The following is a 57671-nucleotide window of genomic DNA, read 5'->3' on the forward strand; positions in this document are numbered from 1 at the left end:
AACTTTCTGTACCGATTTTTCCTGAAAGTATTAACGCATTTTTCTTTGCGTCTAAAATTTTAAAATTAGATAAAGTAAGTCCACTATTATCAACCTTTAAAGTCTCGTTGTTAAGTAAAAATTTAGTATTTAATTTAGATATATTAAAACCTGCGTTTTTGAAGGTAATATCTCCGTTATATTTTGGTTCGGAAGTGGTTCCAGTAACTTTAAATTCTCCTGAAAAACTTCCATTAGTTTCTTTAACTTCTCCTAATGAAAACGTATTTAAAGCTTTCATTTTAAATTCATTAATATTTAAATCTAAGTTTAGATTTGCTTCAGTATTACTTACAAAATAATCTCCTTTTAAATCTAAATTTACATCTCCTCCTTTTAAATCTGCATTAAAATCGTATTTGCTATTTCCTAAAGATTTCGCATCTAATTTTAGCGTTCCTAAATTTGTTTTTAGTACCTCTAATTTACTTACATTTAAATCTGCAATAATACCAGTATCTTCAAACGGATCTTCTAAAATAAAACTTCCATTTAATATTCCAGTGGTAATTTCTGTTTCAGGATTTAAGTAATTAAAAACTTCATTAATTTTGAAATTTTTGTAATCTATGGCAATATGGTTTTTAGATACGTTAGGTAATTTATCCGTAATTTCTATAGATTGGTTATCCTTAGAAATTTTAAAATTCTTGAAAGCGATTTTATTATTAATTAGCGATATTTCGTTGTCAGTTGGAATATTCCATTTTCCCTTATTTAAAACCAAACTATCTGGATTTACAGTAAATTTTAAATCATCTCTATTTCCAGTAATTTTTGTGTTCACATTCATTAATTTTTCTCCATTATGTGAACCTGAAAAATTAAGAGATAATTCGTTGTTGGTTTGGTTTCCAGTAATATATGTTCTTGGAACATCTAAAGGCCCAGCTACGATTCGTTTGAAACCTAAATCGAAATTAAAATTATCTTTATCTGTAGTCATAGAAAACGCCAAACTATCTAATTCATTTCCACTGTAATTTATATGTGGAGCCGTAATTTGGGCATCTAATTTTCTTGCTTTTTCATTAAAATCTACAGCAATATCTATTGTATCCACATCTTTTACGTTCACTAAAAAAACATCTTTTAATAATGATGATTGTGCAATTTTCCCTTCAAATTTTAAGTTAACTGGATTTTTAATTGAATCTGCAATTTTTTCATCTCTATAAAAATAACTAAAAACATGTCGCTGAATAGCTTTGGTGAAAGTTTGTGGATCTGTGTTAGATTCTAGGTCTAAATTCAGCATTTTATTTTTTACAGAAAGAGATGTTGTATCTTTATCTACATAAGCTTTTGCGTCTATTGCACCTAACAAATAAGTTCTATCATCATAAACAAAAACCCCATTTATAATTTTACTTTCTATATCGTAATTTTTGCTATTTCCTTTAAAGTCTAAAGAGATATCCATACCCGTTTTTACGTTTCTATTCATAAAACCTAAGGCTTGTAAATCTGCTCCAATAACATTTAATTTTATGTTTGCTTTAGAGGCAATAGAATCTAAAAATACTTTACCATTTAAAGCAATGTTTAAATTTTCATCTTTATATTTTGATGTAATATTTCCTTCGCCATTTTTAACATCTCCATTGATAATTAAATCTTTAATAGCATAATTATTTAATGTAAATTTTGATACATTCGCTTCTAAGGTCGCATCTAAAGTGTTTATACTTTTTCCACTTCCCTTTGAATTTACAGTTAAACTTAGAGACCCAAACTGAGGGTTTTTTAACAATTCGTTTACTTTATAATCTTCAATTTTTACGACAGCATCGTAACTTATAGTATTTTTATTTTTGAAGTTTCCATTAATTTCTGCAATTCCTTGTGTGGTTGTTATTTTTGCATTTGCCGAAATATTATCGAGAGAGCCACTAGCTTTTCCGACTAATAATACATTTTCTGGAAGCTGAATTCCTAATTCTTTTTCATCTATAAATTGAAGAATATCTGAACGTTTTGTTTCTGCCTTTAATGATGAAATATCCACCAATAATTTATTGGGGTCTGTAACATTCATAAAAGTTCCATTTGCTGAAATTTTTGTAGAATTTCCCCAATTTACTTTTGCATTTCTAAGATTGATGGAAGCCAAACTACCATTTGCCTGAATATTTCCAGTAAGTAATTTTTTACTTGCCTTTTTTAAATAAACATTTTTTCTAAGTGAAGGTTGAAATTTAAAAACCTCATCTAAAGAGACTTTAAAAGTGGGAATGTTTAAATTGACTTTCGTTTTCTCTGGAGTTGCTAAAAGCTTATTTAAAGAAGCATATTTTAAATCGGCATTTCCAACAAGAACATTGTTGTTTAATTTAAAGTCTAAATCGTTTAAATCTACTTTATTATCTGTTGCAGTTAAATTAAATGAAAGTTGATGCAAATTTAAACCGGAAGCTTCATTAAAATTAAGCTTAGAAATTTCTGCACCTGCTTTTTTGTCTTTCAAGAAAATATCTGTTGCATTAAAAGTTATATTCTCTAACGAAATTACTTTCGGATTGAATACGTTTTTTTGTGGTTTTGCATTGTCTTCAGAATAAATAATAGCATTATTTTCTAAATTGATATCAGCAATATTTATAATGAATTCTGGCCATTCTATTTTTACAGTTTCATTACTTTTTGAAGTAATTGCACTTTTTTTAGAAACTGTATTTAAAGATATTTTTGAATTACTAAGCTGTAGTTTATCTAAATATATGTTGTTTTTTGCTAAATCTATTTGTGGTATTTCTGCATAAAAATTATCAATATTTATATCTGAAGAAATGTTATCTACTTTCGATTCGTAAAATGCAATAACATTTTCAATTGTAAAATTATCAACTGAAAATTTTGGTAATGGAACTTCTTCTGTAGAAACTACTTGAGGTGGATTTTGAACAAACCTAATATTCGAATTCGAAAGGTTAATATTAGAAGCTTCAAAACTCATATTCTCTAAATCCGTCGTTTCCATTTTTGCTTCTAGTTCGCCAATTTTAAAATGTCCATCCAATCCTAGAACATCATCTTTCAACAAAAAATCGATGTCTTTAAAAAACAAATCTCCTATAACAATATCCAATGGTTTTGCTGTAGAATCCTTAACAACAGGAGTTGGATTTTCTGGTTCAAAAGCGTCAATTAAAAATTGAAAATTATATCCAGAAACAGTATCTTTTCTTGTAATATTTGCACGTAAACCTTCTAAGGTTAAGTTATCTACTCCAATTCCATTTCCACGAATTATTGCCCAAAGAGGCACATTTGCTTCCAAGGATTTCGAATAAACTAAAGTATCTCCTTTTGTATCTTCTAAATACAATCCATCTAATTGCACACTTCCATCGAAAGTGACAAATAATTTCTCAACAGCAACTTTTGTATCTGTTTTATTGGAAACATAGCTTACTGCTTTATCTACGATAATACTTTGTCCCCAAGAACTTCTTATAAAAATAACAATTAAAAAAAGAAATAACAAGATACCAAGCAACACTCTTAATGTTCTTCTTAAAAAACGATATTTCCTTTTTTTTGGCATTTATAGAATGCTATTTAGCTGTAAATTTTAGAATTGCAAATATAAAGTGCTAATTTCATTAATATTATCTGTAATAGAAGTTATTTTAACTCCATTACATTTTTTAACTTTTAAATTAATTCCACAAAAAAATCCCATCAGTTTTAATCTTCGACTAAAATGATGGGATTTTAACTACTACTACTTACTAAAATCTTAATAATGCCACCTTACGAAAGCTTCCATTGCTGCGTAATGAGACAAACCTAATTGATCGTATAATTCTGCAGTTTCTCTATTTCTGTCTTCTGCTCTTTGCCAAAATTCTCTACTATCTGCTCCTTGAAAAACAACACCATCTTTTTGTGATTGATGCTTAAAAATACCTTTACGTTTTTCTAAAACTTGATCTGGACCCATTGGAACTGCCATTTCTATCTCGTCAATTCCCCATTCTTGCCAAGCACCTCTGTACAACCAAACCCAACAATCTTTCATAAATTTCTTAGGTTTTAATTCTCTTACTGCTGCAAAAATGGCATCTAAACACACTTTATGTGTTCCATGAGGATCTGCCAAATCTCCTGCTGCATAAATTTGATGTGGCTTTATTTTCTCTATTAAATCTTTGGTAATTTCTACATCACCTACTCCAATAGGATTCTTTTTAATAGCTCCAGTTTCATAAAAAGGAAGGTTCATAAAATGAATTTGTAAATCTGGTAAACCTATAAAATGACAGGTAGATCTTGCCTCTCCTTTTCTAATTAAACCTTTAATATACCTTACTTCTGGAGTATCTATTTCACTCGACTTTTTATTCTTTAAAAAACTTGCTGCTTTTTTGTAAATATCGATTGCTTCAGAATTTTCGATACCAAATTTCTCATTATAATCGCAAACAAAACTCGCAAAACGCAATGCTTCATCATCTGCAACTGCAATATTTCCAGAGGTTTGATAACCTACATGTACTTCATGACCTTGTTCATGTAACCTTTTAAAGGTTCCACCCATACTAATAATATCATCATCTGGGTGAGGACTGAAAATTAGAACACGTTTCTTTGCTGGCTCTGCTCTTTCTGGTCTTTTACTATCGTCGGAATTTGGTTTTCCACCTGGCCAACCTGTAATTGTATTTTGTAATTTGTTAAATATTTTTATGTTTATGTCGTATGCAGGCCCAGAATCTGCTAATAAATCACTCATACCATTTTCGATATAATCTGCATCTGTTAACATTAAAATTGGCTTTTTTAAATTCAAAGCCAAACTTAAAACTGCTTTACGGATTAACTTATCTGTCCACACAATTTTTTCTACCAACCAAGGTGTGTTAATTCTTGTTAATTTAGAGGCTGCTGCTTGGTCTAAAATAAAAGTTGCATTTCTATGTTCTTGCAAATAAGATGCAGGAACCAAACTCGTAACTTCGTCTTCTACAGACGCTTTTATGATGTTAGATTTCCCTTCACCCCAAGCCAAAAGAATAACTCTTCTTGCTTCCATTATTTTCTTTACACCTAATGTAATTGCAGTTCTTGGTGTATTTTCTAATCCAGAAAAATCGCCACTTGCTGCAACTCTTGTAATATGATCTAAAGCGACTAAACGAGTTTTAGAATTTTGAAGTGAACCAGATTCGTTAAAACCAATATGTCCATTTCCACCAATTCCTAAAATCTGCAAATCCATTCCACCTAAAGCTTCAATTTTTGCTTCATATTGGTCGCAATAATCTCTAATTTCTTCTTTTGACAAAGTACCATCTGGAACGTGATAATTCTCAGGTAAAATATCGACATGGTTAAACAGTTGTTCTTGCATAAAACGAACATAACTATTTACAGAATCTGGTTCCATAGGATAATATTCATCTAAATTAAAAGAAATTACATTCTTAAAACTTAAACCTTCTTCTTTATGTAAACGAACCAACTCTGCATATAAACCTTTTGGAGAAGATCCTGTTGCTAATCCTAAAATACAAGGTTGTTTTTGAGATTGTTTTACTTTTATTAAATCTGCAATTTCTTTTGCAACTTGTGCAGAAGCTTCTTTTGAATCTTCAAAAACTACAGTTCCTATATTTTCGAATCTTTTTTCGAATCCAGTTGCTTTGTCAATTTTACTTTTTAACATAATGTATTACTTGTCTATATTAAAATTAATCTTATTATTTACTCCAATTTTTTATTTTATGACCCCATATTGCAAAGAATAAGATAATAGCATAACAAGGAATTAAAATCCAATAACTACCTGTAGAAGCTGTTGCAATTGCATCTGCTTCCTGTATACCATTGGTAATTAACTCATGTTTATTTGCATCGACCATTCTACCATATAAAGGTGGTATAATTGCCCCACCAGAGATTGCCATAATTAAGAGTGCTGATGCTGTTTTAGTAAATTTCCCTAAACCTTCTAATGTTAATGGCCAAATTGCTGGCCAAACCAATGCGTTTGCAATACCTAAAGCAGCAACAAATAATACTGATGTAAAACCAGTTGTATTTAAAATACAGAAACTAAAAATTATTCCTAAAATAGCACTTACTATTAAAGCCGTTTTCTGTTTTACGTATTTTGGTATTAAGAAAACACCCAAGGCGTAAGTGGCAACCATTGCCATTAATGTATAAGTTGTAAAGAATTTTGCTTCTTCTCCAGAAAATCCTAGTGAGATTCCGTAAGCGATAATTGTATCACCTGCAATTACTTCTGCTCCTACATAGACAAACAATGCTAAAACTCCCAACCATAAATTCGGAAATTGAAAAATACTTGTTTTTGCTGTTTTTCCTTCTTTTAAAACTAGCTCTTCTGCAGCATCTACTTGTGGTAATGGTGCTTTTCTAATTAAAACTCCTAAAACAAATAATACAATTGCCATTACTACATAAGGCATAAAAACACTATCTGCCATCGTATCTAAAAGCACATTTTTCTCTTCTAAACTTGCGCCAGCTAACTTTGCTTTTGTTTCATCAATTCCTGATAACAATAAAGCTCCAAAAATTAAAGAACCTAATGCTCCTGCAGTTTTGTTAGCAATTCCCATAATTGCAATACGTTTTGCACCACTTTCAATTGGGCCTAAAATAGTAATGTATGGATTTGCTGCGGTTTGTAAAATTGTCATTCCAATACCTTGAATAAAAATTCCTGCTAAAAATACCCAATACGTTCTTGCTTCTGCTGCAGGAATGAAAACCAAGGCTCCAATTCCCATGATAATTAACCCTAAAGACATTCCTTTTTTATAGCCAATTTTACCTAAAATATAAGAGGCTGGCAATGCCATTACTACAAACGAAATATAAGAGGCAGTTGCCACTAAATAAGATTGTGATTCTGTTAATTCGTTAATGGTTTTCATAAATGGAATTAACGCTCCGTTAATCCAAGTTACGAAACCAAAAATGAAAAATAAACCTGCAATTATTATAATCGCAAGAGTTGTGTTCTTTTTAGACATGGTTGTTGTTGACATAAGTAAATAGTTTTTGGTTGATGAATTTAACTAGCAGCTAAAACTGCTTCGCTTTTTAAATTATTGTATTGTTTTTCTAAACTCTCAATTAACTTAAATTGATTTTTAGCTCTATCTAAATTGTGCTCTAGATATTCTGTCTTGTAATATACGTCGTTATTTAAATAATCAGTTAAAAAACGTAATCCCATAATAAAAATCATCGTTTTCGCTGCCAATGGTAAATGCTTTATTTCAATTGGAGTTAAAGAATCTTTTGTCGTCTCTAAAAATCCTTTTTTGTAAGATTTATAGTAATCAAAATTAAATTCTACTTTAGATAAATCTTTTTCGTCTTCTGCAGCTGTGTTACAAATTGTTCTAATTGCATCTCCAAAATCATAATGGATAATTCCTGGCATAACAGTATCTGTATCAATCATACATATACCTTTATTATCTTTTGTGAAAAGAGAATTTGAAATTTTAGTATCATTATGCGTTACTCTAACAGGAATTTCTCCTTCTTCTTTTAAATTTTGAAGAATATGCATTTCCTCTTTTAAATCTGAAACAATTTTGGTATACCTCTCAGCTTTTTTTAAACGCTCCTTTGACGCACTTTGCACTGAAGACGCATATTGTTTATAACGAGAAGCCATATCATGAAAATTAGGAATAACATCAATTAATTGACTGCTGTCAAAATCTGATGTTCCATTTAAAAAGTCTCCTAAAAGTTTACCACCTTCGTAAGCAATCTCTTTGTCTTTTACGATGTCGTGTGTAATGCTATCCTCTATAAAAATCATTACATTCCAAAAATCGCCGTCTTTTTTGTAATAATAAAAATCGTTGTTTTTATTTTTTACAAAACACAATATTTTTTTACTTAATTCTTCTTCAGAAATATTTGGATATTTACTTTTTAAATGTTCACTTGTTAAAACTTTATTATTTACTAAACCTGGAACATCTTTAAAAATAGTATGATTTATTCTTTGTAAAATATAGTCTTTAGTACCATCAGTTTTTATTAGAAAAGTATCATTTATATGCCCTGAGTTTAATTCTGAATGGCTAATGTAGTTCGACTTATGATCGAACTCGTTAAAGATGGATTTTAGAATTTCTGCTTTCATATTAATTCCATAATTTAGTTGGATAGACTCCGTTTTCTTTCAACTTATTAATCTCTTTTTGTGCTTTTTCTTTATCATCGCTATAAGTAACACCAAACCATTTAGAATCTGATTCTAGAACTTTTACAGACGCTTTTTTACTTTCTAACATTTTACTTACAATTGATGGTAAATAAAATTCTGCTTTTAAGTTTTCTGTATTCTTCTCTAAAAAGTCTAAAAATAATTCGTCTCCAAATTCAAAACATTTTGGCGTAAAACCCCAAAAATTCATAGAAACAGTGGTATTCTTATCAATAGGAAGCATTTCTCCATTATCATTTTCACTTTTAAGAATTCCGTCTATTTTTTCTATTCGAACTCTTTCTGTTACGTCTATTAAAAAACCATTTTTATCTACAGTACATTCTCCTCTAGAAACATAACCATTCTCTGAAACTGTATTTTTTAAAGAATAAGCTACCATACTAAAGTCGTAACTGTTTTCATCTGTATTTCTTAACTGCTCTGCAATTGCTGTAAAAGCTTGTCTGCTGTAAAAATCATCTGCATTTATAATGGCAAAATTTTCCTTTACAACATCTTTAGTCATTAATAAAGCATGTCCTGTTCCCCAAGGTTTTATTCTTTCTGGATTTACATATTTTTCAGGAACGTTGTCTAATTCTTGATATACATATTCAACCTCTACTTTACCTTCTAATTTTTTATTAAAAATCGCTTTAAATTCTGCCTGAAAACTTTTTCTGATAATAAAAACAACTTTACCAAAACCTGCTTCCACTGCATCATATAATGAAAAGTCTATAATGGTATCTCCTTCTGGAGTAAAAGTATCCATTTGTTTCAATCCTCCATATCTACTACCCATTCCTGCAGCTAATATGACTAAAGTTGGTTTATTCATTTTATTATTTTTTAAATTACCAATGACTAAAAATTACTTAAAATAATGAATTACAACTACTTAAGTATCTTTTAAACTAGTATTATCAGTTCTAATCTTTACAAAACTAAATAATAAATATGTATAAAAAAAGAAAAAACACAAAAAATGTGTTCGAGCACACTAAATAATGTTATCGAGCACACTTTTTATTTAATTACTAGTTTTTTATATATATTTGCGATTATGACCAAAAAACATACAATAAAAGATATTGCAGAATTGGCAGGTGTATCTAAGGGAACTGTAGATAGAGTTATACATAAAAGAGGTAAAGTTTCTACGAAAGCCTTAGAAAAAGTAAATGCTGTTTTAAATGAAATAGACTACAAACCTAATTTATTAGCTAGAAGTTTAAAAAATACTAAAGAATATCATGTTTGTGTTATTCTACCAGATTATAAGGAGGATTCTTTTTGGTTGCCTTGTTTTGAGGGAATACAAGAAGCAATTAACGAATTTAGTGCTTTTGGTATTTTTATAGAACCTTTCTTTTTTAATACAAATAGTGTACAAACTTTTATAGACATAAATAAAAAAGTTTTAGAATTATCGCCAAATGCAGTACTTTTAACGCCTTTATTTTATAAAGAAACTATTACAATTGTAAATAATTATGCTGCATCTAATATTATTGTTAGCAAGTTTAATAATCAATTAGAAACAGAGAATACTAAAAATTTCGTTGGGCAAGATTTATTTAAAAGTGGCAGAATTGCTGCGAGTTTAATGAAGATTATAGTTCCTAAAAACTCTAATATTGCTATTATTCATATAGATGAAGATTTTAAGAATGCTATACACATGCAAGAAAAAGAGAAAGGATTTAGAGATTACTTTTTTGATTTAGCAAACTCCAATTATCAAATTACAACTTATAGTTCTAAAAATGCTGATATTGAAAACAAACTAACCTACATTTTAAATACTTCTAAAAATTTAGCAGGAATTTTTGTTACGACTTCAAAGACTTATAAAGTAGCTGAATTTACAAAAGGAAAAGATATTAAAATTATTGGGTATGATTTATTAGACGAGAACATTAAATACTTAAAAAACAATCATATTAATTTTTTAATTCATCAAAATCCCAAAAAACAGGTATTTTTAGGATTAACTTATTTAGTAGAATATTTACTTTTTAACAAAGAAATACCAGCTAAAAGTTTATTGCCAATTGACATTGTAAATGCAGAAAATTTAGAAACTTATCTAGAAAATTAGAATCTGGTCTAAAAACCCCTCTAGTAAGAACACTCTCCCACACTCTAAAAAGTAAGTTGAAGTTTATTTTTACATAAAAATAACACATATGACTTTCAATTACTTTAAATCTTTAATTGTAATTTCTTTTTTGTTTCTTATTCAAGAAGTAAATTCTCAAAACCCAAGTGCACTATATCAAAATTGGTTAGATGCACAAATTAATAACACAACACCTATTTTACCAACATTTAGCTTTGCTGGTTATAAAAATGGAGAAGTTTCTTTACCAACTTCGTTTTCTCAACAAGTTTATTATGTTACTGATTATGGTGCAATAGCAAATGATAATAAATCTGATAAAGAAGCCATAAAATCTACAATTGCGGCTGCAGAATCTAACCCAAATGGAGGTGTTATTTTCTTTCCTCCTGGAAGATTTATTGTAAACGATTCCGAACCAACTGTTGCTGGAGTTCCTGCAGATGACCCAGAAGAAGTAATAAGAATTTCTAAAAGTAACATTGTTATTAAAGGAAGTGGTTCTGGTTCTGGAGGAACAGAATTGTATCAAAAAAGCCATACTACACATCCAGAAATGGCTACAAAAGATTATTTATGTCCGTATTTATTTCTATTCTGGAATGGAGAAGATTCTGCAAATTCTTTACTTACAAACATAACAGCAGATGTAAATAGAGAGTCTTATACAGTTCAAGTTGCAAGCACAAATAACATTACAATTGGCCAATGGGTAGAATTGTATGTTAAGAATAATGATACAAATTTAGTAGCAGAAGAATTGGCTCCTTTTTCTACTTCCAATTTTCATCAACCAGAAAATTTAAAGATAGTAAATGAAGGAGTGGAGGTTAGAGAAATTCATAAAGTAGTTGGTAAAACAACAAACACAATTACTTTTAAAGAGCCTATTCATAGAGCTATAAATGCAAATTACAATTGGAAAATTAATAACTTTAAAGCTTTAGAAAATGTTGGGATTCAAGATTTAAAATATACAGGTGGTTTTATTTGGAAACATCTTCATCATAAAGCACCAGAAGAATTATTTCCTAATGAAGGAACAAGTGGACCCAATGCTTTTTTAAGTTCATCTGGTTGGAGTGGAATAAAATTTAATCACACAGTAAATAGCTGGATTACTAATGTAGAATTTTCTGCAATGTCTCAAGCTGCACAGTTTCTATTCTCTTCCAATAATACAGCTTTAAATAATAAATATACAGGAAATCCAGGTCATAATTTTATTACTACAAATTCTGCGTCTGGTTGTTTTTTAGGTAGAAATGATGATTTAACAACAGGTGTTTGGCATGGAGTTGGCGTAAATGGAAAATCTATTGGAAACGTTCTTTGGAGAAATAATCATCCACAAACTGGTACTTCTGGAATAGAAATGCATGCAAGCCAGCCAAGATCTACTTTAATTGATTTCTGCAAAGGAGGTGTGTTTTTTCATCAAGGAGGTTCTACAGGTGCATTACCAAATCATTTAAAGAATATGGTTTTGTGGAATTTTGAAGGCGTTTCTTATCAGAATTCTGCTGTAAAATCATTCAGACCAAATAATGAAACTGTTTATGCTAAATTTATAACTCCTATTATTTCGGGTTTAAAAGGTTTTACAATGTCTTCTGATGCAAATCAATTTCAAGTAAATGAATCTCCTGGAACTCATGTAGATGAAGAATCTTTATATGAAGCGCAATTAAAATATCGTTTAGGAACACTTCCTGGTTGGATTAATAACACATTAACAAATCCTTTTTATCCAATTTTTTATTACGAAGATTTTGGAGCTGTAAACCAAGGATATTCTGTTCAAATTGTAAAAAATACAAATTCGCAAAACGAAGCTCAAATAGGAAAACGTGTAAACGATATTCCTGATGCTGCAGATTCTAACAACGAGTTTACAGAAGCAAGACCTGCAAACAGAATTCCTGCAAATAGTGCAAGAAACCAAAAAGCAATTGCAATTGTTGGTACTTCTTCAAATACTAATTACGAATTAGAAGCTTGGGTAACAATGCCAATAATTGATGTTTCCAAAAATAACCAATATATAAATGCTGATGATACTTTTAAATACGTAAGTTTTTGGACAGAACAACGTTATGCAAATGGAGGAATTTCCAGTTTAGAAGTATTTATTTCTACAGATTATACAAATAATGTTACCACTGCAAATTGGACAAACGTAACTTCTAATGTAAATAAAATTGCAACTTCTGGTCAAAATCCTCAAACTTATGTTGAATCTCTTTTAGACATTTCTTCTTACACAGATACAAATTTCACTTTAGCCTTTAAATACACAAGTGATAATTCTACATATTCTGGCTCTAATAGAAATGGTACTTTTTATATTTCTGATGTAAAATATTTTGTATCAGATACAACACTATCTAATACATCTTTTATAATTGAAGATACTATTAAAGTGTATCCAAATCCGTTTTCTTCGGAAATTACAATTGGTAATTTAGGAGCTAAATTTAATAAAGCATTACTTTTTGATTCGCTAGGAAGAGTTGTAAAATCTATAAATATTGAAGGATTAGGCACAGTAATAATAAATACTACATCTAATAATATTTCATCTGGAATATACTTTTTAAAGTTGATAGGAAATGGTATTTCTAAAGATTATAAATTATTGAAGAAATAAATAATTTTCATCAAATTTTGAAACTAAAAAAGGGATTGTAACAATACAATCCCTTTTTTAAATCTTGAAATTCGCAATCTATAATGCTACTAAATTTTATTTTATACTAACCTCTAAAGGATTATTTATTTGTTTAGAAAATTGGTTTAAATAATTCTCCCAATCTTGTTTAGAAGCAAACTGTTCGCTTTTTTTCCAAGTGAAACCAGCATAATAAACAACTTTATTATCGATAACGTTTAAATGAGCGTAAGCATTACTTAAATCTTTTGTTTCAACATCGTATTTTTCGAAACCTTTAAAAGTTTTATTATCTGCAACAATTGCAGTTTCAATTTCTGAATCTCCATGAGGTTGCCAATAGTTAACCCAACCATTTTTAGTATCTCCTGTTACTTCTCCATCTTTTTCATGCAGTGTTAAACCTGCTGAAACAGTGTCTGTTCCTTCAATATTTGTTGAAAATTTAGAAAAATTACTACCCAAATCTAAACTGATTATTTTAGATTCTTTAATTGTATTTCCAGCGGCATCCCAATCTTCATATTCTAAATAAAAACTGGTTCTTAATGGGCCAGTAGTAATGGTTCTCCATTTTGTATAATTTTTAGACAAGTAATATTTATCAACTACTTTAACAGCAATTCCTCCAACACCTCTACTTACTCCTACATGAAAATTATCTAAACCTTCACCTGTATCTTCATGATAACTTCCTGTCTTATCAACCAAAGTTTCTTTATACCATTTGTTAATTATAGGATATTCTACTCTTTTCAACCAAGCATCTACTCCACTTGATAGAGTTGGTTCTGGCAAGTTGTTTTCTGCCCTGTATTGCGCATTTGGTCCATAAACACGAAAAGCAACCCTGTTGTTTTCCCAAGTATAATCGTCTGTTCTTTCTGGCACAAAACGAGAATAACATAATTCTGGTGCTTGTGGTTTTTCTGCTACTGTAATAATTACAACTTCAAAATTTGCTGTAGAATTTGCATCTATTTTTGGTTGAAATAAAATTTCGTCCATAGTTCCATCTCCATCAACATCTACTAATTGTGTAACTTGAAGTTCTCCTGTTTTTACATCTTTAATTCCAACTTTAGAAAAATCATCAACTTTCAAGTCAGATTTTTGAATTTCAACTATTTCAAAAGTTCGTTTGAAATCAAGCGAATTTTTTACTGTAATAATTGTATTTTTTTTCTCTTGACTACAAGAAAATAAAATAGCACCAATTAATAAGTATGAAAGTTTTTTAATAGTTTTCATTATAATTTATTTTTAAATTAAAACTTTAAAACCCGTCAGATTTTAAAAAAAGACAGGTTTTATATATTATTAGTGAAGATAAAAATATTAATCTTCGTTTACTGGCTTACCAATAGTTGCTAGAATTCCACCATCAACATAAACAACTTGTCCATTTACAAAATTACTTGCAGCAGAACTTAAAAAGATGGCTGCTCCTTGTAAATCATCTGGATCTCCCCATTTTCCTGCAGGAGTTCTTCCCACAATAAAATCGTTAAAAGGATGTCCATCAATTCTAATTGGTGCTGTTTGGCTTGTAGCAAAATAACCTGGTCCAATTCCGTTTGTTTGAATGTTGAATTTAGCCCATTCTGTAGCCATATTTTGAGTCAGCATTTTTAAACCACCTTTTGCAGCTGCATAAGCACCCACAGAATTTCTACCCAATTCGCTCATCATGGAACAAATATTAATTATTTTTCCGTTTTTTCTTTCAATCATTCCTTTTACAACATGTTTAGAAACAATAAATGGAGCTACTAAATCTACGTCAATCACTTGTTTGAAATCTGCAACTTCCATTTCTACTAAAGGCGTCCTTTTAATGATTCCTGCATTGTTCACTAAAATATCAATCGCGCCAACTTCAGCTTCAATTTTTACGATATTTTCCTTTACAGCAACTTCATCAGTAACATTAAAAAGATATCCATAAGCATCTATTCCTGCAGCTTTATATTCTTTTACAGCTTTGTCTAATTTTTCTTGAGAAGAATTTCCATTCACCACAATTTTTGCTCCTGCATTTCCAATTCCTTTAGCCATTGCCATTCCAAGACCATGAGTTCCTCCCGTAATTAAAGCTACTTTACCTGATAAATCGAATAAGTTAATTGACATGTTTTTATATTTTGATGATTATCTTAATTCGTTAATTTTACAGTGATCCATATCTCCATAATCTAAATTTTCACCAGCCATTCCCCAAATAAAAGAATAACTACTTGTTCCAGAACCTGAATGAATTGACCAAGGAGGAGAAATTACTGCTTGGTTATTTCCCATCCAAATATGTCTAGTTTCTGTTGGTTCTCCCATAAAATGACAAACTGCTTGGTCTTCAGCAACTTCAAAATAGAAATAGATTTCCATTCTTCTATCATGTACATGAGCTGGCATTGTGTTCCAAGAACTTCCTGGTTTTATAGTTGTCATACCCATTTGTAATTGACAAACATCTACAACACTGTTTACAATATACTTTCTTAATGTTCTTGCATTTGCGGTTTCTGGAGAACCTAATTCTACAGTTTCAACATCATTTCTTCCAATTTTTTTAGTCGGAAAAGCTTTGTGAGCTGGAGTCGAATTCAAATAAAACATTGCTGGATTTTCGGCAGATTCGCTTGAAAACTTTACATTTTTGTTTCCTTGACCAACATATAATGCTTCTTTATGTTCTAAAGCATATTCAGTTCCATCTACAGTAACTTTTCCTGCTTGCCCAACATTTATAATTCCTAATTCTCTTCTATCTAAAAAGTTTTCAGCTTTTAAAGCATCTATAGTTTCTAATTTTAAAGATGAATTAGTTGGTACTGCACTTCCAGTAATAAAACGATCGTAATGAGAATATGTAAAATTTATTACATTTTTCTCCATTAAATTATCAATTAAAAATTCTTCTCTAATTCTTGCTGTATCATATGATTTTACATCTTGTGGAGATGCTGCATATCTTGTGCTATAGTTTGTTTTCATAATTATATTTTCTATTTTTAATGAGTATTTTCTTTCAACTTTAATACAAAAGTAAGAAAAATATATTAAAATACAATCGATTGTATTTTAATATATTTATATTTGCTGAAGAGTTAAATGAATAATATGTTTAATTTCACATGATAATAATAAAGACGAATCTTTAGTGCATATTTTTAAAAATGGATAATAACGAGGTAACAATACACGACATTGCTAATATTTTGGAAATAGATAGTTCCACAGTTTCCAGAGCTTTAAATAATAGCCCGCGAGTTGCCAAAAAAACAAAAGATAAAATTCTTGCCAAAGCCAATGAATTGGGATATCAAAGAAACCATTTGGCTTCTAATTTACGTAAAAGTAAAACCTTTACTATTGGTGTAATTGTGCCAAGAATATCTCGTCATTTTTTCTCTTCTGCAATTGCCGGAATTGAAGAAACTGCTTTTAAAGCAGGCTATAATGTAATTATTTGTCAGTCTTTAGAAAGTTTAGAAAGAGAGCAAAGTATTATAGATACTTTATTAGCAAATAGAGTTGATGGTGTTTTAGTTTCTATTTCTATGGAGACTATTAATTACAATCATTTTAAAGGATTACAACAAAGAAATATTCCGTTTGTTTTTTTTGATAGACATTGTAATATTTCTGAAAATAGTAAAGTTGTTATCGACGATTTTGAAGCTGCTTTTACAGCTGTAGAACATTTAATTGAACAAAAAAGCACAGAAATTGCTCATTTTGCTGGGCCACAAAATTTAGAAATTTATAAAAATAGGTTTAAAGGTTATAAAGCTGCTTTAGAAAAATACAATATTCCTTTTAGAGAAGAATTGGTTATTACATCAACATTAATGGAAAAAGATGGTTCAGAAAATGTAAAAAAATTGCTGGCTTTACCTTATAAAGTAGATGGCATTTTTTGTGCGAATGATGTTGTTGCTATTGGTACAATTCAGCATCTAAAAAAAATGAATATAAAAATTCCAGAAGAAATTGCTATTGTTGGTTTTAGTAACGAATCTATTTCTTCGGTTATAGAACCTGCATTAACAACCATAAATCAATCTGGTACCGAAATAGGAAATGTTGCTACTAAATTACTGTTAGATAAAATTTCTAACAAAACTAAAAAAGGCATCCACGAAACTATTATTGTAAAAACTAACTTAATAGAAAGAACCTCTTCTTTAAGAACTAAAAAATAAATTACTATATTTCAGTTTTAAATTCTAATAGAAATAATTTCTAACTTTAATAATGAAATTTAAAAGTAGTTTACTTTCACTTTCTCTAATTTTAATAGTCGTTTTCGCATCTTTTGCGCAAGATTTTTCTACCAATAATCAATTATTAAAATTTAAACAATTTTCTTTATCTGAAGGTTTATCTCAAAGTTCGGTTTTAACTATTCTACAAGATTCAAAAGGGTTTTTATGGTTTGGAACCAGAGATGGATTAAACAAATACGATGGGCATAATTTTAAAACTTACAGATACGATTATAAAGATGAAACTAGTATTAGTAGTAGTTTTATTAGAACTTTATTAGAAGATAATAATGGAACTATTTGGATTGGAACCAACAATGGTTTAAATAAATATTTACCCACAGAAGATATTTTTGTTCGTTACAAACATAGCAATAATAAAAACAGTTTAATTAGTAACGAAATTTGGAGTTCTGCACTTGCAAAAGACAATTATTTGTGGATTGGGACTAGTGCTGGATTGGAGAAATTCAACACTAAAACAGGAGAAATAACGCATGTTTTAAATGAAGATAAAAATCCGCTAAACACATCAGAAAATGAAATAAGATCGTTGTATGTTACTTCAGATGACAAACTATGGATTTGTAAGCAAAATGACATCATCGTTTTTAACAGTAAAGAAAATAAGTTCGAGAATTTCGAATATCCTAAAAGTGGTGTAAAAGAACAAAACAGAAATTATTCTCCTGTAATTTATCAAGATAAAGACAAAAATATCTGGTTGGGTTACAATGATGGTTTGGCAATTTTTGATGCAGATAAAAATGAATTTCAGCATTTTGTATTAGATTCTAAAAACAGTACTCAAATTTCTACAGAAGTTAGAACCATTCATCAAGATTTTTATAATAATATCTGGATTGGAACTTACAATGGTTTGTATATTTTAAACAAAGAAAAAACAACTTTAAAACATTATACACATGATGAAAATAATGTGAATAGTTTAAGTCAGAATTCCATTTATAAGATTATTGGAGACACAAAAGGCGATGTTTGGATTGGTACGTATGCTGGAGGTGTAAATTATTACGACAGAAGTTTCGATTTGTTTAAACACTATTTAGCAGGTACAAACAATTTCAAATTAAATTATAAAGTAATTAGCTCGATTATTGAAGATCCAAAAGGCAATTTATGGATTGGTACAGAAGGTGGAGGAATTAATTATTTAGATAAGAAAACAGGGAAATTCACCTATTACACGCATAATAAAAACAACCCAAATAGTATAAGTACTAATAATGTAAAAGCTATTTTAAGAACTAAAAATGGTAACTTTTGGATTGGAACGCATGATGGAGGTTTAAATTTTTTAAATCCGAATAAAAAACCTTTTATCTTTAAAAAATACAAAAGTAGTACGAACTCAAATAGTTTGAGTAATGATAGAATCATATCCTTATTCGAAGATGTCTATGGAAATATATGGATTGGAACTTCTGGAGGAGGATTAAATGTTTTGGATGTAAAAAATAATTCTTTTTTAAGAATTGAAAACTCCGAACTTACTTTTGGAGAAATAATTTTTAATATTTCTGAAACTTCAAATGATAAAATTCTTTTAGTTTCTGGAGATAATGGTTTGGCAAAAATTAATATCGATTCAAAAAAAATAACGCCAATAAATTATAAGTTAGAAAGCGAAAAAAACAATAACATTTCCATAACATTATCTGCTTATGAAGACAATTCTAAAAATATTTGGATTGGCACAGAAGGAAATAGTCTTTATTACTACAATACAACTACTAAAAAAAGCACGAAATATGGCATTGCAGAAGGTTTGCCAAATGAAGTTATTTATAGCATTTTACCTGACGATTATAATAATTTATGGTTTAGCACCAACAAAGGTTTAAGTCGTTTTAATTTAGAATCTCGTCAATTTAAAAATTTTGGTGTTTCAGATGGTTTAGTAGAAAATGAATTCAATTATGGTTCTAAATTAAAGTTAAAAAACAAAGAATTAATGTTTGGTAGCGCAAACGGAATTGTGTTTTTTAACCCTAATGAAATTATAGAAAACTCTTTTATTCCGCCAGTTTATGTCACTTCACTTTTTGTAAATAACCAACCTTATTTGTCAGGTACAAATATTGATAAAGAAATTACTTTAGACCATAATCAGAATGTATTTAGTTTTAATTTTATTGCGTTAAGTTATTCACAATCAGATAAAAACAACTATGCTTATATGTTAGATGGTTTTGATGAGGATTGGAATTATATTGGAAATAGAAAATCTGCAACTTATACAAATTTAGATGCAGGTAATTATACTTTTAAAATAAAAGCATCTAATAGTGATGGTTTATGGAATGAAAAAGGACAAGCTGTAAAAGTGAAAATTTTGCCTCCTTTTTGGAAAACTTGGTGGGCATATATCATATATAGTTTACTTGTAATTGGAGCATTAATTACTTTCAGAAAATACAGTTTATTAAGAATTATAGAGAAAAACGAACTAAAGCAAGAACGTTTAGAAAAAGAAAAAATTGAAGAAATTAATCGTTTAAAACTAAAGTTATTTACCAACATTTCTCATGATTTTAGAACGCCATTAACATTAATTATTGGTCCTTTAGAACGAATGCTAAAGAATAAAGAAGGCAACACAAATGTGCAGAAACAACACCAAATAATGTACAGAAATGCTAGTGTATTGTTGCAATTGATTAATCAATTATTAGATTTTAGAAAAAGTGAATCTGGTAAATTAAAACTAAAAGCATCAAAAAACAATATTGTAAATTTTATTGAAAACATAAAATTATCTTTTGATGAATTGGCTAATTTTAGAGAGATTGATTATTCTTTTAAATCTTCGGATAAAAATATAGAAACTTGGTTTGATGTTGTAAATCTTAAAAAAGTAATCTTTAATTTATTATCGAATGCGTTTAAATTCACGCCAAATAATGGCTTTATAAAAATTAGAGTAACCACAATTGAAAAAACAAAAAAGCAACAAGAATTTGTAAAAATTGATATTAAAGATACAGGGAAAGGAATTCCGAGTAAAAATATAAAATACGTTTTCGACCGTTTTTATCAAATTGAAAGAGACGAAAATGCAAGAACAGGAACTGGAATTGGTTTGGCTTTGGCAAAAAGTGTCATTAAATTACATGGAGGAAACATCAAAATAAAAAGTAAAGAAAACGAAGGAACTTCATTTACTATTTTGTTGCCTTTGGGAAAAAAACATTTAAGTGAAGACCAAATTATAAATCAAACCAATGAAATTGAAGAAATTGGTTTGTATGAAGACAATACAAATTATTTGTTACCAGAAACTAACGAAGAAAAATCAACTAAAAAAATAACTAAAAACACAGAAGCACCAACACTTTTATTGGTGGAAGATAATGAAGATGTTAGAGCATTTATCAAAGAAATTTTTGAAGAAAAATACCATATTTTAGAAGCAGAAAATGGGCAAATTGCATTAGATATTGCAAAAAGTAACACTATCGATTTAATTATTAGTGATGTAATGATGCCTATTATGAATGGTATTGATTTATGTAATAACATTAAAACAAACATTTTAACAAGCCACATTCCAGTTTTATTATTAACCGCAAAAACTTCTGATGAATCACAAAAAGAAGGATTTAAAATTGGCGCAGATGCCTATATTACAAAACCTTTTGATGCTAGTGTTTTAGAGATAAGAGTTAATAATGTTTTAAAAACGAGGCAAAACTTAATCAAAAAGTTTAAAAAGGACATTATCCTAAAACCAAAAGAATTAGAAATTACCTCTGCAGATGAAGTTTTCCTAAAAAAGAGTATTTCTTTAATTGAAAAAAATATCAATAATTCAGAATTTACGATTCAAGATTTTATTTCTGAATTAGGTATGAGCAGATCTGCCTTATACAGAAAATTAAAAGCATTAACAGGGCAATCTATTACAGAATTTATTAGAACTATAAAACTGAAAAGAGCTGCACAATTAATTGCTCAATCTCAATTAACAATTTCAGAAATTGCTTTCGATTTAGGTTTTAATGATTTGAAACACTTCAGAAAATCTTTTCAAAAATTATTTGATGAATTACCTTCTCAATACCGTTTAAAAAATGCTAAAAAAGATATTGATAAAAAACTGAATCATTAATTTTTCTATTTTTAATATATTTTTTTTATTTTCTACAAAAACTCTTTAAAAACAACCATTTTGAAGAATTCAGAACAAATAACCCCACTACAAAGAGACAAAAACCCCCTTACTTCTTTTCATTTCAACGCTAACTTTACATCATAATTTTTAACCAAAATAATAAAGATGAAAAATCATTACAAACAATCTTTAAATAGTTCAAAAGCGAATAGAATTATTCTCTTTATGTTCTTATTTAGTGCATTCTTTACTTTATCAGTAAATGCACAAATAAAAACAATAACAGGAACAGTGTTAGACGAAATTGGGACTCCATTACCAGGAGTATCTGTAACAGAGACTGGAACTTTAAATGGTGTTTCTACAGATTTCGATGGAAAATATTCAATAAAAGCAAAAATAGGTTCTTCTTTAACCTTTAGATATTTAGGATATAAACAAATTGTAAAAATTGTTGGAAAAGAAAATGTTATTAATGTTTCTCTTGACCCAGATACAGAAAATTTAGATGAAATTGTAGTAATTGGTTATGGTTCTGTACAAAAGAAGGATTTAACAGGCTCTGTAGCCACTATTAAAATGGATAAAATTACAGAGGCACCAGTTGCAAATTTCGACCAAGCACTTGCAGGTAGAGTTACAGGTGTACAAGTTAGTGGTGGAAGTGGAGAACCAGGTAGTGGAATGAATATTGTAATTAGAGGTGGAAATACTATAAATGGAGATAATTCTCCATTATATGTATTAGATGGTTTCATAATGGACAATTTTAATCCTGGTTTGGTAGATCCTTCAGACATAGAATCTATGAGTGTTTTAAAAGACGCTTCTGCAACAGCAATTTATGGTGTACGTGGTGCAAATGGTGTTGTTATAATTACAACGAAAAGAGCAAAATCTGGCAAGACAAAAATTTCTTATGAAACAAGATTAGATGCTAAAGTCGTTGCTAAAAAATTAGAAGTGTTAAGTCCTTATGAGTTTTTAAAACTTTCTTTAGAAATAAATGAAGCTAGTACAACCTCAAGATTTTTCTCTGTTTTTGATGAAACTCTAGGACAAAGTGTACAAGTTGGTGGTTTAGAAGATTACAGAAATGAAATTGGAAGAAATTGGCAAGATGAAGCTTTTAGAGCTGCATTTACAAAAACACACAAACTTAATATTTCTAGTGGAGGAGATAAAACTAGGTTTAATGCTTCTATTAATGCAGTTGAAGACCAAGGTTCTTTATTAAATTCTGAATATTCAAGAATAAATGGTAGAATTACTTTAGACCACAAATTAAATGACAAGTTCGATGTAAGAATGGATGTTTTATATACATCACAACAACAAGATGGATTAGACACAAAAGGTAACTCTTCCTACTCTTTTATGAGAAACTTGATTACTTATAATCCTGTTGCTAATAAATTTATAGATTATCCAGATGGTTTTAGCCCTTTAGATGATGTAAGTGATGAATTTGATTTGATAAACATTGTTAGCTGGCATCCTATAGTTTCACTAAATAATGAATATAGAAGACGTAAAATAGATCAATTTATAGCAAACCTTGGTTTAAAGTATAAATTGAATTCTAACATAACATTAGAATCTAAAGCTAGTTTTAATAATCAGTTTAGAGAAACAGGGGTTTTTAATAACAGTAAAACTGTCTATGGAAGAATAATTAATAAAATTGATGGAATTAATGGTTCAATTGACAATCAAAGATTTAATAATTTTAACTCTGTTAATACAGTTAATTATAAAAATAACTTTAATGGACACTCTATAAATGTTTTATTAGGAGCGACATTAAATACAAGAAAAAACTCAAGAACTTTAATTAGATCTATAGATATCCCTCAATATTTAGAAGGTTTAGGAATAAACTCTTTAGATGGTGGAACTTTAAACAGTTCTAATGATATTATAGGAGATAACGAATCTAAAATATTCTCTTTATTAAGCAGAGTTAATTACGGTTATAAAGGGAAATACTTATTTACTGCTTCTTTAAGAAGAGATGCTTCTTCTATCTTTCCAGAAAAAAATAGAGTTGGTTATTTTCCTTCTGCTGCAGTTTCTTGGAATGCTCATAAAGAAGGTTTTATTAAAAGTTTAGATGTATTTTCTCAATTAAAATTTAAAGCTGGTTATGGTAAAACAGGGAATGATAGAATTCCTGGTGATGCAAGATTCGAATTTTTAACGGACGAAAATTCTAATTACTTCTTTAATAACCAAGTTGTACAAGGACAAAGACCAACAAGTTTTGGTGCAAATTCAAATTTATTTTGGGAAACTACAGAGCAAGTAAATATCGGTTTAGATGCTGGCTTTTTTAATGGACGTCTTTCTGTAGCTGTGGAAGCATATCAAAAAGATACAAAAGATTTATTAATAAATGCAGATGCTGCTTTGTCTCAAGGATACGAAACTATCTATATAAATTCTGGTCAAGTAAGAAATAGAGGATTAGAAATAGGTATCAACACAACAAATATTTCTACTAAAGATTTTCAATGGACTACAGATTTTAATATTTCTTTCAATCAAAATACAATAGAATCTTTACCTGATAGTAAACCAATTTTTGGTAGACCTAATTATTATAGATTGCTAAGTACCAATCAATTTATTGTTGAAGAAGGAAAACCTTTGGGGAATATGTATGGTTATGTTTCTGATGGAGTTTACCAAATTGATGATTTCGAAAATTACGATGCAACTGCAACTACACATACTTTAAATTCTGGACAACCAAGTTATAGAAGTCATCAACCAGGAGACGAAAAATACAAAGATTTAAATGGAGATGGAGAAATAACTGCTGCAGATAAAACAATTATTGGTAATGGACTTCCTGTACATTTTGGAGGTTTAGGAAATACTTTTACCTATAAAAATTTCGAATTAAGTACCTTTTTACAATGGTCTTATGGAAGCGATATTTTAAATGCGAATAGATTAGTTTTTGAAAATATGGATAGGCCAAATCAAAACCAATTAGCAACAACTTTAAATAGATGGACTCCAGATAATCAAAACACAACAATGCACAGAGCTGGAGGACAAGGTTTCGAAGACATTTCTTCTAGAGTTATTGAAGATGGTTCTTACTTGAGATTAAAAACTGTAAATTTTTCATATAACTTTTCAAAAGACGTTTTAGACAAGTTTAAATTAAATAGCTTAAAAGTATATTTCGCAGCTCAAAACCTTTTTACTTGGACTAATTATAGTGGTTTCGACCCAGATGTTTCTGTTGTTAACTCTTTAATAATGCCTGGTGTAGATTATTCTGGATATCCAATCCATAAAATAATGAGTGTAGGTTTAAATGTTTCTTTCTAAAAAATAAAATCATGAAAATAAAATCAATATTAACAATCGTATTTGCCACAATTTTATTTGTAAGTTGTGATGATCAGTTAGAAATACCTCAAAACGATAATATTTCTGCAGACAATTTGTACAATACAGAATCTGGTGCTTTGGCTGGTTTAGCTGGAGCATACAGTCGTATTGTAGCCAATTATAGAGAAGCAGTAATAAACGCACAATACCCAACAAATTATACAGATGAAGGGCATTATAATAGAAATGGTCTTCGAAGTATTCTAAAGAATAACTTTACGGCTTCAGAACCAGATTTAAGAACAATTTGGGGAACTTATTACGAAGCTATCTCTGCAACGAATACTTTAATTAGTGGTCTTAAAAATTCTCCATTAGATGAGAATATAAAAAAGACATATTTAGCAGATGCTTACTTTTTAAGAGCTTTTGTATATTTCGATATTCAAAAAGCATTTGGTGGTATAGAAGGAATTCCAATGCCATTAGAGGAAACGAACAAACAATTATTACCAAGAACAGCAGGTATAGATGTTTACAAACAAATTGTTTCAGATTTAGAAATTGCAGAAAAGAATTTACCAACAGCAGCAATATCTGTTTCTGGTAGAGCAAATAAATCTTCTGCAAGAGGTTTATTAGCTAAGGCATATTTATATATGGCAAGCCAGCCATTTAATGAAGCAGGAGCTTACGAAAAAGCAAGAGATTGGAGTAAAAAAGTAATTGACGATTCATATCATGTCTTAAACCCAAGTTACGAAGACGTATTCAATCAATTAGCTATGGAGCAATATGAGAAACAAGAAATGTTATTTCAAATAGGGTTTTCATTCGCTAATTTAGATTCACAACAATCCTCTAAATTGGGTTCAGCTTTTGGAATGAAAATAGATGACGAAGGTTGTGGAAAAGGATTTGCTTTAACGTACGCAACTATTTCTTTAATTCAAAAATATAGATCAGACCCTTCAGATGAAAGAGGTTTTTGGAACACCTATCCTTATTTTAATAAAAGAAATAATAATTGTGAATTAAGTACCATAAACAATCAATTTACATATCCAGCATCTAAATACCGTAGATTTTTAGAAAGCAATAACACAAATACAAGTTATGGTCCTCATCATTGGCCAGTGTTACGTTTTTCTGATGTGTTATTAATGTATGCAGAAGCAGAAAATAAAATAACTCCAGGATCTGCATTGGCATTAAATGCCGTAAATAGAGTTAGAAACAGAGCAAAAGCAACTCCATTAACAACTATTACAGAAGAAGCTATTCAAGAGGAACGTTTATTAGAATTGTGCTTTGAAGGTCAAAGAAAGTACGATTTAGTAAGATGGGGAATTTTAGAACAAAAAGTAAACGAAACCAAAATTACAATGGAAACATTAGGGGCAGATACTAATTTTATTAATGATGATTGGACTTCTTATGGAGAACCAAATTTAGGTCCAGATGAGCTTCCAGAAAGTGGAGACGAACCAGCTGTTAGAAATATAAGAAAAAATAATCTCCATTCTTCATTCAATTATTTTGATGGTTATAATGATTTTGATCCAAACAAGCATTATATATTACCAATTCCAGAACAAGAATTAGGTGTAAATACCAATATAAAGCAAACGAAAGGTTGGTAAAAAGTAGAAACTTTAAAAACACATAAGATGAAAAAAATAAAATTTATATTAACTAGTTTATTCGTAATTGCTCTAGTATTTCAAAGTTGTGAAGATTTAGAAGAAGTAGAAACTCCAGATTTTTCTATTAATTACAATCTAAAAGCCAAAGTTGGTGAACCTGTAGAGTTTACAGTAGAAAACTCACCTAACTTTTTATATTTTTATGCAGGTGATTTTGGTCATCAATATAAATACAAAGATAGAACCAATGCAGAAGGTGTTGTAAATATGTCTTTTTTAAACTCACAAAAATGGGGTACAGGAACAAATAAAGAAGGCAATTTAACAGTTTGGTATTCTAAAGATTATGATGGTTCAGGAGAAGCAGCATCCGTAAATAATGCAACTTGGGTAGAAATAACAGACAGATTTAATATCTCTAAATTATATGATTTTACATTGCAAGAATCTGGTGTTGTAGATATAACAGATTTAGCAGATGGAAATACTATTTACTTCGGATTCAAATATTTTGCTGACGATTTAAGTGGAAGACCATCTGAATGGTATTTAGACGATTTAAATATTGAAATGGATGTAGCAGATACACCTGCTCCACTAAAAATCGCAAACGAAATTAATCCTGGTTTTCTGCCAGTTGATTTGCAGGGTATTGATAGTAATTGGAATGCCAACAAATGGTATTTCGATACTGGTAAAGGAGGTCCAGAATTTAAAGGATTGTGGAGAATGAGAGGTCAAGTTAAAATTGCAGGAAGTTGGGTTGTAAACGAAGATTGGCTAATTACAAAACCTATAAACCTTACAAAAGTAAATCCAGATAAAGGTGAAGCTTTAAAGACGTATTCAGAAAAGTTAAAAACATTTTCTTACACTTATACAGAACCAGGAACTTATACAATTACTTTGGTTGGTAATAACACTACTATTTATGGAGATAAAGAAACTGTTAAAGAATTTACGATTGAAGTAGAATAATTCCAAAAAATAAATAATAAAACTATCAAAACACTCCATTTATGGGGTGTTTTCTATTTAATCTGGTTAATTAACACCTCTTAAAGAATAGCAAACCCCCTCTGAAAAATACATTTTGAGTCTAATTTTACAATCAATAAACTTAAAAACTTTTTATGATGAAAAAAATTACTTTAAAAAACATTTTATTTTTGATGTTTGGATTCATTGCATTTTCTATAAGTGCACAAACCACATATTACGAAGACTTTAGATTCGAAAATGAAGGAAGAGGTTTTACTGTACAAAAAGTTGCACTTGGTGGACAAGATGCTGCGCAAATAGGAAAAAGAGTGAGTGATGTTGTAGACGCAACAGACTCAAGCCCTGTTTTTGATGAAAGTACAAGACCAGCAAATAGAATTCCAAATGGAGCAGCAAGAGATCAAAGAGCTATTTCGTTTTCAAATACAAGTGGAGCAGATGCAACTTTAGCAAATCATGAGATTGAAGGTTGGGCAATGATGACGAATCAAGATTTATCTACTACAAATTCACCAAAAGTTTCTTTTTGGACAGAGCAACGTTCTGTAGTTGGTGGTGGAGCAACACTTTCTATAATGGTTTCAGAAAACTATACACATGGAGCTGTACCTAATACTGCAACTTGGACAGATGAAACTGCAAATATTACAGGTGCAATAGCAACTTCAGATGTTGCTCCTTTAACTTATGTATCTGGAAGTTTAGATTTATCTGCTTACACAAGTAGTTCAGTAACAATAGCTTTTAAAGTTGTTACAGATAATTCAGCTTTTGAAAAAGATGTAAAACAACATGGCGTATTTTATATTTCTGATGTCGTATTTGAGGCTTCTAGAGAAGATGTTGCGAATGGAGCATTTTCCGCTTTAAATACAAGTTCTTCAGGACAAGTTGGTATATTTAATACACCATCTGCAGCTAATGCAGAAAGTAATTTTTCTAACACTAGTAAATGGGCAGATGTTTTAACAACTCAAGGTTCTGTGCCTAGATTGGCAAATGGAATTTTAATTCCTGTTGGAGAAGGTTATAAATTTGAAGTAGCAGATAAATACAATAAAATTGCTGTTACAGAAGTAAGATATAAGTTAGTAAATGGTACTTCTAATAAAGGTGCTCCAGATGAATCTAAATGGATTGTTCAAGGAAGTAATGACGATACTTCTTGGGATGATTTAAGTGATCCTGTTGGAATGTTTAGTAATAATAGTGGATCAACAGAATTCCCTATTACACTAACAACAACAAAACCATATAGATATTATCGTTTTGTTTTATCAACGGCTTGGACACCAAATTCAAACTTTACAGCTTTGCAACAATTAGATTTTACTGTAGATTCCTCTATATTATCTGTTAAAGATGATGTTTTAAACAACGCTTTTACAGTATATCCAAACCCTACAAATAGCTTTATAAATATTTCTAAATTGAATATAGAAGTTAAAAATATACAGTTAATAAATCTTACTGGTAAAGTAATTTATAAAAATAATAATGCACAACCTATTGATGTAAGAAATTATTCAAAAGGATTATATATGTTAAAAATAGTATCTCAAAAAGGTGGTGTTACAAGTAAAAAAGTTATAATTAATTAAAAAGTGTTTGACTTTTATTATTTTAAAAGAGCATTATACATTACACAGATAGTGCTCTTTTCGTTATTAAAAGATAAAATCTTACTAAAAGACCAAAAAGCAACCCTTATTTGAACCCTTATACCTCTTTAAAATTTTAATTCTTGCTATAAATTTGTTTAAAACGAAATCTTAAAATTTCAAATTAAAAAAGTCAGTGTAATTTAAAATCAAAATCAAATGCGTTTCAAAATATTTTTTCTATTTTTTTTGGTAAGTTTTGTAAGTTGTAAAAACTCAAAAAAACCAACTCTTATTGCTTCAGTTTCTAATAATGAAACTTCAATAGATTTACAAAAACAAATTGATGATTGTGAACACCAATTAGAAATTGCAGTTCCTAAATTAACAGACTTAACAAAACACCCAAGGTTAATAGATGCTGATAAAACAGCGTGGAAAGAAGTTACAAACAACAAACTAATTTGGACTTCTGGTTTTTATCCTGGAATTTTATGGTATGCTTATGATGTAACAGGAAACGAAAGATGGAAAAATGAAGCTATAAAACGTACAGAGGTTTTTGAAGATTTTAAAAATATTACAGAACACCATGATATTGGTTTTATGATGTTTCCTGCTTATGGGAATGGGTATAAAATTGGTGGTAAAAAAGAGTACAAAGATATTTTATTAACATCAGCAAAATCTTTAGCATCGAGATTTAACTCAAATGTTGGTACCATAAGATCTTGGTCTAACAAAATGCATCCTCGTTGGAAACAACACATTACAATTATCGATAATATGTTGAATTTAGAATTGCTTTTCTGGGCTTCTAAACATAGTAATGATTCAAAATTTTATGATATTGCTGTAAAACATGCAGAAACTACTATGAAAAATCATTTTAGAAAAGATTTAACTTCTTGGCATGTTATTGAATACGATTCTATAAACGGAAATGTATTAAACAGACATACAAAACAAGGTTTTGCAGACGACAGTAGATGGTCTCGTGGACAAGCTTGGGGCGTTTATGGTTATACAATGGTTTACAAAGAAACAAAAGACAAGAAGTTTTTAGATTTTGCTCAAAAAATTACAGATAAGTATTTAGATTTATTGCCAGAAGATATGGTTCCTGCTTGGGATTTCGATGTACAAAGCAATCCAAAAGAAGAAAAAGATGCTTCTGCAGCAGCAGTTGTTGCATCTGCATTATTAGATTTAAGCACTTTTGTCGAAAGTAAAGAAGACCAAGAAAGGTATTATAATGCAGCAATTAAAATGTTGAAATCTTTAGGGTCAGAAAATTATTCTGCAGTGGGCAAAGCAGATTCTTTTTTACTACATTCTACAGGTGCAAAATCTTTAGGTCATGAAATTGATGTTGCTTTAATTTACGCAGATTATTATTACATTGAAGCACTCTCAAGATTAAAAAATTTAGAAGCAAAAAAATAAACTATTATTCTTAAAATGAATTATTTAAAGATTTTATCACTCATTTGTGTTTCAGTATTTATAGTTTCTTGTAAAACGAATTCAACTTCGGAAGAAACCAAAAAAGAGAAACCAAATATCTTATTTATTTTTCCAGATCAGTTTAGAAATGCTGCAATTGGTATTAATAATCAAGATCCTGTAGTTACACCTAATTTAGATAAATTAGGAAAAGAAGGAATGGTAATTTCGAACGCAATTAGCAATTATCCATTATGCAGTCCATACAGAGGAATGTTAATGACAGGGAAATTGCCATATAATAATTCAGTTTTAAGTAACAGTAATTCCAACAGACATAAATACAATAATTCTTGGCAAAAAGACGACGTTAGTATTTCTGATGTTTTAGTAGAAAACGGATATGATGCTGGTTATGTAGGCAAATTACACTTAACCTCTCCTGCTCCAATTCAAGGAAAAGATTCTGTGCTTTGGGATGCTTATCAACCTAAAGAATTACGTCATAATTTTAATTTTTGGTATGCCTATGGAACTTTTGACGAACACAATACACCTCACTATTGGAAAAATGAAGCTAAAGAAGATGAGGTTACAGAAATTAAAGAATGGTCTGCAAAACACGAAGCAAATGTTATTATCGATTATATTAAAAATCCTTCACCAGAAACAAGAAGTGCAGACAAACCTTTTGCTTTATTTTGGTCTGTAAATCCACCTCATCCACCTTATCAATATGTTCCCGAAAAATATTTAAAGAACTATAAAGACAAATCTTTGGATGAATTATTGGTTAGAGAAAATGTAGCTTTAGATTCAGATGTAAGTGAATTTGCTTTTCACGCTGGAGCAACAAGAAATAGAACACATTTGGCAAAAGAACATGTTCGTAATCATTTTGCGATGGTTACTGGTGTTGATGAACAAATAGGGCGAGTTTTAAAATCTTTAAAAGATGAAGGTATAGAAGAAAATACGATTGTAATCATCACTTCAGATCATGGAGAAATGATGGGAAGCCATGGTTTGATGTCTAAAAATGTTTGGTTTGAAGAAGCTATAAATGTGCCTTTTATTATTAAATGGCCGAGAAAGATAAGGGCGAATCAAAAAAGTGATTTAATTGTAAGTGTAACTGATATTATGCCAACAATTTTAAATTTAGTGGAAGCTACAGATGGAATTCCAAAGAATTTAGATGGTCGAGATTTATCGTCCATAATTTTGAATGATGAAGGAGATAAACCAACTTCTGCTCTGTATTATTTTATTTTGGAAGGAGAACCTGCTTCTGGTCATAGAGGAATTAGAACGCACAAAAACACGTACGTTATTACTATTGATAAAAATAATATAGAACGCAAATTTTTATATGATAATGTAAATGATCCGTATCAAAAAACAAATTTGATTGGTAAAAATGCAGATTTAGAAAAAAAATTGTATTCAGAATTAATTAAAAATTTAGAGGAGAAAAAAGATCCTTGGCTGGAGAAATATCAAAACTTAAAATAAGAAATGAAGTTAAATGCAAATCCTTTTTTTTCTTTAGTAGATAAAAGTAAAATTATTGTTTTCATCTGCTTATCTATGCTTTTTTTAAGCTGTGAAAAAGAGAATAAATTTGCAAAAACAGATTATAAAAGTGATTTTTCTAAAATAACACAAACTACACTTCCAGAATTAGAATATGCTTCAGAAAATAGTAAAGAATGGCAAATTATAAATAACAAAATTGAATGTTTGGTAAGTAATGAAGATAGAAAAATTAGTTTGCGAACAAGACAATTAGGAAACCAAGAAGGCGATTTAGAAATGTCAGTTCATATGGGTTTTTATAATGATGAAATTTCTAACTTAAATAAAAATTGGGCGGGTTTTCATATTGGTTCTAAATCCGATTTTAAAGTAAATGCTCCAAATTCCAAAAAAGGCATAAATATTGGAATGTGTACAAATGGAGCTTTGTTTATTGGAGCTCCAAGTCCAAATCATAAAAACAAAACAATTATAGAAGCATTAAAAAAAGGGGTGAATTTAAAAATGTCTATTTCAAATCATTTTAATAATTACACTATCGATCTTTCTGTGATAGATACCACAAATGGAAAAGTTTTAGGTAGAATCTCTAAAAAAGACATTGCCAAAGAACAAATAACTGGAGATTTGGCATTAATTAGTAGCTTCGAAAATATAGAAAATGAGAATTCTAACCCAACAAAAAGTGTTTGGTTTCAAGACTGGGAAATAAAAGGATCTAAAGTTACATTACTTACTAAATAGTAATAAAAATAAAGGTTCTTAAAACAAAATTATAAATATGAATACATCAAAAAAAACATATTTTTCTTCCATATTAATTATTTTAATTGGCTTCTTTGGTTATGCACAACACAACAAACCTGCAATAGAATCTTTTGAGGATGAAGCAGTTTTAAATGAATATAAAACTACAAATAGTACCATTTCTACGAGTGAAGACCATTTTAAATTTGGTGATAAATCTTTAAAATGGACTTGGACAAATGTAGCTTCTGTAACTACTTCAAACTTTAAGTTTTTAACTTTAGATGAAAGTCCTTTGGCTTATGGAGATCATTTTCCTGCAAGTCCTACTTTACAAATGGATATCTATAATGAAATTCCTCAAAATGAAACAATAACTATTTCTTACCAAAAAAACGGACAAAAAGAAGTTTGGTTCGATATTGCTTTAACCTTTAAAGGATGGCGAACAATTTGGGTTCCTTTTTACGAAATGAAAGGAAATACCCCAAAAAAAGGAGCTATTATAGATTACGATTCTTTTAAAATTACCACAAATTCAAAAAGTGGAACTTTATATTTTGATGATATTATTTTTTCTCAATACCAAGATGACAGACATCAATATCCAGATGAAATTGTTCCATTTATTAAAGATGGCCAAGATTTAGCTAAAGATCATTGGATGCCATTAATTAGCAATTACAATCGTATAAAAAACGTAAAAGAAAAACCTATTTCTGTAGCTACAAGAATCGACTTAAAAAAGTTCGAGCAAAAAATTGATGCAGATTTAGTAATTCCAAAAAAATATAGGATTTATATTAATTCTTTAAAAGAAGACTTCAATAAATTAAATCTAAAGGATAATGGAGAAATAATTACAGGACCACCTTTAACTTTTCAAAGAAAACAATCTTTCTACGATAAAATACAACAAGGTAAGAATGAGTTTAATGATGTTGGTGAATTAGGTAAAATATTAAAAAAATTAGCTAATTTTCATAAAAGAGGTAATGCAGAAGAAACAGCAACAATTGAAGAAATGTTTTTAACCGGAACAAAATATTTTTTAGACCAAGGTTGGCAAGCAGGTTCTAATGGCGGAACAAGACATCATGTTGGTTACAATGTTAGAGAAATTACAGATGCATTCTTTATTATGCGAAGATTTTTATATGAAAAAGGCTTGTTAAAAGAAGTTGCAAGTAGCTTACATTGGTTATTTAATTTAGGAATGGTTTTAGACGACGAAAGTAAATTTCACGTAAATATAGACTATTTAAACACCCAAGCATATTATCATTTAAAGCTAATTTTCATGTTTGAAAAACAAGAAACACAAGCTAGAATGTTAAGTGCATATTCTAAATACATGTCTATTATTTTAGCACAACAAAAAGAAGAATGGGGTTTTAAAATAGATGGAACTGCTTGGCACCATAATGGACATTATCCTGCGTATGGAATTGGTGCTTTTCAAAATGTACCAAAAGTAATAAATACGTTAGCAAGAACAAGATTTAGAGTAAGAACAGAAGGCCATGAAAATTTTAGAAAAGCCTTTTTAGCATCCAGAATTTATAGTCAGAAATACAATTGGGGTTTTGGTAATGCTGGACGTCATCCATTAGAAAACAATGGAATAAATTCTCTAAAAGAAGAATTTTTATTGATGGCAAATGCTGGAGATCCGACAGGAAAAACTAAAATAGACAAGGAAGTTGCAGCAGCATATTTAAGACTTTGGGGAAAAGAGGATGTTTTAAACTCTACTTTATTTACTCAAATAAACGGAATAAATGAAGAAAATCTTACTGGTTTTTACACGTTTCCTTATGGAGCAACTGCTGTAAAAAGACAAAATGATTGGGCAGCAATTATTAAAGGATATAGCAAATATGTTTGGGCATCAGAAATTTATGTGGCTTCTAACAGGTATGGAAGATATCCTGCAAACGGAACCATACAATTATTGAATAAAAAAGGCGAAAAAGGAAGTGGTTTTAAACAAGAAGGTTGGGATTGGAACAGATATCCTGCAGCAACTGTTATCTATTTACCTTTTGAGGAATTAGAACCAAAAATGCCCTTAATTATGTTTCGTTCTGCAGAAACTTTTGCAGGAACTACAACTTTAGGAGAGAATGGAATTTTCGGAATGATTTTAAACGAAAGTAAAGGTTCTAATGCAGATGGAAATGAAGTAAATGTTGGTTTTCCTGGAAAGTTAAAAGCGAAGAAATCGGTATTTTCTTTTGGAAATAAATTAATTTGTATTGGTACAGATATTTCGAGTATCGATGCTAAAAATCCAACTCAAACAAACTTATTTCAAACATTTTTAAAAGATGAAAAAGATCTGATTTACATTCCTTCAGATGAAATTAAAAATTTTCCTTTTAAAGGAGAAATCCCTAAAAACAACGAACAAAAAAACTGGATTATAGATAATTATGGAAACGGATATCATATTTTATCTAATGATGCTGTTCAATTCAAAAAAGAAAAACAAAAATCATATCACAATAAATATTCTATCAATACTGGTAAAATGAATCCGAAAGGAAAAGGAGCAAAAGAAACTGAAGGTAATTATGCTTCTGCATGGATAAATCATGGTTTAGCACCAAAAAACGCCAATTATCAATATGTAATTTATCCATTCAATAATGAAGGAGAAATAAAGAATTTTGATCAAAAAGTAAAGAACGACAATTCTTATACCATTTTAAAAGCAGATGGAATTGCACACATTGTTAAAGATGAAAAAACAAATACTACAGGTTATGTTGTTTTTGAAGCTGATAAAAATGTAGAAAACGGAATTTTAAAATCGGTTTCTAAACCTGCCTTAATTATGGCAAGAAAAGACAGTACAAACAAAACAACATTAAGTGTAGTACAACCAGATTTAAATTTTCAACAAATAAGAAGTAACAGATATATCAACTTTAGTAGGCCTGTAAAATTTATGATTACACTGCATGGAAAATGGTCTGCTCCAATTTCAGAAAATGTGCTTTCAGTTGACAATTCTTCTGATACAACAATTATTTCTTTAGAATTAAAAGATGGTTTGTCTCACGAGGTTGTTTTAATAAAACTAAAGTCTTAAAACATTTTACAAAGTTTTTTTGTTAAGCTAATTAAAGCATTAAAAATTTTGTAAGTTTAAATCCAAATTATGAAATCGACAATTAAATTTATTTTTGTTTTGTGCTTTTTTTTAAGTTGCAAAGACAAATCATCAGAAGAAAAAATTGCTAAAAGTAAAATCAAAAAACCAAATATTGTTTTCATTTATACAGACGATTTAGGTTATGGAGATGTAAGTGCTTATGGTGCAACAGAAATTAAAACTCCTGCAATAGATAAATTGGCATCTGAAGGTATTTTATTTAAAAACGCCTATGCAACTGCTGCAACTTGCACACCTTCCAGATATTCTTTGTTAACTGGAAACTATGCTTGGCGAAAAAAAGGAACTGGAGTTGCTAAAGGCGATGAGTCGCTTTTAATAGATACAAAAAGAACAACTTTACCTGGAGTTTTACAAAAAGCGGGTTATCTAACAGGAATTGTTGGAAAATGGCATTTAGGTTTAGGAGACGAAAATGGCCCAAATTGGAACGGAAAAATCAGTCCAGGTCCATTAGAAATTGGGTTTGATTATTCGTATTTAATTCCTGCAACTGGAGACAGAGTTCCTTGTGTTTTTGTTGAAAATCATCATATTGTAAATTTAGATCCAAAAGACCCTATAACCGTAAATTATACAGAAAAAGTTGGAGATTGGCCAACAGGAAAAGAAAATCCGGAGTTGTTAAGAATGAAAACCTCGCAAGGTCATAACAACACAATTGTAAACGGAATTAGTAGAATTGGTTACATGACTGGTGGAAAAACTGCTTTGTGGGATGATGAAACGATACCAATGGAATTGGTAGATAAATCTAAAAAATTCATCAATTCTAATAAAAATCAACCTTTTTTCTTATTGCTATCAACACACGATATTCACGTACCAAGAATTGCTAATAAAATGTTTCAAGGTAAAAGTGGTTTAGGCCCAAGAGGAGATGTTATTTTACAGTTAGATTGGACAGTAAATGAAATTGTAAAAACGTTGAAAGAACAAAATTTATTAGACAATACAATTATCGTTTTTTCGAGTGATAATGGCCCAGTTGTAGATGATGGTTATCAAGATCAAGCAAGAGAATTATTAGGAAACCACAAACCAACAGCTGGTTTACGAGGTGGAAAATATAGTGCTTACAATGGAGGAACTAAAATTCCATTAATTATTCGTTGGCCAAATGGAAAAGGAAAAGGCACAGTTTCTAATGCGTTGGTTAGTCAGGTTGATTTTTTAAGTTCTTTTGCTGCTTTAACAGGAATAGAAAAAGTTAAAAATGATGTAATTGATAGTAAAAATACACTAGATGTTCTTTTAGGTGATAATAAAATTGGAAGAACTGCAATTGTACAAGAAAGTTTTATGGGACCAGTTTCTTATTTAGAAGGAGATTGGAAATATATAGAACCTTTAGATGGTCCAAAATTAGTTCCTTGGGGTCCAATTATAGAAACTGGTTTTCAAACGGAACCTCAATTATATCATTTAAAAGAAGATATAAATGAGCAAAATAATTTAGCATCAAAATATCCAGAAAAAGTAAAAGATTTAAGAGAAAAACTGTTTAATATAAAGAAAAACGGTTTTAAGAATCAGCATGAGGTTAATTTGAATTAATAACATCACTTTTAAAATTAGTATATAAAATACAAGTATTGAAAACATACATCGTACATAAAATTGATAACAAAGACATTATTCTTTCTGGAAAAGGTAATCATTCCATTTGGAAAAAAGCAAGTAGCATAACAGACTTTTCTTCTCCTTGGGATAATAATCCTATTAAAAAAATAGAATTTAAAGCAGTTCATAATTCAGAAAAAATATTTTTTCAATTTAAGGTTGATGACAATCACGTATATATTCATCCTGCAGAAGATAAAAATGATAGTATAAATAATTCAGACAGAGTAGAATTGTTTTTTAGAAGTGATGCTTTTCTAAATCCTTATTATTGTTTAGAGATAGATCCACTTGGAAGAATAATGGATTTTAAAGCAAAACCAAATAAAAATTTCGACTTTAATTGGAATTGGCCTTCAAAAGATATTGAAGTAAAATCAGAAATTGAAGCTAATTATTTTATAGTCGAAATTGCAATTACACTTCAATCTTTAAAAAATCTAAATCTTTTAAAGAAAGGAAAATTAGAAACAGGCATTTACAGAGCAAAGTACAATCAACAAAAAGACAAGTCATTTAAGCCAACTTGGATTCCTTGGATTGATCCCAATACAGAAACACCTAATTTTCACACACCAACCTCTTTCGGTATCTTAACCCTTGAAAATTAACAAAATACACAATAAAAGAACAAATAACCCACCTCTTTTGAATTGCTAACCACCTCAAATAAATTTGATTCCACAGTAATTTTATCCTAATTAATTTAAAACTTAACAGGATGAAAAAAATTACAATTAAAAAAGCATTTGCAATACTTGCTTTTCTTTTTATTGGAAGTATAACATTTGCACAAATACAACCTGCAGGGAAATGGTCTCCAGAAGGAGATTTAAATATACTTAAAGTTACTGGTGATGCAGACAATGGAGATGGAGTTAGTGATGGCGCATTAAACTTTAATGGTGTGGGTACAGTTGTAGGACAAGGAGGTGTTTTTACTTTTGATGGCACTATGCAAGAAGGTAAAAATTATACTATTAATAGTGCATTGTATAATGCAAACGGATCCTTTGTTAAGGTAAGAGTTTCTTTACACAACAAAACTGATAATACAGAACTGGCAGTTTATATTGATGCAGGTACTCAAATGAATAACGGCGATATTGAGTCTGTTGTATTTAGTTATACAGCTGTTTCAACTGACGCTGGAGATGTTTTAGAATTACGTTTTATAAGAAATGATGATGGCAATCCTGCTCGTGATTTTAGAGTAGATAATGTAAATTTAAATGGAGATACTGTAGGAGCAAGAACTATCGTTTATTCAGAAGATTTTAGATTTGCATCTACTGCTAGAGGTTTTGAAGCAAAAATAATTACAGATGGAGGACATACTGCTCCTGCAAATATATTAAACAGAGTTAATGATATACCAGATTTAGCAGATAGCAATAACCTTTTTGATCCTTCTATTGATAGAGAAGCAAATAGAATTCCAAACGGAACTGTTAGAAATCAAAAAACTATTTCAACAAGAGGAGATAATGGCACAACTAATTTTGCAGTAGATGCTTATGCAGTTTTTACAACATTAGACTTAACGAGTTCAAATACAGAAATTAACCCAAGTGATGATTTTGTCTACGCAAGTTTCTGGACACAAAGAAGATTTGCACAAGGAGATATTGCCACAATAACTGCTAGAGTTTCTACAGATTATGCAGGTGATGCAAGTACAGCAACTTGGACTACAGTTCCTTTACATTCTGGAAAATTTGGTAATTCTACAAACGATGATCAAACTTTTGTAAAAGGTATTGTAGATTTAAGTGCTTACACTAGCAGTTCAACTGTAACCTTTGCAATTCGTTATCAGGGTAGTACAAGCGCATATTCAAGTTCAAATAGAAATGGTACTTTTTACATTTCTGATTTACAATTTATAGCCCAAGAAACACCAATTATAAATGTTTGGAATGGTGCAAGTGCAGTTTTAACTGCAGAATCAAACTGGAATACAAAAGCGGCTCCAGTAACAACAACAAATAATTATGTTTTTCCTTCTGGATTAGCAAATTACCCAACAATAACTGGAACATTAGTAGCGAATAATATTACTATTGAAGATGGAGCAAGTTTGGTAACAAATGGAGCAACAATAACATCTAATATAACTTACAAAAGACAATTAACTACACCAACTCCTACAGGAAATCCTGTTATAGATAATTTAGAAGGATGGCATTTAGTTTCTTCTCCAGTCTTAAATCAAGCTTTAAATGATACTTTTATATCAGGAAACTCAATAGCAAGCGGCTCACTTACAAGAAAAGGAGTTGCAACATATACCGAAAATGGAAATATTTGGGATTATTTTGAAAACACAGAAACTGCAACCTTTGCTAAAGGACAAGGATATTCTATAAAAAGAAGCTCAACAGGAAATGTTTCTTTTAATGGTAATTTACACCTTGCAGATGTAGAAACAGCAACTTTAACAAGAGCCACAGATGGTTTTCAATTAGTGGGAAATCCTTTTCCAGCATATATTAGTAGCAAATCATTTTTAGATAATAATGCCATTTTATCTGCTAATAAAATGATTTGGATTTGGAATGATAGTTCTAATTCTTACGATTCTTATGTTTCTACTACAAATTTTATAATTGCACCAGGACAAGCATTTTTTGTGCAAGTTAATCCTGCTGAAAGTGGTACCTTAACTTTTGCTGAAAATAACCAACAACATAATGGATCAGATACTTTTCAAAGAAGTTCTAAAACAGCAATTAAATTGATAGTTGATAACGGAACTACAAATAGGTATGCCAAAATTAATTATGATGATAATGCTACAAAAAGTTTTGATAGTGGTTCTGATGGTGAAGTTTTTGGGGGTGTACCAAACTCATTTGAATTGTACACTCAATTATTAAAAAGTAATCAAGAAAAAAAATATCAAATACAATCTTTACCAAATTCAGATTTAGAATCTATGATAATACCTATTGGTATAAAAACAACAGCTAGAGAAATTACTTTTTCTGCTGAAGCTTCAAACTTACCATCAGATTTAAAAGTATTTTTAGAAGATAGAATTAATAGTACCTTTACACGTTTAGATGAAGCAAATACAGTTTATAAAGTAACATTATCAAAAGCTTTAAATGGTACTGGTAGATTCTTCTTACATACTGCACAAAAAGCTTTAAGCGTAAATGATAATGCTATATTAGAAAATGTAAGAATTTATAAATCTGGTTTATCTACCCTAAAAATCGTTGGTTTACAAGAAGGAAAATCAACTATAAAATTATTTAATATTATTGGAAAAAAAGTAATGCAATCTTCTTTTGATTATAATGGAACTCAAGAAATCGCTTTACCTAAATTAGCAAAAGGAATTTATATCGTTCAATTGACTTCTAAAGCTGGAAAGTTGAATAAAAAAATAATTTTAGAATAATATCGAGAACTTTTAATATAAAACATCATGAAAAAACAAATAGAAAATACACAAGATAATACTCAAGAAATTTCTCGTAAAGACGCTCTTAAAAAAATAGGAAGTTACGGAAAATATGCAGCCTTAACTGCATTAGGAACTTATATGATATTAAATCCGCAGAAAGCACAAGCACAAAGTCCTGAAGCCCCTGGAGCAGGATTTTAATATCTAATGTTTAAAAAAATAACAATAAAAAAAAGGGCTTAAAATTATTTAAGTCCTTTTTTATTATTTAATATCTAAACTGATTGTTTTTAAATTACTCCTAACTCTATACCAACTTTTTTAAAAGCCGAAATCGCTTTATCTAAATGTTCTTGTGTATGTGCTGCAGATAACTGTACTCGTATTCTTGCTTTTTCTTTTGGAACTACTGGAAAGAAAAATCCAATTACATAAATACCTTCTTCTAATAACTTATTTGCCATTGTTTGAGATAATTGTGCATCATACAACATTACTGGTACAATTGCTGCATCTGCTCCAACCAAATCGAAACCTGCTTTTTCCATTTCTGTTCTAAAGTAATTCGTGTTCCATTCTAGCTTATCTCTTAAAGTGGTATCATTAGAAATTAAATCGAAAACTTTTAAAGAAGCTCCAACAATTGCTGGCGCTAATGAATTTGAAAATAAATATGGTCGAGAACGTTGTCGTAAAATCTCAATAATCTCTTTTTTTCCTGTGGTGTAACCACCCATTGCTCCTCCAAGCGCTTTTCCTAAAGTTCCTGTAACGATGTCTACTCTATTCATTACGTTTTTAAGCTCCACAGTTCCTCTTCCTGTTTTTCCTATAAAACCTGTTGCATGGCATTCATCAACCATAACCAAAGCATCGTATTTATCTGCTAAATCGCAAATATCATCTAATTTCGCAACAATGCCATCCATGGAGAAAACACCATCTGTAACAATAATTTTAAAACGGTGATTTTGTTTATTCGCTTCAATTAATTGTTCTTCTAAAGAATGCATGTCGTTATTATTGTAACGATATCTGGCAGATTTACACAAACGAACGCCATCTATAATGGAAGCATGATTTAAACTATCGGAAATAATTGCATCTTCTTTTGTTAATAAAGGCTCAAAAACGCCTCCATTTGCATCGAATGCTGCTGCGTATAAAATAGTATCTTCTGTGGTGTAGAAATCTGCAATTTTTTGTTCTAACTTTTTATGGATATCTTGTGTACCACAAATAAAACGAACAGAAGACATTCCAAATCCGTGAGAATCTAAGGTGTCTTTTGCAGCCTGAATTACTTCTGGATTGTTAGACAAGCCCAAATAATTATTCGCACAAAAGTTTATAACTTCTTCTCCAGTGGATATTTTTATAACTGCATCTTGAGATGATGTTATAATCCTTTCAGATTTGTATAAACCTGCATCTTTTATTTCTTGAAGTTCTTGCGATAATTGCTCTTTTATTTTTCCGTACATATTTTTTAAATTGTTACTAATTTATACTTTTCTTCTAATTTTTGAATCATAATTTTAGACATCGTATTTAAATTGTAAACTGGTTTCCAGCCCCAATCTACTCTTGCATTTGTATCGTTAATACTTTGTGGCCAAGAACTTGCTATTTTTTGTCTAAAATCTGGCTTATAACTTATTTCAAAATCTGGGTATATCTTTTTTATTGCTTCAAAAATTTCTTTTGGATTAAAACTCATTCCTGCTAAATTATAAGAAGTTCTTATAGAAATTCTTTCTTTTGGAGCATCCATTAATTCTAATGTAGCTCTAATTGCGTCTTCCATAAAAATCATAGGCAATATAGTATCTTCTTCTAAAAAACAGCTAAATTTTTCTTTTTTAACTGCTTTGTGATAAATATCTACAGCATAATCTGTAGTACCTCCTCCAGGCAAGGATTGGTAACCAATAACTCCTGGATATCTTAACGATCTTACATCTAATCCATATTTTTCGAAATAATAATTCCCCCAATTCTCCCCAGAACTTTTGCTAATTCCGTAAACGGTAGTTGGTGTTAAATTTGGATTTTGTGGTGTGTTTTCTCGTTCTATTTTATCACCAAATACAGCTATTGAACTTGGATAAAATACTTTATCTACTCCATTTAATCTAGAAATTTCTAAAACATTAAAAAGAGATTTCATATTAATATCCCAAGTTCTTAGCGGGTTTTCTTCTCCTTTTGCAGATAAAATTGCTGCTAAATGGTAAATTTGGGTTATTTTATTTTTGGTTACGATTTTTTCCATCGCTTTGTAATTTGTAGCATCTAATTGTTCGAAATGTCCAATGAAATTTGGTTTTTCAAACAAATCTGTGGCAATTACATTTTGCTCGCCAAATTTTTGTTGCAATTCTTTCGTTAATACAGATCCTAACTGACCTCCTGCACCAGTTATTAAAATTTTAATCATAACCGTAATTTATTTTATGAATAATTATGTACATTTTAAGGACAAATTTCCATTTAATTTCAATTTAAAATGGATGTTTTATTCATCAAAAGAGGTGCATTAATTTGTCAATTAAAAGTATTTTGGTTTGTTTAGATAAAATGGTTAAAAAGAAAGGAATAAATCGATATTTTTTCATCAATTTATTCCTAATAAAACTAATTCAAACACTAATTTTTATTGCTCTTTGTTTTAAAGGATAGGTTTTGGTAACTTAGAAAAGTTAATATTAGGTGCTTTACCATTTGCTTCTCTAGAAAAATTTGTTTTTGGAGTTACATTTTCATTAAAAAAACCACAGTTTTTTAAGAAAAATTTATTTCCAATAACTCCCCCTGCATAATCTAATCTTTCATTTGCATTTGCTGTGGCATCTGCAGTAAATGTTCCTTCTGTAATTTCTAACCATTCTTTATTTGTGGTATAAACCCATTGATTTCCGAAATTAACTTTTCTTGTTTGGTTTCCAGTACTTGGATAAAAATTCTCTAAAAATGAATACAACCCTTTTAAATGTGTGGATGTTTTTGGTCTCCTTAAGCTCGCTATTATTTGCCAATTTCCAATTAATGGATCATAAAAATAGGCAGTATAATCAGTAGATCCTGCCACAGAAGATGGTTCTCCTTTCAATAAAAATCGGTAGGCTGTATCTACTTTCCAGTTTACATTTTTAAAACACTGAATTCCAGAACCTTCTCCTCCAAAATTTTTAATAATTACTCCTTCTCCACCTCCTAAACTTGTTACTGTATAATCTTTTGGAATTTGTTTTGGATCGTCTGTCACAAAAGCACTCCAAATAGAAAATAATACACGTCTTTCTGATTTAGAATTTACTTGTATTCCAAAATAACCCTGTGCATGTCCATTTGCCATAAAAAAGCTGCCTAATTTATCTTCTCCAGCTGGAACTATAATTTCATTATAAAAATACTCCACTTCTCCACTTTTTGGTTGGTTGTAATTAAAATGTACAGAAGGGCCTCTTCTACCAAAATGATGATTTTTAGATGGTACAAAATTTAAAGTTTTCTTAACGGCTGTACCTCCAAAAAGTACTTCGTCTATATCTGCAATTATGTTTCCCTTTTTCTCTTTTCCTTGAATTTCGATTTTTACATATCCTTCATCAACATTAAAAGTTCCTACGTTTATAGTTTGGTACTCTTTATTTTCTACCTCTATTGTTTTTGTAACATTATTTACAGTTATGTTCATTTTAGATTTCCCATCAGGAGATTTCATTTTTAAACCAACGTTTAATTTTCCACTTCCTGTTCTTACATAGGTGTTAAGCACATCGTCTAAAGAAGTCCAATTACGGATTTCTTCTTTTGTAAGAATGTTACCATTTTCTGGGTTATTTCCAGCAATCCAACTATTAGAAGCTATTGGAACACTTGCTGTAAAAACTGTATCTAATGTCGCATTTTTCTTTGCCACATTTGAACAAGAATAGTTAGATAGTATAATTTGTAATATAAACATCGTAAAAAACACTTTTCTAACGTTGTTTTTTTTATTCATTACATTATTCATAATATATTAAAATTTCTGGTTGTTGATTATTGAAATAAACTTCTCTACAAAATTGAGATATTTTTATTATAAAATGAGGGACTTATTCATCAGAAAAGGAGTATAATTTTGCGAAAACGTCTTTTTAATCTCTAGAAAAAAAGGAATAAACCAATAACTTCTTATCGATTTATTCCTAACCAAACTAATTCAAAATAATTGGTGTTATTAATATGTATATGCTTTTACTTCTGCTAATGCTGCGTTTTCTGTACCATCATGAGAAGCACGAGCAATAATTTTAAAATACCTGAAGGTTTTAGGCGCATTAAAATCTATATTTTGTGCTAATTTAGAATTCTCTAACGTAAAACTCCCTAAAGAAGTCCATGTGGTTTTATCTGAGCTTATTTCTATATCTAATGTTTTTATAGTTCTCGATAAATTTTGTCTTTGAAAGAATTGTAATCCTTCTACAGTTTGCTCAGAACCCATATTAACAATTAGATTATGAGGTGCAGTTGCAACACAACCTCCACTCCAACAAGAATGCCAAAAAGTATCTAGTTTTCCATCAATAATATCTGCAGCTCTTCCTGTACTCCCTTCTCCACCTTTATCTTCTTGGGTACTAAAACTATCTAATGTCCAAGAAGAATTATTTAATATGTTTACATCTTTGGGTGTTGCAAGAATCGTTGGTACAGGTAATTTAGAGAAATCTATAATTGGTGCAGTGCCATTTAAACTTCTAGTAAATAATGTGTTTGGTGTTACATTATCATTAAAAAAACCACAGTTTCTTAAATAGAAAGAATTCCCTTCTGTACCTCCTGCATAATCGAATCTATCTCCTTCTGAAGCTGTAGCATCTGCAGTATAAGTTCCTTCATTTAATTCTATCCAATTTCCTTCTGTAGTATAAGCCCATTGATTTCCATACTTTACTTTTCTTTCCTGATTACCTGTACTTGGAATAAAATTCTCTAAAAAAGAGTGTGTTCTTTTTATATAAGTTGTTGTTTTTGGTCTTCTTAAACTAGCTATTAATTCCCATTCTCCTACTTCTGGATCAAAAAAGTAACCAGTATAATCTGTTGAACCTTCTACAGATGCTGGTTCTCCTTTTAATAAAAACTTATAAGTAGTTCCTGCTTTCCAATTTGCATTTTTAAAACTTTGCAATCCTGACCCTTCATTACCAAAATCTTGTACTGTTACTCCTGGTCCATTTCCTAAATTGGTTACTTTATAGTCTTTAGGAATTTGATTTGGATCATCAGTTACATAGGCACTCCAAACAGAAAATAACACACGTCTTTCTGTACTTGAATTTACTTGCATTCCAAAATACCCATTTGAATGTCCATTTACCATAAAGAAAGTTCCTAATTTATCTTGTCCTTCTGTTACAGTAACTTCGTTATAAAACCATTTTGTATCTTTTCCATTAGGAAGTTTGTAGCCCATATGTACAGATGGCCCTCTTCTACCAAAATAATCGTTAGTATCTGGCACAAAATTTAAAGTTGTTGCTACTGCTGTTCCTCCAAAAAGAATTTCATTAATGTCTCCAATATAAGTTCCTTTTTTACTATTTCCTTGAATTTCAATTTTCACATACCCTTCAGTAACATCAAAAATTCCTACATCTACAATTTCGTAGCTTGTATTTTTAATATCTATGGTTTTTGTAACTCCATTTATTGTTACATTAATTTTAGATTCACCATCTGAAGATTTCATTTTTAAACCAACATTTAATTTTCCACTTCCTGTCTTTACATAAGTGTTAATTACATCGTTTAAAGATTGCCAATTATGTATACCTTCTTTAGAAATAATATCTCTATCTTTTTCAGGATCTCCAACTAGCCAGCTATTAGAACCAATGGGAACCGTTTTTGTAAGACTTAATCTTGTTGGAGCTGGATCTGAATCTCCACCTTCAGGAGCTACTTCTACTGGAACTGAATCCACAGTTCCTTTACTTGAACAAGAAGAAAGATATAGTGTTGTATTTAATAATAATATTACAAAAAGAAAAAACTGTAAATTTTTAGATTTGTTCGTTATCATAGTAATTTTTTTAATTAATTTATTTTATTTACTAAAAAGAACTTTTCATCCAATTATATGGTTTTCTTTTAATCCAATTTCCTCTTGTAAAATCTGGGAAATCTTGCGCTTCTCCATTATTTTCAATTGAAACTTCCGACAAAGGGGTAACTGCACTCCAAGCTGCTGCATCATAAGCATCCATAGGTGGTGCAATATTTTCTTTTGCAGATTCTACAAATGCATTTAAAACGAAAAAGTCGATTCCTCCATGACCTGCTTCTGTTGCTGAGTCTCCAAATTTTTTCCAAAGTGGGTGATCGTATTTTTTAAACCATTCGTCCATACCTTCCCAATTATGTGCTTTTGTTTTCCCTTCTATATGAATTCTTTGGGTATGAAAATCGAATTCTGCGATACCTTGTGCTCCTTGAACTTCAAAACCTAAAGAATATGGTCTTGGTGAATTTACATCGTGCGTTACAATAATTGTTTCTCCATTAGCAGTTTCTATGGTTGAAGTAATAATATCTCCCTGCTTCCATTTTAATTTTGCGTTAGGATGATCTTTACCTCCATTCTCTACAATATATTTATTTAATCCTATCGCTTTTGTTGCGTTAGAACTAATTGATACAAAACGATTTCCTCTATTTACATCTATCATTGTAGCAACTGGACCTAAACCATGTGTTGGATACACATCTGCATTTCTAAGAAGTGAATGTTGTGTTCTCCAAGCTGCTTCAGATATACCTTTTTCACCAAACTCGACTCCTTTTCCATATCCAGTTTTACCATCGTTAAATTTCACAAACCTTAAATCGTGTTTGTAACCACATCTAAAATGTAACATTTCCCCAAAAACATTTTGTTTTACCATGTTTAAAACCGCTAAAACATCTCTACGATAATTTACGTTTTCTAAAATCATTAAGTGAGAACCTGTTTCTTCGTGAGTATTCACTAAATCCCAACATTCTTCCATGGTGTTTGCAGCAGAAACTTCTAAACCAGTATATTTTCCAGCTTTCATAGAATCTACAGCCATTTTTGTATGCCACAACCAAGGTGTAGAAATTATAACAGCATCAATTTCTTCTAAAGCTAACAAATTTTTATAGTCATGTTCTCCTTTTCCAAATACCTTTGGCGCTTTAAAACCAGCTTTTTTAATTCTTTCTAAAGAAACCTTAATTCTGTCTGGATCAATATCGCAAATTGCAGTTACCTCTACATCTTTTCTTTTTAATGCATTTGCCAAGTGACCAATACCTCTTAAACCCACTCCAATAAATGCTACTTTTAATATCTCTTTCTTATTATTAAAATTTGCTCCGTAAGCGAAGTTTGGCATTAATGAAATTCCTGCACCTACTACAGCAGTTTTCTTTAGGAAAGATCTTCTTGAATTTGATTCCATATTTATATTTTGAAATTGTTTTTTTACAAATTTGATATTAAATCGATTATTATTTGAGATAAATTCTTCAAAAAGGCAAATTTTAAGGTCAATTCTAATATTATGATTAATTATCACCCCTTTTTGAAGAATTTAGACCGAAGTCATTTTCACTTTAGTCACAGAAATTATAAAAAAACAATATATTTATAAAATAAAATCTTTATACAATTACTATTGTTATGAATATAAAAACACTTCCATTATTTATAATCTTACTTCTTTTTTCGACTTACTTTTTTTCACAGAATAGTATAAAAATTAAGAATATAAATCCAGTTTATAATAATAAAAAGATAGCTATTAGTAGTGTTTCTAATGACTTAACAGGTAATATTTGGATGGCAAATTCTCTAGGTATTTTAAAATACAATGGCTATTCTTATACTTTAATAAAAAATACAGATGTATTTCCAGAAATTTCTTCTTCAGATAGGGTTTATGAAATGTATTCAGACAAAGAACATAATATTTGGATACGTTCACTTGAAGGTTTAGTGTCTAAATACAATTCTAAAACAGGGGTTTTTATTCCTATTTACAAGCTATTAAATGAAAAAATAAGAACAATAAAACCTATAGATAATGGGTTAATTTTAGGTTCTAATAGCGGAAAAATTTACACCTATTTTAATGAAAATATTAAACATATATGTACAATTCCTAATATTAATGGAACAGATAAACGAATACTTGATTTAGAATTTGATGGGAATACTACTTTTTTTATATCTGATAATTCCGGAAAAATTTACACATATAATAAAAACTCTAAAAATTTAAAAGAACTAGTAAATGGGTTTATTGATTTTGAAGTAAATACAATTCTTCAAATGGACAATTATAACAAACTTTGGATTGGTACAGATGCACAAGGTTTTTTTATTTATGACACAAAAGAAAACAAGTTTATTGAAAAAAAATTTTTAAAAGGTGCCGTTAATAAATTAGATAAAGAACTTTTTATAAGTATTTTTAAAGACAGTTTTGGCATTATTTGGGCTGGTACAGATGGTGGAGGTTTGTATAAAATGGATTCAAAAACAGGATTAGTAGAAGTTTTTAAACACACATACCCTTCAGAATTTACATTGGGCAGTAACACTATTTTAAGTGTTAGCGAAGATCTTAATAATAATATTTGGATTGTCTGCAATTTTCAAATTATAAACGTTATTCCTAAAACGAACCCAACAGTAAATTTTATTCCTGGTTCTGCAGATAAAAGAACAACACGAGTATTAAGTTTACATAAAAGCAAAAACGGTACTCTATGGGTAGGTACAGATGGAAATGGTTTGAGTGAACTTAAAAACAACAAACAATCTAAACAATATTTTAATGATATTAATAATAACTTCTATGTACAATGTATTACAGAAGACGATTATGGAAACATTTGGTTTGGAACTTATCGAAATGGTATTTGGAAATATAATACCCGCTCAAAATCTTTTAAAAAAATACCATTAAAAAATAAACAAAATCAGTTTGCGATTGACGTAAGATTAACATTTAAAGATTCTAAAGGTCGTATTTGGGTAGGTTCTAATGTTGCTTTAAATGTATATGATAAAAATGAAAAATTAATTGCAAGTTTTAACAATAGAGAAAATGGACTTGATGGTTTTAGTATAGAAACAGCACTCGAAGACGAGAATAATGTACTTTGGTTTGGACAACAGTTTGGTGGTTTATTCAGATTTGATGAAGCAGAAAACCTGCAAGAATCTCGTTTTGCAAATTTCGATAACGGTAAAATTAACGGAGAAATTCGTGTAATAGACATGGTTTTAGGTAAGAAAAACGAAATTTGGTTTATAAACGAGAAGCTAAAGTTAATTTTATTTAATACAGTAACGAAAGAGTTTAAAGACTTCAAAGATTCTTACCAAAATAAAACACTTAATTTCACAGCAATAAATACTTTAGATAGAGAAAATTTTTGGCTGAGTTCTATCCAAGGAGTTCATCACTTTAATTCCAAAACAAAAAAAATATTATCCTACTACTCTACAGATGGTTTTCAGGAAAATAGATATTTCTACAGAAGTACACTAACAAATAATGGAAATATATATTTTGGAGGAGAAAAAGGAATAAATTACTTTAATCCTTTAAAATTAGAAAAAATGGTTGCGCATCCGCAATTATCTATCTCAGATATTACCATATTAAATCAACCAGCTAGAGATATTATTCCAAATCAAATTTCTTCTAACAATTACGATTTTAAAGAAATAACACTTAAAAACAATCAATCTTCATTTTCTGTAAAATTCGCAGCAATCGATAATATTTTAAATCCTAATTTTTTATACTCTTATCGATTAAAAGGATTTGAAGAAGAATGGAAAACAACATATTCTGAAGGTATAGCCACTTATACCAATATTCCAGATGGAACATATACATTAGAAATTAAAGCAAAGGAAATAAACCAAACAACTGCAACATTAAAAAATAATATCCATATAAATATTTTACCACCTTTTTGGAAAACTTGGTGGGCATGTTTAATTTATCTACTACTTTTTACCTTACTTGTTTTAGTTTTTTTTAAATGGTATGGACTTAGAAAAAAGTTTTTAATAAATCGAATAAGTAGAAGAAAAGAAAAAGAACTTCATTCGGAAAAAATGAACTTTTTCACAAAAATGTCTCATGAAATTCAAACCCCTATTACACTTATTATTGGTCCAATAGAAGACATGTTAAAAAGAGCAGAGATGAATGGAAACTTACTCTTAGAAGAACGTTTAAATATTATTAGAAATAATGCAGTAAGACTTTCTCGAATTGCGAAAGAATTAACTCTTGTAAAAAACAAAGATTTAAAAAGACTAAAATTATCTGTCACAGAAAACGATTTATATACAGACATTAACAGCATCTGCTTATCCTTTAAAGAAATAGCGAGAAGTAAAAAAATAGATTTCTCTGTAAACTGCCCAAAAAATATTGAAAGTGCCTGGTATGATAAAGAAAAATTAGAACATATTTTATATAATATAATTGGCAATGCTTTTAAGTTTACACCAGTTGAAGGAAATATTCAAGTAATTGTTAAGCCTGTAGATAAGAAAAACAATATTAAAATTTCTATTTCAGACTCTGGAGTAGGTATACCAAAGAGCGATTTAGAAGATATTTTTAAGCTTTTTTATCGATCAAAAAATAAAACAAAAGCAAAAGGAACTGGTATAGGACTTGCTTTAACAAAAGAATTAGTCGATTTACACAAAGCAAAAATAAAAGTTAATAGTTCTAAATCTGAAGGAACAACTTTTACATTAAAAATTTCTATTTCTGAAGAAAATTATACAGACGAAGAAAAAATAACTTCAAGTAAAAAGATTGGTGTTATTGATGAAGCTAACATTACCAACAAGGATAATAAAGTTGTTTTAAAGAAAAACAGCGATCCTAATAGTAATAAAACAATTCTAATTGTTGAAGATAATTTCGAGCTTCAAAATTTTATAAAAGACCTATTATCTGATCAATACAATATTTTACAAGCAGAAAATGGAAAAGAGGGTTTTTATTACGCTAAAAACAATATTCCAGATTTAATTATTAGCGATATTATGATGCCAGAAATGGACGGAATCGAACTCTGCCAAGCATTAAATAAAGACAATTTAACAAAGCATATACCTGTTATTTTATTAACAGCCAAAAACTCCACACAATCTAAAATTACAGGTTTAAAAGCAGGAGCTTTAGAATACATAAATAAACCATTTAACACCAACGAACTTCTTTTAAAAGTAAATAATATTATAAACTCAAAAGACTCTATAATTTCTAAATATCGAAAAGAATTAATTAGCAGACCTTCTATAAAATTAGAGCAATCGCAAGACGAAATATTTTTAGAGAATTTAAATAAAATTGTAAACGAAAATTTAAATGATGCCAATTTTAAAGTGGATTCTTTAGCTGAAAAACTAAACATGAGTCATTCTAGTTTGTATAGAAAATGTTCTAATTTAACAGGATTAAGCTTAATCGATTATATACGCCAAATGCGTTTAAAGAAAGGTGCAATTATACTTGTAAAGTACGGTTACAACATTTCTGAAGTAGCATATATGGTAGGCTTTAACAATCCAAAATATTTTTCTAAAAGCTTTAAAAGTCAGTTTGGCAAGAGCCCAAAAGAGTTTAAAAGCACTGCAACATCCACAGAAAGTATCGAAGAATTCTTAGAAAAAAACAATATAGATTTCAAAAACTTTAATGAAGCCTAGAAACTAGAGAAATAAATATAAAAACTATTTATATCCATAATGTATAATTGGCCATTTCTAAAAGAGATAAGATTATAAATTAGTCATCATAGCTATACTTCACAGTTTTTTAAAAAATTTTGAAACTTATTTATTCTAAATAAATAACCTATACATTTTAAATTTAAGTACAATAACAATATTGGAACAATATTCTTCTATTTCACTTAAAACCAAGTATCTTCTTCATTACATAAAAGAAACAGAAACTTTACAAACAAATTCTAGTCGGATTTAAATTCATCAAAAAGGAGTAAAAAACAGTCAAATGCTAATTATTTCTTAAAATAACCCCTTTTTCTGGTTGAAATTAAACCTTTGAAATTGGGTTAAATTCTAATATTTGTAATTATAAAAATATCCGCTTTTAAGAATTTTGAAAACATATTTAATTAAAACGGATATTTAATAGTTAGATAAATAATCAAATTTGAATTATGACAAAAGCAACATTTACTTACCTGTTTTTAATTGTTTTTACAATAACAGGTTATTCTCAAACAAAAACTGTTAGAGGTTCTGTATACGAAAAAGATACAGGTTATCCATTACCTAGCGCAAACGTTCAGGTAAAAGGTACATCTAAAGGTGTAACAACCAATTTTGATGGTAATTATGAAATTAATGTTAAAGTAGGAGACATTATTGTTTTCAGCTATCTTGGTTTCGAGAACAAAGAAGTAAAAATCGAACAGAAAGATGTAATTGATGTTTACCTTACTTCTTCTGCATCGCAATTAGATGAAATTATTCTGGTAGGTTATGGTAAACAGAAAAAGCAAAGTGCAGTTGGGGCACAGTCTTCAATTAAAGCAACAGAACTAAAAATACCTGTTAGAGATTTAACTACAGCTATTGCTGGAAGGCTATCAGGAGTTGTTTCTACTGAAAGAGGAGGAGGTCCTGGTTCTAATGGTGCTAATTTATTTATTAGAGGTGTTGCAACATTTTCATCTAGCCCACAAGGACCACTTTTAGTTGTAGATGGAGTTCCAGATAGATCTATAAATAATATAGATCCAGAAGACATAGAAAGTTTTACCATTTTAAAAGATGCAACTTCTACAGCAGTTTATGGAACTAGAGGGGCAAATGGTGTTATATTAATTGTTACCAAAAAAGGTAAGGTTGGTAAACCAATAATTAATGTCGAAGTAAATCAAGCTATCACAAAATTCACGGCACTTCCAGAATTTATAGATGGACCAACGTTTCAAACATTATATAATGAAGCGCAAGTAACTAGAGGTAAAAATCCTGCATTTACACAAGATAGAATAGATTTAACAGCAAGTGGAGCAGACCCAGATTTGTATCCAAATGTAGATTGGTACGATACTATTTTAAGAGATTTTGCTACGAATAAGAGGTTAAATATAAGTGTTTCTGGAGGAGCAGAAGCTGCAAGATATTATATCTCTGCTGGTTATTTTGGAGAAGATGGTCTTTTTAAAACTGGAGATGTAGATAATTTTAACTCTAAACTAAGCTTAGATAGATTTAATTTTACAAGTAATGTAGATGTTAATATAACTAAATCTACTAAATTAGATTTAGGTATTACCGGTTTTGTTACCAATTTTAATGCTCCTGCAATTGGAGTAAATGAATTGTTTAATTTAACAACATCTACAGCACCACATATTATTCCTGGAGGAACATATAGTAATGGACAATGGCCACAATTGCAAGGTACAAGAGAAAGCCCTTTTCAAGCTCTTACTCAATCTGGTGTACAAAACGTATACAGAAATAGTTTTAGAACAAATATTCGTTTAACACAAGAATTAGACTTTATTTTAGATGGACTGAGTGCTACAGGAATGTTTGCTTTTGATATTAATGCAACAAACACTAACAGAAGATCTCGATTTTTACAAACCTATTATGCAACAGGTAGAGATGCAGATGGCAACCTAATTACAGAAGTATCTTCTCCAGGAAACGAGGAATTATCTTTTTCTAATTCTTCATCTTCAGATAGAAGATTTTATACTGAGGCAGCTGTGAATTATGCGCAAACTTTTGGAAATCACGAAGTATCTGGGCTTTTATTATTCAATCAGTCAGATTTTAGAATTGCAAACCCAGGATCTTATGTAGCATCACTACCATTTCGTCAAAGAAATTATGTAGGTAGAGCTACTTACGGTTATAACGAGAAATATTTTGCTGAGGCAAACTTCTCATATTCTGGTTCAGACCAATTTGTTCCTAGTGAGAGATATGGTTTTTTCCCTTCATTTGGAGCTGGTTGGTTAGTGTCTAACGAGAAATTTTTCAAACCAATCGAAAATATTGTTTCTTACATGAAATTAAGATATAGTTTTGGTCAATCAGGAAACGCAGCAGTTTCAGACCCTAACTTAAGATTTTTATACTTATCTCGTTTAGGAGATTCAGGTGGTTATACTTTTGGTTCTCCTGGAGCAACAAGAGGTTTTACTGGTTTTAACGAACAGCTTATTGGAGGTAATACAAAGTGGGAAACTACTTATAAACAAAACTTAGGTATAGAAGTTAGTTTCTTAAATAACGATTTAGACTTAATTGTTGAGTTATTTAATGAAAGAAGAGAAGGTATTTTATTAAAGAACTTTGTTATACCTTATTCTTCTGGTTTAACTGTAGGTAATATTCCTTTAAGTAATGTTGGTAAAACAAAAAATAAAGGAATTGATATTACTTTAAATTACGATAAGCGTTGGTCTATGGATAATTTCTTCTCTTTCAGAGGAACTTTTAACTATAATAAAAACGAAGCAGTATTTAACGGTTTACCTCCTTTTAGATACGATTATCAAAATAGAATAGGACAACCTATTAGTCAACGTTTTGGTTATGTAGCAACAGGTTTATTTGAAACTCAAGACGAAGTTGATAATGCTGCTATACAAAATGGAGATACAAGACCAGGAGATATTAGATATAAAGATTTAAATGGAGATGGAATAATTAATAGTGATGATCAAACAGCAATAGGTTTAGGTAGTATTCCAAGAATTACATACGGATTAACATTCGCTGGAGGTTTTAAAGGATTTGATGCTAGTTTATTTTTCCAAGGAGTTGGACAAGTAGATTTTAATTATGCATCAGGTTTTGGAACACAACCTTTCGTACAAGGGCCAACTTATGGTAACGTTTATACAAACGTATTAGATCGTTGGACAGAAGCTAATCCAAATCCAAATGCATTTTACCCAAGATTATCAACTAACGAAACTCTTACTTCTAACTATGTTACTAGTACATTCTGGACGAAAAGAGCAGATTATATAAGATTAAAGCAAGCAGAAATTGGATACACTTTAGTTGGTGGAGAAGATGTTAGTGAAAAATATTTTAAAAAGCTTAGAATTTTTATTAACGGTACAAACTTATTAACTTTCTCTAAATGGGATTTTTGGGATCCAGAATTAGGTGATGGTAATGGTGCTGTATATCCGAATATCTCAACATATAACTTTGGTCTTAGACTTACATTTTAAAAAAAATATTATGAAAATTTCAAATTATAAACAAACTGTTTTTCTTTTATTATCATTACTATTTGTTTTTCAAAGTTGTGATAGTGATTATTTAGAAGCACAGCCAGAAAACAATCTTAATACAGACGCAATATTTCAAAACAGAAACCAAACAGAAAGATGGTGGGCAGGTTTATTTACACGTATTCCAGATTTCTTTAACATGCCATATGGTTTTCAATATTCGTTTATGACAGACGAATTAGATTCAAGTCAATGGAACTTACCTGTCATTAATAGTGGAGCATTAAATCCTGCTTCTTCCCCATCTAACTTTCAACAGTTATATGAATCTATTCGTTTATGTTCTATATTTTTACAAAACATAGAAGGCAATCAAGAATTACAATCTTTACAAAATGGAGATAAAATTATTGCACAATACAGAGGAGAAGCAACATTTTTAAGAGCATATTATTATTGGTATATGATGCGTCAAGTAGGGCCTGTTGTAATTGTACCTTTAGAACCAGCAAGTCCAACAGACGAATTACAAATTCCTAGAAGTACTTGGGATGAGTCTGTAGAATTTGTACTAACTCAATTAGAATTAGCAAAGGCAGATTTACCTACAGACTATTTTCAAACTGGTACCACTACTGTAGATGCTTCACAAATTGGACGTATCAATAAAATGATTGTTGAAGCTGTAGAATCTCAAATATTACTTTATCATGCAAGCCCATTGTATAATGGTAATACAACTATGACAGATTTTACTAACTTAGATGGAACTCAATTATTAAATAGTAATTACGACGCTGGTAGATGGGCAACAGCAGCAACTGCTGCCAAGAGAGCTATTGATATTGCTGAAGCTAATGGAAAAGGATTATATACTGCTAATGGAAGTAGTGCTTTTGAAACTGCATACAACTCAGTAAGAAACATGTATTGGGATGGATGGCAAACAGAAGGAGTTTGGGTAAGACCATCTTCTGCAGTAACCGGAACTTACGAAATTCATGCTTCACCAAGAGGAATTGCAGGAACTGCATATAATGGAATTGCTGTTGTTCAAAAATTAGTTGATGATTTTAGAACAGCAAGTGGCTTAAAAATTGAAGATGATCCAAATTATACAGAAGTAAATTATGAAGCAACTGCAACACCATATTATGTTGCTGGAACAAACTCTATGTTTGCAAATAGGGAAGCAAGATTTTATGCTAACGTTAACTTTAATGGAGCTGTTATGCCTGGAAATCCAAAACCGGGAGAAACTGCAGTAGAATTCTACAACACAGGAAATTCTGGAAAAGCCGGAGCTCCAAGAGATTGGCCTAAAACCGGTTTTTCTGCTAGAAAAAACGTACATCCAACATTTA

General features: G+C 29.7%; 32 protein-coding genes (2 of these 32 only partly in view). 19 read left to right on the forward strand and 13 right to left on the reverse strand.

The genetic code is table 11. The features are described 5' to 3' along the window. The 5 genes from H9I45_RS07705 to H9I45_RS07725 all read right to left on the reverse strand — a co-directional run. Positions 1 to 3586 carry the 5' portion of a translocation/assembly module TamB domain-containing protein gene (locus tag H9I45_RS07705; RefSeq protein ID WP_088354763.1) on the reverse strand. It extends 1433 nt beyond the left edge of the window, so only the first 3586 of its 5019 coding nucleotides appear in the window; its start codon is at positions 3584 to 3586; its stop codon lies off the left edge, out of view. A 195-nt stretch (positions 3587 to 3781) separates the two neighbouring features. After that, positions 3782 to 5710 carry a glucosamine-6-phosphate deaminase gene (gene nagB / locus H9I45_RS07710; RefSeq protein ID WP_088354764.1) on the reverse strand — a complete coding sequence of 643 codons (1929 nt, stop codon included), beginning with the start codon at positions 5708 to 5710 and terminating at the stop codon, positions 3782 to 3784. Between the two features lie 34 nt (positions 5711 to 5744). Then, positions 5745 to 7064 carry a sugar MFS transporter gene (locus H9I45_RS07715; RefSeq protein WP_394364914.1) on the reverse strand — a complete coding sequence of 440 codons (1320 nt, stop codon included), beginning with the start codon at positions 7062 to 7064 and terminating at the stop codon, positions 5745 to 5747. A 26-nt stretch (positions 7065 to 7090) separates the two neighbouring features. After that, positions 7091 to 8185, reverse strand: coding sequence for a phosphotransferase (locus H9I45_RS07720; RefSeq protein WP_088354766.1), 1095 nt, complete (start codon positions 8183 to 8185; stop codon positions 7091 to 7093). Position 8186: 1 nt separating this feature from the next. Next, on the reverse strand, positions 8187 to 9092 hold the full coding sequence (locus tag H9I45_RS07725) for a nucleotidyltransferase family protein (protein ID WP_088354767.1): 906 nt from the start codon (positions 9090 to 9092) through the stop codon (positions 8187 to 8189). A 225-nt stretch (positions 9093 to 9317) separates the two neighbouring features. Here H9I45_RS07725 and H9I45_RS07730 point away from each other — a divergent pair, with 225 nt between their 5' ends. Both H9I45_RS07730 and H9I45_RS07735 read left to right on the forward strand, forming a co-directional pair. Then, positions 9318 to 10355, forward strand: a complete 1038-nt coding sequence (locus H9I45_RS07730; protein ID WP_088354768.1) for a LacI family DNA-binding transcriptional regulator — start codon at positions 9318 to 9320, stop codon at positions 10353 to 10355. Positions 10356 to 10443: 88 nt separating this feature from the next. Further along, positions 10444 to 13026, forward strand: coding sequence for a DUF4955 domain-containing protein (locus tag H9I45_RS07735; RefSeq protein WP_088354769.1), 2583 nt, complete (start codon positions 10444 to 10446; stop codon positions 13024 to 13026). A gap of 96 nt (positions 13027 to 13122) precedes the next feature. On the opposite strand, the gene H9I45_RS07740 is transcribed toward H9I45_RS07735, so the two are convergent. The 3 genes from H9I45_RS07740 to kduI all read right to left on the reverse strand — a co-directional run bounded on the left by H9I45_RS07740 (position 13123) and on the right by kduI (position 16041). Continuing rightward, positions 13123 to 14298, reverse strand: coding sequence for a BT3233 family polysaccharide utilization protein (locus H9I45_RS07740; protein ID WP_088354770.1), 1176 nt, complete (start codon positions 14296 to 14298; stop codon positions 13123 to 13125). 87 nt (positions 14299 to 14385) lie between these two features. Further along, positions 14386 to 15180: a gluconate 5-dehydrogenase gene (locus tag H9I45_RS07745; RefSeq protein WP_088354771.1), complete on the reverse strand. Its 795-nt coding sequence runs from the start codon at positions 15178 to 15180 to the stop codon at positions 14386 to 14388. Positions 15181 to 15198: 18 nt separating this feature from the next. After that, positions 15199 to 16041: a 5-dehydro-4-deoxy-D-glucuronate isomerase gene (gene kduI / locus H9I45_RS07750; protein ID WP_088354772.1), complete on the reverse strand. Its 843-nt coding sequence runs from the start codon at positions 16039 to 16041 to the stop codon at positions 15199 to 15201. Between the two features lie 182 nt (positions 16042 to 16223). Between kduI and H9I45_RS07755 the strand changes: the two genes are divergently transcribed. From H9I45_RS07755 to H9I45_RS07820, 14 genes are all read left to right on the forward strand, one after another. Continuing rightward, positions 16224 to 17252, forward strand: a complete 1029-nt coding sequence (locus tag H9I45_RS07755) for a LacI family DNA-binding transcriptional regulator (RefSeq protein WP_088354773.1) — start codon at positions 16224 to 16226, stop codon at positions 17250 to 17252. A gap of 52 nt (positions 17253 to 17304) precedes the next feature. Continuing rightward, positions 17305 to 21447, forward strand: coding sequence for a hybrid sensor histidine kinase/response regulator transcription factor (locus H9I45_RS07760; protein WP_088354774.1), 4143 nt, complete (start codon positions 17305 to 17307; stop codon positions 21445 to 21447). A gap of 168 nt (positions 21448 to 21615) precedes the next feature. Next, the gene (locus H9I45_RS07765) at positions 21616 to 24795 is read left to right on the forward strand and encodes a SusC/RagA family TonB-linked outer membrane protein (protein WP_088354775.1); all 3180 of its coding nucleotides are present in this window, start codon (positions 21616 to 21618) and stop codon (positions 24793 to 24795) included. Between the two features lie 11 nt (positions 24796 to 24806). Beyond that, a complete protein-coding gene (locus H9I45_RS07770) occupies positions 24807 to 26441 on the forward strand; it encodes a RagB/SusD family nutrient uptake outer membrane protein (protein WP_088354776.1) in 1635 nt (544 codons plus the stop codon). Between the two features lie 27 nt (positions 26442 to 26468). Then, positions 26469 to 27422, forward strand: a complete 954-nt coding sequence (locus H9I45_RS07775) for a DUF5017 domain-containing protein (protein ID WP_088354777.1) — start codon at positions 26469 to 26471, stop codon at positions 27420 to 27422. 155 nt (positions 27423 to 27577) lie between these two features. Beyond that, complete coding sequence (locus H9I45_RS07780; protein WP_088354778.1) at positions 27578 to 29047, forward strand: T9SS-dependent choice-of-anchor J family protein; 1470 nt, start codon at positions 27578 to 27580, stop codon at positions 29045 to 29047. A gap of 219 nt (positions 29048 to 29266) precedes the next feature. Further along, positions 29267 to 30493 carry a glycoside hydrolase family protein gene (locus H9I45_RS07785; protein WP_088354779.1) on the forward strand — a complete coding sequence of 409 codons (1227 nt, stop codon included), beginning with the start codon at positions 29267 to 29269 and terminating at the stop codon, positions 30491 to 30493. A gap of 15 nt (positions 30494 to 30508) precedes the next feature. Beyond that, a complete protein-coding gene (locus tag H9I45_RS07790) occupies positions 30509 to 32008 on the forward strand; it encodes a sulfatase family protein (protein WP_088354780.1) in 1500 nt (499 codons plus the stop codon). A gap of 3 nt (positions 32009 to 32011) precedes the next feature. Beyond that, positions 32012 to 32776 (forward strand): hypothetical protein, encoded by a 765-nt coding sequence (locus tag H9I45_RS07795; protein ID WP_140422766.1) that lies wholly within the window; start codon positions 32012 to 32014, stop codon positions 32774 to 32776. Between the two features lie 37 nt (positions 32777 to 32813). Next, on the forward strand, positions 32814 to 35876 hold the full coding sequence (locus tag H9I45_RS07800) for a chondroitinase family polysaccharide lyase (RefSeq protein WP_088354782.1): 3063 nt from the start codon (positions 32814 to 32816) through the stop codon (positions 35874 to 35876). Between the two features lie 69 nt (positions 35877 to 35945). Beyond that, positions 35946 to 37517, forward strand: coding sequence for a sulfatase family protein (locus H9I45_RS07805; protein ID WP_088354783.1), 1572 nt, complete (start codon positions 35946 to 35948; stop codon positions 37515 to 37517). Between the two features lie 38 nt (positions 37518 to 37555). Then, on the forward strand, positions 37556 to 38194 hold the full coding sequence (locus H9I45_RS07810; RefSeq protein ID WP_176397586.1) for a carbohydrate-binding family 9-like protein: 639 nt from the start codon (positions 37556 to 37558) through the stop codon (positions 38192 to 38194). A gap of 110 nt (positions 38195 to 38304) precedes the next feature. Further along, positions 38305 to 40992, forward strand: coding sequence for a DUF8693 domain-containing protein (locus H9I45_RS07815; protein WP_088354785.1), 2688 nt, complete (start codon positions 38305 to 38307; stop codon positions 40990 to 40992). Between the two features lie 27 nt (positions 40993 to 41019). Continuing rightward, a complete protein-coding gene (locus H9I45_RS07820) occupies positions 41020 to 41199 on the forward strand; it encodes a hypothetical protein (RefSeq protein ID WP_088354786.1) in 180 nt (59 codons plus the stop codon). Positions 41200 to 41288: 89 nt separating this feature from the next. Here H9I45_RS07820 and kbl read toward each other — a convergent pair whose 3' ends face one another. The 5 genes from kbl to H9I45_RS07845 form a co-directional block, all read right to left on the reverse strand. Then, positions 41289 to 42482, reverse strand: coding sequence for a glycine C-acetyltransferase (gene kbl / locus H9I45_RS07825; protein ID WP_191141252.1), 1194 nt, complete (start codon positions 42480 to 42482; stop codon positions 41289 to 41291). Between the two features lie 5 nt (positions 42483 to 42487). Then, the gene (locus tag H9I45_RS07830; RefSeq protein WP_088355390.1) at positions 42488 to 43438 is read right to left on the reverse strand and encodes an NAD-dependent epimerase/dehydratase family protein; all 951 of its coding nucleotides are present in this window, start codon (positions 43436 to 43438) and stop codon (positions 42488 to 42490) included. A 231-nt stretch (positions 43439 to 43669) separates the two neighbouring features. Beyond that, the gene (locus tag H9I45_RS07835; protein ID WP_176397607.1) at positions 43670 to 45007 is read right to left on the reverse strand and encodes a DUF3472 domain-containing protein; all 1338 of its coding nucleotides are present in this window, start codon (positions 45005 to 45007) and stop codon (positions 43670 to 43672) included. Positions 45008 to 45226: 219 nt separating this feature from the next. Continuing rightward, positions 45227 to 47077: a DUF3472 domain-containing protein gene (locus tag H9I45_RS07840; protein ID WP_088355388.1), complete on the reverse strand. Its 1851-nt coding sequence runs from the start codon at positions 47075 to 47077 to the stop codon at positions 45227 to 45229. Positions 47078 to 47108: 31 nt separating this feature from the next. Further along, the gene (locus H9I45_RS07845) at positions 47109 to 48479 is read right to left on the reverse strand and encodes a Gfo/Idh/MocA family protein (protein WP_088355387.1); all 1371 of its coding nucleotides are present in this window, start codon (positions 48477 to 48479) and stop codon (positions 47109 to 47111) included. A 221-nt stretch (positions 48480 to 48700) separates the two neighbouring features. Between H9I45_RS07845 and H9I45_RS07850 the strand changes: the two genes are divergently transcribed. From H9I45_RS07850 to H9I45_RS07860, 3 genes are all read left to right on the forward strand, one after another. Next, positions 48701 to 52774 (forward strand): hybrid sensor histidine kinase/response regulator transcription factor, encoded by a 4074-nt coding sequence (locus tag H9I45_RS07850; RefSeq protein ID WP_088355386.1) that lies wholly within the window; start codon positions 48701 to 48703, stop codon positions 52772 to 52774. 476 nt (positions 52775 to 53250) lie between these two features. After that, entirely contained in the window at positions 53251 to 56304 is a 3054-nt protein-coding gene (locus H9I45_RS07855; RefSeq protein WP_088355385.1) for a SusC/RagA family TonB-linked outer membrane protein, read from the forward strand. A 10-nt stretch (positions 56305 to 56314) separates the two neighbouring features. Beyond that, a protein-coding gene (locus H9I45_RS07860; RefSeq protein ID WP_176397606.1) for a RagB/SusD family nutrient uptake outer membrane protein crosses the window boundary here: on the forward strand, positions 56315 to 57671 show its 5' portion. The gene runs 473 nt beyond the window's last position; 1357 of the gene's 1830 nt are visible here — the first part of the coding sequence; it begins with the start codon at positions 56315 to 56317; the stop codon falls past the right edge of the window.

The sequence above is a fragment of the Polaribacter haliotis genome, assembly GCF_014784055.1.
Classification (GTDB): domain Bacteria; phylum Bacteroidota; class Bacteroidia; order Flavobacteriales; family Flavobacteriaceae; genus Polaribacter; species Polaribacter haliotis.

Coding starts and splice junctions, on each gene's coding strand:
- nagB (WP_088354764.1), bottom strand. CDS start 5,710: ATGTTAAAAAGTAAAATTGACAAAGCAACTGGATTCGAAAAAAGATTC.
- H9I45_RS07715 (WP_394364914.1), bottom strand. CDS start 7,064: ATGTCAACAACAACCATGTCTAAAAAGAACACAACTCTTGCGATTATA.
- H9I45_RS07720 (WP_088354766.1), bottom strand. CDS start 8,185: ATGAAAGCAGAAATTCTAAAATCCATCTTTAACGAGTTCGATCATAAG.
- H9I45_RS07725 (WP_088354767.1), bottom strand. CDS start 9,092: ATGAATAAACCAACTTTAGTCATATTAGCTGCAGGAATGGGTAGTAGA.
- H9I45_RS07730 (WP_088354768.1), top strand. CDS start 9,318: ATGACCAAAAAACATACAATAAAAGATATTGCAGAATTGGCAGGTGTA.
- H9I45_RS07735 (WP_088354769.1), top strand. CDS start 10,444: ATGACTTTCAATTACTTTAAATCTTTAATTGTAATTTCTTTTTTGTTT.
- H9I45_RS07740 (WP_088354770.1), bottom strand. CDS start 14,298: ATGAAAACTATTAAAAAACTTTCATACTTATTAATTGGTGCTATTTTA.
- H9I45_RS07745 (WP_088354771.1), bottom strand. CDS start 15,180: ATGTCAATTAACTTATTCGATTTATCAGGTAAAGTAGCTTTAATTACG.
- kduI (WP_088354772.1), bottom strand. CDS start 16,041: ATGAAAACAAACTATAGCACAAGATATGCAGCATCTCCACAAGATGTA.
- H9I45_RS07755 (WP_088354773.1), top strand. CDS start 16,224: ATGGATAATAACGAGGTAACAATACACGACATTGCTAATATTTTGGAA.
- H9I45_RS07760 (WP_088354774.1), top strand. CDS start 17,305: ATGAAATTTAAAAGTAGTTTACTTTCACTTTCTCTAATTTTAATAGTC.
- H9I45_RS07765 (WP_088354775.1), top strand. CDS start 21,616: ATGAAAAATCATTACAAACAATCTTTAAATAGTTCAAAAGCGAATAGA.
- H9I45_RS07770 (WP_088354776.1), top strand. CDS start 24,807: ATGAAAATAAAATCAATATTAACAATCGTATTTGCCACAATTTTATTT.
- H9I45_RS07775 (WP_088354777.1), top strand. CDS start 26,469: ATGAAAAAAATAAAATTTATATTAACTAGTTTATTCGTAATTGCTCTA.
- H9I45_RS07780 (WP_088354778.1), top strand. CDS start 27,578: ATGATGAAAAAAATTACTTTAAAAAACATTTTATTTTTGATGTTTGGA.
- H9I45_RS07785 (WP_088354779.1), top strand. CDS start 29,267: ATGCGTTTCAAAATATTTTTTCTATTTTTTTTGGTAAGTTTTGTAAGT.
- H9I45_RS07790 (WP_088354780.1), top strand. CDS start 30,509: ATGAATTATTTAAAGATTTTATCACTCATTTGTGTTTCAGTATTTATA.
- H9I45_RS07795 (WP_140422766.1), top strand. CDS start 32,012: ATGAAGTTAAATGCAAATCCTTTTTTTTCTTTAGTAGATAAAAGTAAA.
- H9I45_RS07800 (WP_088354782.1), top strand. CDS start 32,814: ATGAATACATCAAAAAAAACATATTTTTCTTCCATATTAATTATTTTA.
- H9I45_RS07805 (WP_088354783.1), top strand. CDS start 35,946: ATGAAATCGACAATTAAATTTATTTTTGTTTTGTGCTTTTTTTTAAGT.
- H9I45_RS07815 (WP_088354785.1), top strand. CDS start 38,305: ATGAAAAAAATTACAATTAAAAAAGCATTTGCAATACTTGCTTTTCTT.
- H9I45_RS07820 (WP_088354786.1), top strand. CDS start 41,020: ATGAAAAAACAAATAGAAAATACACAAGATAATACTCAAGAAATTTCT.
- kbl (WP_191141252.1), bottom strand. CDS start 42,482: ATGTACGGAAAAATAAAAGAGCAATTATCGCAAGAACTTCAAGAAATA.
- H9I45_RS07830 (WP_088355390.1), bottom strand. CDS start 43,438: ATGATTAAAATTTTAATAACTGGTGCAGGAGGTCAGTTAGGATCTGTA.
- H9I45_RS07835 (WP_176397607.1), bottom strand. CDS start 45,007: ATGAATAAAAAAAACAACGTTAGAAAAGTGTTTTTTACGATGTTTATA.
- H9I45_RS07840 (WP_088355388.1), bottom strand. CDS start 47,077: ATGATAACGAACAAATCTAAAAATTTACAGTTTTTTCTTTTTGTAATA.
- H9I45_RS07845 (WP_088355387.1), bottom strand. CDS start 48,479: ATGGAATCAAATTCAAGAAGATCTTTCCTAAAGAAAACTGCTGTAGTA.
- H9I45_RS07850 (WP_088355386.1), top strand. CDS start 48,701: ATGAATATAAAAACACTTCCATTATTTATAATCTTACTTCTTTTTTCG.
- H9I45_RS07855 (WP_088355385.1), top strand. CDS start 53,251: ATGACAAAAGCAACATTTACTTACCTGTTTTTAATTGTTTTTACAATA.